Annotated in this window: 48 protein-coding genes, 1 tRNA gene and 1 pseudogene (1 of these 50 running past the window's edge); 30 read left to right on the top strand and 20 right to left on the bottom strand. The window is 51.2% G+C overall.

Annotation, left to right across the window (positions count from 1 at the left end; all coding sequences use genetic code 11):
- Nucleotides 1-235 precede the first annotated feature (235 nt).
- From ACFMKP_RS22045 to argF, 5 genes are all read left to right on the top strand, one after another.
- The gene (locus ACFMKP_RS22045; RefSeq protein WP_110520318.1) at nucleotides 236-739 is read left to right on the top strand and encodes a GNAT family N-acetyltransferase; all 504 of its coding nucleotides are present in this window, start codon (nucleotides 236-238) and stop codon (nucleotides 737-739) included.
- 147 nt (nucleotides 740-886) lie between these two features.
- Nucleotides 887-2,098: an argininosuccinate synthase gene (locus ACFMKP_RS22050; protein ID WP_382295175.1), complete on the top strand. Its 1,212-nt coding sequence runs from the start codon at nucleotides 887-889 to the stop codon at nucleotides 2,096-2,098.
- A 2-nt stretch (nucleotides 2,099-2,100) separates the two neighbouring features.
- Nucleotides 2,101-3,288: a bifunctional glutamate N-acetyltransferase/amino-acid acetyltransferase ArgJ gene (gene argJ, locus ACFMKP_RS22055; protein ID WP_382295178.1), complete on the top strand. Its 1,188-nt coding sequence runs from the start codon at nucleotides 2,101-2,103 to the stop codon at nucleotides 3,286-3,288.
- A gap of 300 nt (nucleotides 3,289-3,588) precedes the next feature.
- A complete protein-coding gene (gene argH / locus ACFMKP_RS22060; protein WP_382295181.1) occupies nucleotides 3,589-4,953 on the top strand; it encodes an argininosuccinate lyase in 1,365 nt (454 codons plus the stop codon).
- 51 nt (nucleotides 4,954-5,004) lie between these two features.
- Nucleotides 5,005-5,973, top strand: coding sequence for an ornithine carbamoyltransferase (argF, locus tag ACFMKP_RS22065; RefSeq protein ID WP_382295184.1), 969 nt, complete (start codon nucleotides 5,005-5,007; stop codon nucleotides 5,971-5,973).
- Nucleotides 5,974-6,042: 69 nt separating this feature from the next.
- Here argF and ACFMKP_RS22070 read toward each other — a convergent pair whose 3' ends face one another.
- The 4 genes from ACFMKP_RS22070 to ACFMKP_RS22085 form a co-directional block, all read right to left on the bottom strand.
- Complete coding sequence (locus ACFMKP_RS22070) at nucleotides 6,043-6,741, bottom strand: response regulator transcription factor (protein WP_054534762.1); 699 nt, start codon at nucleotides 6,739-6,741, stop codon at nucleotides 6,043-6,045.
- Complete coding sequence (cutA, locus tag ACFMKP_RS22075) at nucleotides 6,741-7,076, bottom strand: divalent-cation tolerance protein CutA (RefSeq protein WP_204755783.1); 336 nt, start codon at nucleotides 7,074-7,076, stop codon at nucleotides 6,741-6,743. Before cutA ends, ACFMKP_RS22070 begins: the two co-directional genes overlap by 1 nt.
- 99 nt (nucleotides 7,077-7,175) lie before the next feature.
- Nucleotides 7,176-7,826: an HAD family hydrolase gene (locus ACFMKP_RS22080; RefSeq protein ID WP_382295187.1), complete on the bottom strand. Its 651-nt coding sequence runs from the start codon at nucleotides 7,824-7,826 to the stop codon at nucleotides 7,176-7,178.
- Nucleotides 7,813-8,712 (bottom strand): DMT family transporter, encoded by a 900-nt coding sequence (locus ACFMKP_RS22085; RefSeq protein ID WP_382295190.1) that lies wholly within the window; start codon nucleotides 8,710-8,712, stop codon nucleotides 7,813-7,815. The genes ACFMKP_RS22080 and ACFMKP_RS22085 overlap by 14 nt, the downstream gene beginning before the upstream one ends.
- A 105-nt stretch (nucleotides 8,713-8,817) precedes the next feature.
- Between ACFMKP_RS22085 and ACFMKP_RS22090 the strand changes: the two genes are divergently transcribed.
- Nucleotides 8,818-9,609: a GNAT family N-acetyltransferase gene (locus ACFMKP_RS22090; RefSeq protein ID WP_382295193.1), complete on the top strand. Its 792-nt coding sequence runs from the start codon at nucleotides 8,818-8,820 to the stop codon at nucleotides 9,607-9,609.
- A gap of 205 nt (nucleotides 9,610-9,814) precedes the next feature.
- Here the strand turns inward: ACFMKP_RS22090 and ACFMKP_RS22095 are convergent, their stop codons facing one another.
- From ACFMKP_RS22095 to ACFMKP_RS22115, 5 genes and pseudogenes are all read right to left on the bottom strand, one after another.
- Nucleotides 9,815-11,317: a SpoVR family protein gene (locus ACFMKP_RS22095; RefSeq protein WP_382295196.1), complete on the bottom strand. Its 1,503-nt coding sequence runs from the start codon at nucleotides 11,315-11,317 to the stop codon at nucleotides 9,815-9,817.
- A 113-nt stretch (nucleotides 11,318-11,430) separates the two neighbouring features.
- Nucleotides 11,431-11,841, bottom strand: a pseudogene (locus ACFMKP_RS22100) (four helix bundle protein).
- 105 nt (nucleotides 11,842-11,946) lie between these two features.
- The gene (locus tag ACFMKP_RS22105) at nucleotides 11,947-13,050 is read right to left on the bottom strand and encodes a DUF444 family protein (protein ID WP_382295198.1); all 1,104 of its coding nucleotides are present in this window, start codon (nucleotides 13,048-13,050) and stop codon (nucleotides 11,947-11,949) included.
- A gap of 80 nt (nucleotides 13,051-13,130) precedes the next feature.
- On the bottom strand, nucleotides 13,131-16,400 hold the full coding sequence (locus tag ACFMKP_RS22110; RefSeq protein WP_382295201.1) for a serine/threonine protein kinase: 3,270 nt from the start codon (nucleotides 16,398-16,400) through the stop codon (nucleotides 13,131-13,133).
- A gap of 307 nt (nucleotides 16,401-16,707) precedes the next feature.
- Nucleotides 16,708-17,271: a hypothetical protein gene (locus ACFMKP_RS22115; protein WP_382295204.1), complete on the bottom strand. Its 564-nt coding sequence runs from the start codon at nucleotides 17,269-17,271 to the stop codon at nucleotides 16,708-16,710.
- 423 nt (nucleotides 17,272-17,694) lie between these two features.
- On the opposite strand from ACFMKP_RS22115, the gene ACFMKP_RS22120 reads away from it, so the two are divergent.
- From ACFMKP_RS22120 to ACFMKP_RS22165, 10 genes are all read left to right on the top strand, one after another.
- Entirely contained in the window at nucleotides 17,695-19,074 is a 1,380-nt protein-coding gene (locus ACFMKP_RS22120) for a cytochrome P450 (protein ID WP_382295207.1), read from the top strand.
- 27 nt (nucleotides 19,075-19,101) lie between these two features.
- Nucleotides 19,102-19,178: transfer RNA gene (locus ACFMKP_RS22125), tRNA-Val, on the top strand.
- 97 nt (nucleotides 19,179-19,275) lie between these two features.
- Nucleotides 19,276-20,961 carry a M3 family oligoendopeptidase gene (locus ACFMKP_RS22130; protein ID WP_382295210.1) on the top strand — a complete coding sequence of 562 codons (1,686 nt, stop codon included), beginning with the start codon at nucleotides 19,276-19,278 and terminating at the stop codon, nucleotides 20,959-20,961.
- 404 nt (nucleotides 20,962-21,365) lie between these two features.
- Nucleotides 21,366-21,815: a hypothetical protein gene (locus ACFMKP_RS22135; RefSeq protein WP_382295213.1), complete on the top strand. Its 450-nt coding sequence runs from the start codon at nucleotides 21,366-21,368 to the stop codon at nucleotides 21,813-21,815.
- A gap of 231 nt (nucleotides 21,816-22,046) precedes the next feature.
- Nucleotides 22,047-22,766 (top strand): ubiquinol-cytochrome c reductase iron-sulfur subunit, encoded by a 720-nt coding sequence (locus ACFMKP_RS22140; RefSeq protein ID WP_382295216.1) that lies wholly within the window; start codon nucleotides 22,047-22,049, stop codon nucleotides 22,764-22,766.
- A 27-nt stretch (nucleotides 22,767-22,793) separates the two neighbouring features.
- Nucleotides 22,794-24,482: a cytochrome bc complex cytochrome b subunit gene (locus ACFMKP_RS22145; protein ID WP_382295219.1), complete on the top strand. Its 1,689-nt coding sequence runs from the start codon at nucleotides 22,794-22,796 to the stop codon at nucleotides 24,480-24,482.
- 59 nt (nucleotides 24,483-24,541) lie between these two features.
- Nucleotides 24,542-25,402, top strand: coding sequence for a cytochrome c (locus tag ACFMKP_RS22150; protein ID WP_382295222.1), 861 nt, complete (start codon nucleotides 24,542-24,544; stop codon nucleotides 25,400-25,402).
- A 60-nt stretch (nucleotides 25,403-25,462) separates the two neighbouring features.
- On the top strand, nucleotides 25,463-26,143 hold the full coding sequence (locus tag ACFMKP_RS22155) for a hypothetical protein (protein ID WP_382295225.1): 681 nt from the start codon (nucleotides 25,463-25,465) through the stop codon (nucleotides 26,141-26,143).
- Between the two features lie 137 nt (nucleotides 26,144-26,280).
- Entirely contained in the window at nucleotides 26,281-27,954 is a 1,674-nt protein-coding gene (locus ACFMKP_RS22160) for a M14 family metallopeptidase (protein WP_382295228.1), read from the top strand.
- Nucleotides 27,955-28,106: 152 nt separating this feature from the next.
- Complete coding sequence (locus ACFMKP_RS22165) at nucleotides 28,107-29,354, top strand: MFS transporter (protein WP_382295231.1); 1,248 nt, start codon at nucleotides 28,107-28,109, stop codon at nucleotides 29,352-29,354.
- A gap of 360 nt (nucleotides 29,355-29,714) precedes the next feature.
- Here ACFMKP_RS22165 and typA read toward each other — a convergent pair whose 3' ends face one another.
- From typA to lpdA, 5 genes are all read right to left on the bottom strand, one after another.
- Nucleotides 29,715-31,538, bottom strand: a complete 1,824-nt coding sequence (gene typA / locus ACFMKP_RS22170) for a translational GTPase TypA (protein WP_382295234.1) — start codon at nucleotides 31,536-31,538, stop codon at nucleotides 29,715-29,717.
- 294 nt (nucleotides 31,539-31,832) lie between these two features.
- Complete coding sequence (locus ACFMKP_RS22175; protein WP_382295237.1) at nucleotides 31,833-32,339, bottom strand: restriction endonuclease; 507 nt, start codon at nucleotides 32,337-32,339, stop codon at nucleotides 31,833-31,835.
- A 410-nt stretch (nucleotides 32,340-32,749) separates the two neighbouring features.
- Nucleotides 32,750-33,256 (bottom strand): GNAT family N-acetyltransferase, encoded by a 507-nt coding sequence (locus tag ACFMKP_RS22180; RefSeq protein WP_382295240.1) that lies wholly within the window; start codon nucleotides 33,254-33,256, stop codon nucleotides 32,750-32,752.
- Between the two features lie 23 nt (nucleotides 33,257-33,279).
- On the bottom strand, nucleotides 33,280-34,407 hold the full coding sequence (locus ACFMKP_RS22185) for a glycosyltransferase (RefSeq protein ID WP_382295243.1): 1,128 nt from the start codon (nucleotides 34,405-34,407) through the stop codon (nucleotides 33,280-33,282).
- Between the two features lie 66 nt (nucleotides 34,408-34,473).
- Nucleotides 34,474-35,871 (bottom strand): dihydrolipoyl dehydrogenase, encoded by a 1,398-nt coding sequence (gene lpdA, locus ACFMKP_RS22190; RefSeq protein WP_382295246.1) that lies wholly within the window; start codon nucleotides 35,869-35,871, stop codon nucleotides 34,474-34,476.
- A 382-nt stretch (nucleotides 35,872-36,253) separates the two neighbouring features.
- Between lpdA and ACFMKP_RS22195 the strand changes: the two genes are divergently transcribed.
- The 7 genes from ACFMKP_RS22195 to ACFMKP_RS22225 all read left to right on the top strand — a co-directional run bounded on the left by ACFMKP_RS22195 (nucleotide 36,254) and on the right by ACFMKP_RS22225 (nucleotide 44,895).
- Entirely contained in the window at nucleotides 36,254-37,957 is a 1,704-nt protein-coding gene (locus tag ACFMKP_RS22195; RefSeq protein ID WP_382295249.1) for an NAD(P)H-hydrate epimerase, read from the top strand.
- Nucleotides 37,957-39,261, top strand: coding sequence for a pyrimidine-nucleoside phosphorylase (locus ACFMKP_RS22200; RefSeq protein ID WP_382295253.1), 1,305 nt, complete (start codon nucleotides 37,957-37,959; stop codon nucleotides 39,259-39,261). Before ACFMKP_RS22195 ends, ACFMKP_RS22200 begins: the two co-directional genes overlap by 1 nt.
- A gap of 170 nt (nucleotides 39,262-39,431) precedes the next feature.
- On the top strand, nucleotides 39,432-40,112 hold the full coding sequence (locus ACFMKP_RS22205) for an MBL fold metallo-hydrolase (protein ID WP_382295256.1): 681 nt from the start codon (nucleotides 39,432-39,434) through the stop codon (nucleotides 40,110-40,112).
- A gap of 178 nt (nucleotides 40,113-40,290) precedes the next feature.
- The gene (locus ACFMKP_RS22210) at nucleotides 40,291-40,797 is read left to right on the top strand and encodes a hypothetical protein (RefSeq protein WP_382295259.1); all 507 of its coding nucleotides are present in this window, start codon (nucleotides 40,291-40,293) and stop codon (nucleotides 40,795-40,797) included.
- Nucleotides 40,798-40,855: 58 nt separating this feature from the next.
- Entirely contained in the window at nucleotides 40,856-41,557 is a 702-nt protein-coding gene (locus ACFMKP_RS22215; RefSeq protein WP_382295261.1) for a hypothetical protein, read from the top strand.
- A gap of 7 nt (nucleotides 41,558-41,564) precedes the next feature.
- Entirely contained in the window at nucleotides 41,565-42,071 is a 507-nt protein-coding gene (locus tag ACFMKP_RS22220) for a hypothetical protein (protein WP_382295264.1), read from the top strand.
- Between the two features lie 229 nt (nucleotides 42,072-42,300).
- Nucleotides 42,301-44,895 (top strand): RecQ family ATP-dependent DNA helicase, encoded by a 2,595-nt coding sequence (locus tag ACFMKP_RS22225; RefSeq protein ID WP_382295267.1) that lies wholly within the window; start codon nucleotides 42,301-42,303, stop codon nucleotides 44,893-44,895.
- On the opposite strand, the gene ACFMKP_RS22230 is transcribed toward ACFMKP_RS22225, so the two are convergent.
- From ACFMKP_RS22230 to ACFMKP_RS22240, 3 genes are read right to left on the bottom strand one after another with little or no spacing between them, the layout of a single operon-like run.
- Nucleotides 44,892-45,065: a hypothetical protein gene (locus ACFMKP_RS22230; protein ID WP_204755748.1), complete on the bottom strand. Its 174-nt coding sequence runs from the start codon at nucleotides 45,063-45,065 to the stop codon at nucleotides 44,892-44,894. The two genes, ACFMKP_RS22225 and ACFMKP_RS22230, sit on opposite strands and share 4 nt — an antisense overlap.
- Nucleotides 45,052-46,617 carry a methylmalonyl-CoA mutase gene (locus ACFMKP_RS22235; RefSeq protein WP_382295270.1) on the bottom strand — a complete coding sequence of 522 codons (1,566 nt, stop codon included), beginning with the start codon at nucleotides 46,615-46,617 and terminating at the stop codon, nucleotides 45,052-45,054. Before ACFMKP_RS22235 ends, ACFMKP_RS22230 begins: the two co-directional genes overlap by 14 nt.
- 43 nt (nucleotides 46,618-46,660) lie before the next feature.
- Nucleotides 46,661-47,218 (bottom strand): hypothetical protein, encoded by a 558-nt coding sequence (locus ACFMKP_RS22240; RefSeq protein WP_204755745.1) that lies wholly within the window; start codon nucleotides 47,216-47,218, stop codon nucleotides 46,661-46,663.
- Between the two features lie 385 nt (nucleotides 47,219-47,603).
- Between ACFMKP_RS22240 and ACFMKP_RS22245 the strand changes: the two genes are divergently transcribed.
- From ACFMKP_RS22245 to meaB, 5 genes are all read left to right on the top strand, one after another.
- Nucleotides 47,604-48,134, top strand: coding sequence for a GNAT family N-acetyltransferase (locus ACFMKP_RS22245; protein WP_382295273.1), 531 nt, complete (start codon nucleotides 47,604-47,606; stop codon nucleotides 48,132-48,134).
- 164 nt (nucleotides 48,135-48,298) lie between these two features.
- Nucleotides 48,299-49,753, top strand: coding sequence for an Asp-tRNA(Asn)/Glu-tRNA(Gln) amidotransferase subunit GatA (gatA, locus tag ACFMKP_RS22250; protein WP_382295411.1), 1,455 nt, complete (start codon nucleotides 48,299-48,301; stop codon nucleotides 49,751-49,753).
- A gap of 189 nt (nucleotides 49,754-49,942) precedes the next feature.
- Nucleotides 49,943-51,262 (top strand): hypothetical protein, encoded by a 1,320-nt coding sequence (locus tag ACFMKP_RS22255; protein ID WP_382295276.1) that lies wholly within the window; start codon nucleotides 49,943-49,945, stop codon nucleotides 51,260-51,262.
- 91 nt (nucleotides 51,263-51,353) lie between these two features.
- The gene (locus tag ACFMKP_RS22260) at nucleotides 51,354-51,767 is read left to right on the top strand and encodes a cobalamin B12-binding domain-containing protein (protein WP_382295279.1); all 414 of its coding nucleotides are present in this window, start codon (nucleotides 51,354-51,356) and stop codon (nucleotides 51,765-51,767) included.
- 7 nt (nucleotides 51,768-51,774) lie between these two features.
- The gene (gene meaB, locus ACFMKP_RS22265) at nucleotides 51,775-52,722 is read left to right on the top strand and encodes a methylmalonyl Co-A mutase-associated GTPase MeaB (RefSeq protein WP_382295281.1); all 948 of its coding nucleotides are present in this window, start codon (nucleotides 51,775-51,777) and stop codon (nucleotides 52,720-52,722) included.
- 337 nt (nucleotides 52,723-53,059) lie between these two features.
- Here the strand turns inward: meaB and ACFMKP_RS22270 are convergent, their stop codons facing one another.
- The 3 genes from ACFMKP_RS22270 to ACFMKP_RS22280 all read right to left on the bottom strand — a co-directional run bounded on the left by ACFMKP_RS22270 (nucleotide 53,060) and on the right by ACFMKP_RS22280 (nucleotide 55,152).
- A complete protein-coding gene (locus ACFMKP_RS22270; protein ID WP_382295285.1) occupies nucleotides 53,060-53,878 on the bottom strand; it encodes a phosphodiester glycosidase family protein in 819 nt (272 codons plus the stop codon).
- 309 nt (nucleotides 53,879-54,187) lie between these two features.
- Entirely contained in the window at nucleotides 54,188-54,565 is a 378-nt protein-coding gene (locus tag ACFMKP_RS22275; protein WP_204755738.1) for an Asp23/Gls24 family envelope stress response protein, read from the bottom strand.
- A 14-nt stretch (nucleotides 54,566-54,579) separates the two neighbouring features.
- Nucleotides 54,580-55,152, bottom strand: a complete 573-nt coding sequence (locus tag ACFMKP_RS22280) for a hypothetical protein (RefSeq protein ID WP_382295288.1) — start codon at nucleotides 55,150-55,152, stop codon at nucleotides 54,580-54,582.
- A 174-nt stretch (nucleotides 55,153-55,326) separates the two neighbouring features.
- Between ACFMKP_RS22280 and ACFMKP_RS22285 the strand changes: the two genes are divergently transcribed.
- Both ACFMKP_RS22285 and ACFMKP_RS22290 read left to right on the top strand, forming a co-directional pair.
- Entirely contained in the window at nucleotides 55,327-56,247 is a 921-nt protein-coding gene (locus ACFMKP_RS22285; protein WP_382295291.1) for a hypothetical protein, read from the top strand.
- Nucleotides 56,248-56,343: 96 nt separating this feature from the next.
- On the top strand, nucleotides 56,344-57,671 hold the 5' portion of the coding sequence (locus ACFMKP_RS22290; RefSeq protein ID WP_382295294.1) for an ATP-binding protein. It continues 139 nt past the right edge of the window; the window shows 1,328 of its 1,467 coding nt (coding positions 1-1,328); its start codon is at nucleotides 56,344-56,346; the stop codon falls past the right edge of the window.

Raw genomic sequence — 57,671 nt, forward strand, 5'->3', positions numbered from 1 at the left:
TCTTCAAAACCTACCCCCGTACAGCGATGAAAACCTCCGGCGGAGGGACGGAAGGGTGGCGAAACGAGGCGTGGGGAATGGTTGCTGGGGGCTGGAGATCGGAAACCACCCATGATACGGAAGGGTGGCGAGCCATGAGCATTGATCAACGAAATCAAGCCCAAAACTGGGCCTAAACATAGATAGCGACATTTAAACATTATCCGGCGCAAGCCGTTTTGGGAGTAACCAATCAATGGTTGCCATTCAACAAAGTACAGTTTTGGCTCCAATCGATCCAGCGGACATTGTGGTTCGGCCCGCCCATGAAGACGATGTGGCTGGCATGAGTGAGTTGGTAGCCGAAAATGTGCGGGCTGGGCATTTATTACCCCGTTCCGCTGACGAAATTCGTGCTTCTTTAGCAAATTGGGTAGTTGCCTGCCATGGCCAACGGGTGATTGGCATTGGCTCATTGTTGCTGATGAATCCTGATCTGGTTGAGGTTCGCTCATTAGCCGTGGCAACCGAGTATCGCGCTGCTGGCGTTGGTGCCAAAATTGTGCTCGAACTGGTTGCTCAAGCCAAATTGCGCCAAATTCATACAGTTTTTGCCTTGACCCGCGCTGTTTCGTTTTTTGTTCGCTTGGGTTTTACAATCACCGACAAAGAACGCTTCCCCGAAAAGGTTTGGCGCGATTGTGTCAAGTGTCCACTCGTCACCTGCTGTGACGAAACCGCCGTCGTTTGGGAACATTAACGAGAAGGATGAATTATGAGGGATGAAGGATGAAGCTTCAACCCTTAGGTTTATCCTCAATTATGTAGTTTGCGAAATGAAGGATGGTTCAGGGATTTCCTCCCTCATAATTCATCCTTCATCCTTTCAATAAGGAGTTCATTGGTCATGTCGAATGCGACTGCAAAGAAAGTTGTGCTGGCTTACTCTGGTGGCTTGGATACCAGCGTGATCGTGCCGTGGTTGAAGGAACATTATGGCTGTGAAGTCGTCTGTTATTGCGCTAATCTTGGCCAAGATGATGATTTGAGCGGCGTAGAAGCCAAAGCGATTGCTTCAGGCGCAAGTGCCTGCTATGTCGAAGATTTGCGCGAAGAATTTGTGCGCGATTTCTTGTTTCCAATGTTGCAATCGGGCGCAACTTACGAACGCACCTATTTGCTTGGCACCAGCATCGCTCGCCCATTGATCGCGCGCGGCCAAGTGCAGACCGCCTTGAAAGTTGGCGCTGATGCACTTTCCCACGGCTGTACGGGCAAAGGCAACGATCAAGTGCGCTTTGAATTGACCTACATGGCCTTGGCTCCACACATGAAAATCATTGCCCCATGGCGTGAATGGCACATTCGCTCACGCGAAGATGCATTAGATTACGCTGCATTGCACAATGTGCCCGTTACCAGCACCCGCGCCTCAATCTACAGCCGCGACGGCAATATTTGGCACTTGAGCCACGAAGGCGGCTCGTTGGAAGATCCATGGTTGGAGCCAGAATTAAATATGTTCCAACGCACCGTTACCCCAGAACAAGCCCCTGATGCGCCAGAATATCTGGAAATTGGCTTCGAGCGTGGCATTCCAATCAGCGTGAATGGCGAGCAACTTGGCCCCGTGGCTTTGCTGCAAACCCTCAACGAAATTGGCGCTCGCCATGGCGTTGGCCGCGTTGATTTGGTCGAAAATCGCTTGGTTGGCATGAAGAGCCACGGCGTGTACGAAACTCCAGGCGGGACGTTGCTCTATCGCGCTCATCAAGGCCTCGAAGAATTGGCGCTTGATCGCGAAACCCTGCACTACAAAGATACCTTGGCAATTCGTTTCTCAGAGTTGATTTACAACGGCCAATGGTGGTCGCCGTTGCGCTACGCTTTGTCGGCATTCTTCACCGAAACTCAAAAGAACGTGACTGGCGTGACCCGTTTGAAAGTCTTCAAAGGTGGCGTGCATTTGGTTGGGCGCAAGGCCGAACGCAGCTTATACGTGCCCGATTTGGCAACCTTCAGCGAAGATGCAGTCTACAACCAAGCAGATGCTGAAGGCTTTATCAAGCTCTTTGGCTTGCCCCAAAAAGTCGAAGCCTTAACCTCAGGAGCTGAATAAGCATGAGTATCTTTCGTTTTGCTGCTGGTTTCCGCAGTGCTGCGGGGCGATGTGGCTTGAAGGCCAGTGGTAATCCTGATTTAAGTTTACTTGTTGCTGATGATGTTTGTACGGCGGCTGGTGTGTTTACCACCAGCCTCGTCAAAGCTGCGCCAGTGCTTTACGATCAAGCGGTGTTGGCCGAGCATGCCAGCGAAATTCGCGCCGTGATTGCCAACGCTGGTTGTGCCAACGCCTGTACTGGCGCACAAGGCGATGCTGCTGCCCACGAAATGGCGCGGTTAGCAGCTGAGGCAGTTGGTTGCGAGCCTCATCAGGTTTTAGTGCTTTCAACTGGCGTAATCGGCCATCAACTGAATGTTGAAAAAGTGGCCAAGGGCGTTGCTGCAATCGCCCCAGAACTGGGCGTTGAGCATGCTCCAGCGCTTGCCGAAGCAATTATGACCACCGACACCCGCCCCAAAACCGCCAGCGCCAATGCGGTGATCGATGGGAGTTTGGTGACCGTGGCAGGCGTTGCCAAAGGCGCAGGCATGATCCATCCAATGATGGCAACCATGCTCTCGATTGTCACAACCGATGTGGCAATTGATGCTGATTTGGCCCAAAGCTTGTTGCGCGAAGTCAGCGATGCATCGTTTAATTGCGTGACGGTCGATGGCGACCCCAGCACCAACGATACCTTATTGCTGCTGGCCTCGGGCACAAGTGGCGTGACGATCAATGCCAGCAATATCGCTAGTTTCCGTCAAGCGCTTGAAGCGGTCTGCATCGATTTGGCCAAGCAAATTGCCGCCGATGGCGAAGGCGCAACCAAACTGGTCACGGTTACGGTTGATCATGCGCCGAGTGTTGCCGCAGCGCGTACTGTTGCCCGCAAAATTGCCTGCTCTCCGTTGGTCAAAACCGCGATTCACGGCGGCGATCCCAATTGGGGCCGAATTTTGGCAGCAGCAGGCGTAGCTGGCGTACCATTCGATCCTAGCCAAGTTGAGCTTTGGTTGGGCGAGGTGCAATTAGTTGCTGGTGGCACGCCCACCGACTACAGCGAACGTGAAGCAGCGAGCCAAATGAGCGGCCAGCATGTGGCCATTCGGCTTAATCTTGGGGCGGGCACGGCCACTGGCTACGCTTGGACCTGCGATTTTAGCGCCGAATATGTACGAATCAACGCCGATTATCGGACGTAAATGTTGGGGATCGGGGATTGGTTGTTGGGGATCGGGCATTTTAACGCAGCGGCGCAGAGCTAATCTGGCTATGGGCGATGTGTCATGGTAGGTACGGCCTAATTCCCTCACCCCCTAGCCCCCTCTCCCGCCTAGCGAGGCGAGGGGGAACCACTTAATCATCCCCTCGCCCGCGTTCAGTGGGAGAGGGGCTGGGGGTGAGGGGATACAGCTGCTTGCCAATTCCAATAAATCATGACAAAAGCCTTACCGCCCCCCGATCCCCAACGATCAACATCTAAATAACGAGGTAACCAAACCATGTGGGGTGGACGTTTTAGTGGCTCGTTGGCTGAGCATATGCGCTTATTCAACGATTCGTTTCCAATCGATAGGCGCTTATGGGCCGAGGATATTCGTGGCTCGATTGCCTGGGCCAATGGCTTAGAGCGGGCTGGCATTTTGCAAGCTGATGAATGCCAAGCGCTGATCGCTGGCTTGCGTCAAGTTTCTCAAGAGTTTGAAGAAGGTTTGTTTTTGCCGTTAACCAGCGACGAAGATATTCACACGGCGGTCGAACGTCGCTTGGGTGATTTTATCGGAGCCTTGGCGGGCAAATTGCATACTGGCCGCTCACGCAACGATCAAGTTGCAACCGATACCCGTTTGTGGACGTTGGGCGCACTCAAACTGGCCGATGATCTGATTCGCGATGTGCAAGCAGCTTTGCTGGAGCAAGCCAAAGCAGTTGGTGATGCAATTTTGCCTGGCTATACCCACTTGCAACGGGCGCAGCCAGTCCTATTATCACACGCCCTGTTGGCTCATTTTTGGCGTTTAGATCGCGATCGCCAGCGTTTGCACGACGCAACCAAGCGGGTCAGCGTTTTGCCGCTTGGCTCTGGCGCGCTCGCAGGCACGGCGTTTGCGGTTGATCGGGCAGCGCTGGCAGCTGAATTGGGCTTTGCCAGCATCAGCCAAAATAGCCTCGATGCCACCAGCGATCGCGATTATATTGTCGAAATTTTGGCGGCAACGGCATTATTGGGCGTGCACATCAGCCAGCTTGCTGAAGATTGGATCATCTGGAGCAGCGCAGAATGGGGCTTTGTGGCGCTTGATGATGCCTATTCAACTGGCTCAAGTTTAATGCCGCAAAAGAAAAATCCCGATTCGCTCGAATTGGCACGCGGCAAATCTGGCCGTTTAATCGGCAATCTGGTTACAGTTTTGACCTTGCTCAAGGGCTTACCATCGGCCTACGACAAAGATTTACAGGAAGATAAAGCACCCTTATTTGATGCGATCGATACATTAAGCCTGACCTTGCCGGTGGTGGCTGGGGCAATTCGCACCGCCCGTTTCAACACCGAACGCATGGCGGCAGCGCTTGATGATGCAATGTTGGCGACCGATGTGGCCGATGAATTGGTACGCCGGGGAGTGCCATTCCGCGAAGCCCATCACATTGCCGGGCGCTTGGTGCGCGAAGCAGAACAACGTGGCGTTGGCATGCGCCAATTGCCCGCCGAAAGCTTTGTTGCAGCCCACCCAAGCCTGACCGATGTTGCTGGTTTATTCGATTTTGCTCGTTCCGTCGCCATGCGCGACGTACCTGGTGGAACAGCGCCCAATGCCGTGCGCGACCAACTGATTGCTGCTCAACACGTTTTAGCAGAAGGCTGAGGTTGCCCATAGCGCCCTCGCCCTGCCGTTACCCTTAACGGAGGCTTCCAAATGACACACTCACTTCTTGGTCGCGATTTACTGGCCTTGGCCGACTGGAACGACACTGAATTACTCGACGTGCTGGAAACTGCCGCCGAACTCAAATTGCGCCAACAACGTCGCAAAGCGCATCCCCTGTTGGCAAACCGCACCTTGGCGATGATTTTCGAAAAGCCCTCAACCCGCACCCGGGTTGGCTTCGAATCGGCAATGGTGCAACTCGGCGGTCATGGCATTTATCTCAGCCCACGCGATACGCAAATTGGCCGTGGCGAAACCATCGGCGATACCGCGCGCGTGCTCAGCCGCATGTGCGATGCAATTATGGCACGGGTCAACGACCACGCTACCTTGGTCGAGTTGGCTGAAGCCGCCGATGTGCCAGTGATCAATGGTCTTTCCGATTGGCTGCATCCGGTGCAAGCCTTGGCCGATGCCTTGACGATTCGCGAGCATTTTGGCAGTTGCAAAGGTGTGAAATTGGTCTACCTTGGCGATCCCAATAATGTTTCCAATTCGTTGTTGGAGATTGCGCCCCGCTTGGGCATGGATTTTGCGCTGGGCACGCCATTTGTGGAGCATGTTGATCAGCAGTTGTTGGCTCAAGCTCGTTTGCAAGCTGCCGCCAATGGTACCAAAATCATCGTTACCAACGATCCTTTGGAAGCTGTCAAGAATGCTGATGTGTTGTATACCGATGTTTGGGTCAGTATGGGCCAAGTCGTGGCCGAAGGTCATTTGGAAGCGCTACAACCATTTCAAATTAATGCTGAACTGTTGGCCGCAGCTAATGCAGGAGCCAAAGTAATGCACTGTTTGCCAATGCATCGCGGCGAAGAAATTAGCGCCGATGTGGCTGATGGCGAGCGTTCGATTATGTTTGATCAAGCTGAAAATCGCTTGCATACCCACAAAGCTGTGTTGGTTGCCACCGTTGCTGGCTTGGCTTTACGCCGCACCAAACGCCTCGCCGCCTAAAATTATTTAACTAAGCAACTGGCTTGAATTCAGCCCCGTGTATGCAACGCGGGGCTGAATGACCATCCTTTAGCCTTCGATAAACCGATAGCCAATGCCCCATTCAGTCTGAATCAAATTCGATTCGGGGTCAATTTCGCTGAGTTTTGAGCGCAAACGCCGAATATGCACATCAACCGTGCGCGCATCGACATATTCATCGTAGCCCCAAACTTGGCCGAGCAGCACTTCGCGGGTAAAAACTTGGCCAGGATGCGAAGCCAAATAGGCCAAGAGATCAAATTCTTTGGGCCGCAAGGTTAATTGCACATCGCGGAAGGTCGCGCGGCGGCGCGCATTATCCAGTTGCAAGCCATTTGAGGTTGGCACTGCATCGCCAATTTGTTGGCGCAAACGGCTGGCTTCGGCAGTGCGCCGCAACAAGGCCCGCACCCGCGCCACTAGCTCGCGCGGCGAAAATGGCTTGACTACATAATCATCAGCGCCAAGCTCTAAGCCAACCACCCGATCAACCTCATCGGCCCGCGCTGTGAGCATAATCACTGGTTGCTCGAAGCCCTCGGCCCGCATTTGGCGCAGCACCCCAAAGCCATCAATCCCGGGCAAGCCAATATCCAAAATCAACAGATCATAGGTTTCGTTGCGCAAGCGCAGTAAGGCATCTTCGCCAGAGCCAGTTTCGCCAACCGCAAAGCCCTCGCGTTCAAAGCGCGAACGCACCACATCGACCACGCTTGGTTCATCATCAACAATTAAAATACGTTGCATTAGGCATCCTCATTGGTCATGACTTCGCCCAAAATCCAATTGATAAAGCGTTGCGAGCCATCGACAATAGGCAAAGCAATAATTTCGGGTAGCGCATATGAGTGCAATTGTTCAACCCGCTCGATCAGGCTGCCCAGCGCATCAGCACGCGTGCGCACAATCAACAAAATCTCGGCCTCTTCTTTGAGTATGCCTTCCCAATGGTAAATCGAGCTAATTTGCGGCAAAATATTAACGCTGGCTGCCAGCCGTTCGGTCACTAAGGCTAGGGCCAGCGTGCGAGCCTCATCAGCATTACTTGTGCTAATCAAAACAACCTGCGCTGCATCAGACATAACGCCTCCAGATCGATTAACCGCTTGCTGTGTTTACTCTACCTTAAAGCCGTCGATCTGCAAGGGGTTTGGCTGTTACCACTTATGAATGGCGCAGGCTTAGCGGTTGGCTTGCAGCTCGGTTAGCACCTCGGCCAAGCTCGCATATTTGGCCACTGGCGGAAATTCTAGATATTTGGTGACGCTGTTGGGCACTGCATAAACCGTTGCTTCAGCCGCCAAACCTGCTTGCACGCCTTGCGGCGAATCTTCGAGCACAAGGCTGGCCTTGGCCATCACGCCCAACAATTCGGCGGCGCGCAGAAAAATATCCGGCGCGGGCTTGCCATTGGCTACTTCTTCGCCAGTGACGGTTGCGCCAAAACAATCGTTCCAGCCAAATTTTTGCAACACCATGGTCAAATATGGTCGCGGCGACGAGGTAGCAACCGCAATCGAAATCTGTTGCTGATTGAGCCAACGAATAATTTGGTCTGCGTAAGGCATGGCTTCAGCTTCGCGCTCGACCAGTTCGAAAATTAATTGGCGATGCTCTGCAATTGTTTGCTCGATGCTCAAGGGCAAATCGAAGCTCTCAATCATCGTTTTGGCATTATCATGCGCGCGGCGGCCAACCATGCGATGGCCCCAATCGGGGGCGCATGCTTTGCCGTAGCGGGCCAAAAACACATCCAAGGCCCGCATGCTTACCGGTTCGCTATCGACCAACACGCCATCACAATCAAACAAAATTGCATCAAATTGTTTCATTTGGTTCCTGCTTCTTGAAAAATGCTAAGGGTGGAAATTCGGCAATCACAATGCCGATCATCATTAATAAACCACCCCAAACGAAGGTCGATGAAATGCTTTCGTTGCCAAAGGTTGCTGCAAATAGCGCCGCAAAAACTGGCTCTAGCACGAAGATCAAGGCGGTGCGGGTTGGCGAAGCATAGCGCTGCACGATAATCTGAATCGCCAGCAAGACCGCTGTGCAGATGATGCCCAAATAGGCTCCCGCCCAAAAAACGTCTGCTGGCAAGGCGGGCACTGTTTCAAACAGCAGGCTGCCGATGCTGGCAACGACCGCCACAACCGCCACTTGAATCATGTTCATGGCAATTGGCGATGCCTTTTTGGTCCAATGGCCAATCGCCAAAATATGCCCTGCAAAAGTTACTGCGCAGATAAACACCAAAAAATCGCCCCAAAGCGAAACTGGCTGCGAGCCTGCTTGTGGAGTGCTATCAATCGAGAGCACATATAAGCCAGCGACGGCTAAAATCACGCCAGCCCAAACTTTGGCGCTAATTTTTGTGCGCCACAACACAGCGCCCATCAACGGCACAAAAATCACATTCAAGCCAGTAACGAAGCCTGCTCGCGATGCCGTGGTCATGCTGATGCCGATTGTTTGGGTAATGTAGCCAACGCATAGCAAGCTGCCAGTAATCAAGCCTGCCTGCCAATCGGTGCGTGTCCATTGGCGCAGTGATTTGAGCGACCATGGCAAGAGCGCCAGCGTTGCCAAAACAAAACGCAAGGCCACAAAGGCCAATGGCGGCCAATGATCGGTCGCATCACGCACGACAAAAAATGTGCTGCCCCAAAGCATCACAATCAACAACAGAACCCCATCGCTTTGCCAGCGCTTCATTGCCGCACCCTTTCTAGAAATCAGACCATAGACATATAGTATACGGAGATTTGGTCAACCTATAATTGGTCGGTTGAATTCTTGATTGCCTAAGAGGTTGCTACAATGCGTTTAATTGCCCTGCACGAACGGGAAAAAATTGCAGCATGGCTGAGCCAAAATGCTGACTTGAACATCTATCAAATTGGCGATTTGGATGCGTTCTTCTGGCCTTCGACGGTGTGGTATGGGCTTGAGCAAGCTGGCAAGATTCTACAAATTGGCTTGGTTTATCTTGGCCATAGTATGCCAATTTGGCTAATGTTTGATGATCAGCGCCAGCAATATTCGGCTCAATTGGCGGCAGCTATGCGGCCTTTATTGCCAGCCAAAGTTTATTGCCACTTCTCGCCTGGCATCGCCGAGGGTTTGGCCGACCGCTATCAGCTGCACGATCATGGCCTACACCATAAAATGATCTTGCGCGATTTTGCCAAACTTGATCAGGTGCGGTTTGAGCGCGAGGTTGTGCAACTGAGCAGCGCCGATTTGCCAGCGATCAATCAGTTGTATGCCGAGGCCTATCCCGATAACGCCTTCGATCCCCGCATGCTCGAAACTGGCTGTTGTTATGGCATTTGGCAGGATGATCAATTAATCAGCATCGCTGGGATTCATGTCTATTCGCCGAGCTATCGCGTGGCAGCGTTGGGCAATATCACGACCCATCCAGCCTACCGCGGCCAAGGCTTGGCCAAGCAAGTAACCGCCAAACTTTGCCAAAGCCTGCGCCACGACATCAACCATATTGGACTCAACGTCCACAGCGCTAATCACATCGCCATCAAAACCTACGAAAACTTGGGTTTTAGTTGGGTTGCCGATTATAGCGAGGTACTCTTGGAGCAAAAAGCCTAATCAGAAGCCATTAATTTAACACAGAGGAATAATGGCTAATAGCTGTTGGCTATGGGCTAGCGGAACATGATTTGGGATTGCAAATGCTCCAAAATTAGCCTCGTGTCATGCAATTTAACATGTGTTAAACCACACAATCAAAAGCCCCTCGCCCGTTGGACGGGAGAGGGGTTGGGGTGAGGGGATCATTATCGATTGATTATGGCTAATCAAGTCGGCGTTCGCTATATTCCTTGCCATCAAAGGTCAATAAGCGTTTTTTATCCTCAAGCACCGTTTCAAGGTTCACCGGACGCGTCCAGATTGTATGAATATGTTTGAGCGTGTCGCGGGCATAATCTAGGCGCAAATCGTTACCTTCATGGCGATGACGCAGATACAATTCGCCGCGATTGTTGTAATTGGCATCCTCAACATAGATATAGGGCTGGCCAAAATTGGTCAAGCCGCTGAGCAATTGCGATTTGATCGCGCCAAAATCGCGATTAACAATCTCATACAAATCAGTATCGTTGTTGTGCTTGAAGGTAAACAGTTTGTTCTCGACGCAAAATTCAGGCGTAAGAAATTCGTCGAGAAAGGTAATATCGTTGTGGAACCGCCGCACCTCAAAGACTTTTTCCAAGCCTTTGCCTAGCTTCAGATCCCATTCACGCTTTTCGCGCATATCGTCGCATTGCTCCCAATCTTTGCCAAAGCGTCCGCGATTCCAGCGATCTTCGATGTCGCGTAGCAACAGCAAACCTAAGCGATACGGATTCAATCGCCCAGGATGGGCCGCCACGATCCCCGCATGATGATCAGCAAAATCGACGATTTCCGAGGTTTCGGCGGCATGCGTGGTCATAATTCGGCTATGCCAAAAGCTGGCCCAACCTTCGTTGATAATTTTGGTCATGCCTTGCGGAGCAAAATAATAGGCTTCGTCGCGCACAATTTCCAGAATATTATGCTGCCAACGCTCAAGCGGCGCGTAATTCATCAAGAACAACAGCACGTCTTTTTGCGAATTCTCGGGGAATTTACGCATTTTTTGCTGTTCTTCTACTAATTTTTCACGTTGCTGGCGCAGAAACTCTGGTGGATTGATAAAATCCTTCATATATGCGCGTTCGAACGGCAAACCTTCGGCTACTTCAATATCGTCATCTTCGACGATTGGTTGGCTGGTTTGGGCTTCAGGTCGATTAATATACGGCGAATGATAATCGATCAGGTTTTCGATTGATAAACACGTATCAATAAATGATTCGACAGCTTCATAGCCATAACGATCGATATAGCGTTGTACTCGCCCAGCATGATTTGCCATCACATCAAGCATTTTACGATTGGTTGGAGCAAACCACATGTTGTTTTTGAAGAAATCGGCATGGCCTGCAACGTGCGCCATGACCGTTTTCTGATCAACAATCATATTGCCTTCGAGCAAATAGGCATACACTGGGTTGGTATTAATCACCATTTCATAAATGATGCTTAATCCATACACATGGCCCTTGATTAGTTGATCATATTCCATTCCGAAGCGCCAATGTGGGTAGCGTCGCGGAAAACCACCCATGGCAGCAACTTCATACAATGTATTATAATCAAGGATTTGGTAGACAATCGGGTAGTAATCAAGGCCATAATGCTTGGCATGGCCATCAATTTGCTCCCACGCTTTTTGCAGATTAAGCGGTAAATCGTTGTTGCTGAGTGGCATAAAAACCTCTCTTTGGAAGTATGAAATATGAGGGATGAAGGATGAAAATATTCAACAAAGGATTAAATATCAAAGATGAATAGATTCACTCGATAATCATCATAATATCTTTCCTATGAGTCTTGTTGATCATCGAAATCATACATTGTAGCTGGTTCTTTAAGTTGTAAGCGTTTCTTCTTAACAATCGTTGTAAAAATAGCAAGTAATTGTGATGTTTCATCACGTAAAGGATTAATAACGATCGCTGTTTGAAAATCAGCCAAAAGTAATAATTCTAGCCAATAGTCAGTTTCCTCTAATTCTTGTAAGCAGATGCCAAGTTTGGCGATAAACTCATTATCTTATCGTGAACGATGGGCTTCACGATAATTGGCTCCAACTGATGTTCCTGAACGCAGGAGTTGTTTGCCCAAAATTGTTGCTTCGACTCTGGTTGGCAAAGAACCGTACAGCTGAATAATTTGGATCGCAAAACGAGTGGTACGTTGGCGTAAATCATCACGACCAACATCTTTTTGCATGTTAAATCCTCCGAAATTAAGCAGAATGCTAGCTAAATCAGAAATTTTAGATTGATTTCAAATTTAGCTAGCATTTTCATCCTTCATCCCTCATCCTTCATCCTTCTATTTGCCTTTGCCTAAAAAGGCCTTGATTGCATTGTAAATATCGTCGCGGTCGGCAATTTCTGAAACGACCATGGTTTCGTTGGCCCGAAAATTTTCGTTCAGATCATGGGCAAAACGCCCTGATCCATACAACGAACGCACTTGACCGTAACAAAAAAGGTTAACTTTGGGCAAAATCTGGTTGCGCAGTATTTCAACACATTCGCGGGTGTCGCCGCCGCCCCAGTTATCGCCATCGGAAAAATGGAAGGGATAAATATTCCATTCAGCGGGTGAATAATGCTCATCAATTAACTTAAGCACCAAGCGATAGGCCGAGGAAATTTTGGTTCCACCACCTTCGCGAATCCGATAGAAAACGTCTTGGGTCACTTCTTTAGCTGCTGCGTCATGCACGATGTAGCGCATTTCAAGATGCTTGTATTGGGAACGCAGCCAGGTTTCAATCCAAAATGCAGTTACCCGCACCAGCTCTTTTTGCTCCTGACCCATCGAGCCAGAAACATCCATGCTGTAGATAATCACGGCGTTGCTTTCGGGCATTTCGGTGGTTTTCCAGGTCCGAAAGCGCATGTCATCGCGAATCGGCACCACCACCGGATCATCGGGATCGTACTGACCAGAGGCAACTTGGCGTTTGAGGGCTTCGCGGAAGGAGCGTTTGAAGTGGCGCAGCGAATTTGGCCCAACCTTGGTAATGCCCGAATATTTATCCTTTTGCGAGATAATATTCTTGCTGCCTTTGGGCTGAATATTGGGCAATTGCAGTTCTTCGCCCAACAATTGCGCCAGTTCCTCGATCGTCATTTCGACATCAAGCGAATGTTGGCCCGAATCTTCGCCGGCCTCGCCTGCGCCTGGCTGCGAGCCATCACCACGCCCGATTGGATCGCCGTTTTCGCCCTCGCCTTGGCCAACGCCGCCTTGATTTTTGCCAAAGCGAAAGCGGGGTAAATCGATTGATGGCACAGGAATGGAGACCAAGCGTTTACCTTGGCGACCAATCATCTCGCCATGAGAAATATATTTGCGCAGATCTTTTTTAATTTTGCCCCGCACAATTTGGCGGAAGCGATTAAGATCACGTTCAACTCGTTGCATAGGCTCACCGTTGATTGTTAGTGGAAGGAACGCACGCAAGCGAGCGGATGCGCCATTGAATCCGCTCGCTTTGTCCGAGCCTACTTGCGCTGAGTCGCATCGCCACGAGCAAAAATACTCGCAACATAATTCAGCACATCGGTAGCACTTTGATCGTTGTAGCCAAAATCGCGAATTAAGCGCGTTTTGACGACATCGATTTTTTCTTGGGTATCTTTATCGACAACACTCGAAACCAAACTGGTCAGTTTGATGCTATCTTTTTGATCTTCAAAGAGTTTCAGTTCTAAAGCTCGATGAAGTCGTTCGTTCGTGCGATAATCAAACGTCTTGCCTTCGATGGCTAATGCTCCGATGTAATTCATAATTTCACGCCGGAAATCATCCTTACGATTATCGGGAATATCGATCTTTTCTTCGATCGAGCGCATCAGTCGTTCGTCTGGCTCTTCATAGGCTCCAGTGAATTTATTACGCACTTTTTCGCGTTGCGTGTAGGCTTTGATATTGTCGATATAGTTGGCACACAAGCGCTTAATTGCTTCCTCATCGGCAGAAATTGCGCGCTGGACTTCATTTTTGACAATATCAGCGTATTCTTCTTTAACAATTGCCAAGAGTTCGCGATAGCGTTTGCGATCTTCTTCATTGGTGATTAATGAGTGGGTTTTGAGTCCACTCTCTAGCTCATTCATCACCATAAATGGATTGATGCCGCCATCGCTTTGGTAATTAACTAAGGCATTGCTAATTTTGTCTTGGATATAGCGGGGTGAGATGCCTTCCATGCCTTCGCGGCGGGATTCCTTGCGCAATTCTTTGATATTATCTTCAGTGAAGCCAGGCAACGATTTACCATTGTAAAGCTTCATCTTTTGCAATAAGGTCAAGTTTGCGCGTTTTGGCTCTTCGAGCCGAGTCAAAATTGCCCACATGGCAGCAACTTCGATGGTATGTGGTGCAATATGGACGCGAACATTCTCCGAATTGAAATCCTTTTCGTAAATTCGAATTTCATCACGCAAGCGCGTAATGTAGGGAATATCAATTCGTACTGTGCGGTCTTTTAATGCTTCCATAAACTCATTATTTTCAAGCTTACGGAATTCTGGTTCATTTGTATTGTGACAAACCACGTTGCCCAAACCGCAGACGAAGTTATGAATCCCTTCGCATTCAATGTCGTAAACCCATTCATCGACAACTGGTCGGGCGGTTAAGCGGTTTTCAAAGCGGTTGTGACGGCCACCCCGTTTGCCTGAGCCAGAAACAAAGCGCACGCGATAAGCTGGCGTGCGATCCTCGCGTTCAAGCCGATAAACGCTGTAATCGTGGCCAAGCAAGGTTGATAAAGTTCCAACTTGGGTTGCTAGCAACGACGAAAGGGTTTTGTATTCAAAAAAGGTGTCGCGATATTCATCGCTGCATACCTCACCAACAGCGCGGGCTATTTTGCGTGAGCCATCGGTGCGCATTAATTCTTCAAAGGCATGTTGTTGATACAGCTTGGGCAAATTGAATAAAAAGTCGGGCAAGCGCTTGAATTCGGAATGTTCGCCACAATGATATTTAACCAACGCAGCAATTGCTTGCGAACTCAGGTACAAACGCCAGCAGTTATCGGTTTTTGCGCCAGCATCGATTGAGCCATGGGCGGTTGTGATATTGGCATAGGCTTGGCGCACGCGCTCTAATTCATCACGATCGTTTTGGCTGATTATGATTCCACCATTACGCCCGTTGATATGGCCTTCAGTTGCATACCAAACCATTACTGTAATCAGGTCTTTGAGCGCTTGTTGATCGTGTTGTGGGTCATAAATTGCTTTAATTTGGGTTGCATGACGCGGTAAATTAAGCCGTGCCCAGCCTGGTTGGCATGGCTTGGTTAACTTGCCACCATTCGCAAACCGCACCACGTCATCGCGAATAAAGCCATCGATATGTTGAATTACATCGATTGGCTGCCATTGAGCCTCTGGTTTAATCCAAACATCATCAAGCCAACGGACCGCCGCCAATTCTAGGCCCTCTTCAGGGAAGAAGGTTTGACCTGAGCGAGAGTAGATTGAATGGTTCGGTGTGGTTTCGACAACTCCCCATTTTTGCGAGGTGGTTAGCATGTTGCCGCTGAACCGATGGCGGAAAATGGTTTTAACTGGAGTCCAAGTTGTGGCTGCACGGTTGAAATCAAACGCAAGCACTTCTAAGCCGCTACTATCGGCGTTAAATCGAGCACAAAGCTGTTCTAGCGTTGTCCAGCCTGGTACGCCATTGTAACGATAGGGAATTGGCGTATTACCTGCAACGCTGTGCCCAACGATAACTTCATCGATATGTGTTTGCGCGAACTTCTTGGATTTAATCCGATGTTCTTGCGAAGCACCAAGTAAATCGTACAAAAATGCTGTGTCGAGCTTAAGCATTTCAACAAATTCAATAATGCCACGATTAGCAATATTAAATTCACCATCGAAGCTAAAAGCGCGTGGATCACTATCAGAACCATAGATTGCAATCTTACGATAATTAATATCGCCAGTTAATTCAGTGCTATCTTGATTCTTTTCATCCTTTGGCTGAAATGTGCCAATGCCAACCCGATCTTGTTCGGAGAAAACGAAACGGCGGACGCGGACATGGCGCAAAACTTTGGCAAAATCGCCATTGTAACGCCGCATCAAATCGCGGAAATTATAGCGGCATGAAGGGTCAAGGTCGCCAGTAATCGTAATCTGTTCGTCTGGTTCGAGGTTGGCGTTGAATTCCTTTAAAAATGCTTCGCGCATTTCGAGCGGAATCAAGTGCAAAGGATCTTCGTGCATTGGGCAGGGGTCCCAATCAGCATCCTTCACCTCGCCAGCGTCGAGATCTTCAATATCGCCCAAAAACCAATCGAACGTATACAGCGCGCCATTCTCACTGCGCGAATAGCGTTCGAGGCCACGTTTTAGGCGGCGAGCGATGGTTGATTTGGCTGAGCCGACTGGACCATGCAGCAGCAGCACCCGTTTTTCCGTGCCATAGCCATGGGCAGCAGCCTTGAAGAAATTAACCAAGCGCATTAATGGAATTTCCAAGCCAAAAATGGCATCTTGCTCGTCGAATTCGTTGGTGGTAAAGAAGTTATAACGAATTAACTTCTTTTTGGCATCGATGAACTCTTCCAGCCCATACGACATAATCATGTCGTAAATTCGTTGGAAGGCATTGCGGGTGACTTTTGGATTATTGGTCACAATATCCAAATAATCCTGAAAAGAGCCAACCCAATGGAGATTCTGATAGTTTTGCTGGTCTTGTAAGGTACTCAGCAAGGACATCAGTTGCGAGCCGGAGGGAGTCGTCATAGTTGGCCTCCTACATCACCGCCACGCGGCGGGAACAGAGCGACGACGGAGGGGTGGGGTCCGCCGATAGATACCGAGGAACGCAGACAAAGCCGACTGAAAATGAGCCAACACCAAAGGACGGCGATTGTTCTGGCAGGTTGATGAAATTTGAGAATGGTCGCTGCCAGAGGATGGTGAAAGAGGAAGCGCCGTTGCAACTTCGGCTTTTCAATTATAGCAATCGCAAGATTCAGCGTCAAGAAACAAATGTGCCGCAAAAGTCCCATCTGCGTTGATCAGCAGAGGTGATTTAGCCACCAGTTTGCTAGCTTTGTAAGCGTGCTTGCAGGGCTAAAATCTGCTGATAGAGCGCTTCGGCATTGGGGATGCCTTCAAAAAAAAGTGTAAAGCCACTGTTTAACCCAAAGAATAAATATTGGCTGAAGGCTGGTGTATTATCGAAGATAATACTTTGCTGGCCATTGGGCATGCGATCAAGCGTAACTGACTTGAGCCGAGCCAAATCGTAGCTATGTTGATAATCACGCTTGCGCCAATGCATATGAATTAACGACCTGCGGTTGGTTAGCATATAGGTTGTATGGCGACGCAAAGCGCGACTAAACAAGAATCGACCAATCAAAAGGTAGCCTCCATAGCAGAGAAAGAGACCAACCATTATCAGGTGTAGCACGGTTGGGATTTGTTGCCCATTCTCAACAAAGAGAACCTTGGTCAGCAGGAAATACAGCCATAGGATGCCAAAAACCAAAGGCGCAAGATCAATTGGATAAAACTTAAAGCCTTGGACAGGTTGGCCTTGCCAGAGAATTTCTTCGCCAGGCTGGAGTGTTAAATGCTGATTACTGGTCGGCACGCGATAACTCATTGGATTCTCCGTTTGGTTGAAATTGGCCTAGTTGATACGTGTAATGGAACATCAGGTTAACCACCGCCTGATCCCCTCACCCCAACCCCTCGCCCGTGGCGCGGGCGAGGGGCTTTAACACCGTGGTTCTTGCAAAAATCCTTGGTAAAAACGGATGCTCCCCTCGCCCGCGTTCAGTGGGAGAGGGGCTGGGGGTGAGGGCATTCCCATGATTGCCAATCCAATGAACCATTATAGATACGAACTAGCAGACTGCTTGTTGCATAGCTCCAAGCCAAATTTCTCTTAACAATTGTTCATCCAATCCTGCTTGCTTTTGGCTATGCCGATGACGTATTATTTATGAACGGAATTCATAAATTAGTTTTGCGGCATAGAAATCGAATTAACAACGATAAAGCATATTCAGCTTGGAGGTAGTCGATGACGGTTAAGATGTTACCCGGCCCCAAAGGAACGCGCCTTGGGGGCAGTCGGCGCGATTTGCAAAAATACGGCCCGTTGGGCTTTTTCGAATATCTGGCCAGCTACGGTGATTTTACAACCTGTCGTGTGGGGCCGTTTCGCGTTTATCTGGTGAACGATCCCAATGGGATTCAAGAGCTGTTGGTGGCCAATCGCGATAAAGTGCGCAAAAATGCTGGCGATCGCGAGTTGCTTTCGCGCTTTTTGGGCAATGGCTTGCTTAGCAACGATGGCGCTGATCATCAAAAGCAGCGCAAACTGGTACAGCCCGCATTTCACATGAAGCGGATTCAGGCCTACGCTGAAACCATGGTTGAGCACACCGAAGCTATGCTCAAACGTTGGCACGATGGGGCGATTCTGGATATGGATCAGGCCATGATGGAATTGACCCTAACGATTGTGACCAAGACGCTATTCAATGCAGACATCAGCGAGCAAGAAGTTCGCCAAGTTAGCCAAGCCTTGGAAGATATTCAGGTCAATTTCACGATTATTTCCGAGCAAGCTGTGCCCTTGCCGCGCTGGGTGCCAACTCGCGCCAATCGGGCCTTGGAGCATGCCAGCAAGCAAATTGACCAAGTGGTGCAGCGCGTCATTCGCGAACGCCGAGCAAGCGGCGAAGACACAGGCGATCTGTTGTCGATGTTGTTGCTTTCGATCGACGATGGCAACGGCCAAGGCATGACCGACCAACAAGTGCGCGATGAAGTGGTGACCCTGTTTTTGGCTGGCCACGAAACGACCGCCAATACCTTGACTTGGTGTAGTTATTTGCTTGGCAAACATCCTGAGGTACGCCAACGCTTGCAAGCAGAGGTTGACGAGGTGCTGCAAGGTCGCTCGGTAACCTTGCAAGATTTGCAAAAATTGCCCTATACCGAAATGGTGATCAAAGAAGTCTTGCGCATGTATCCGCCAGCTTATGCCTTGAGTGCCCGCGTGCCAACCGAAAATATTACGGTGCTTGGGCAAACGATTACACCACGTCAAGCAGCCATGGTTTCGCCTTATGCAATGCACCATAATCCGCGCTATTGGCCCGAGCCAGAACGCTTCGACCCTGAACGCTTTAGCGCGGAGCAAGAACGGGCACGGCATAAATATGCCTATATTCCGTTTGGCGCAGGCTCGCGGGTTTGTATTGGCAACGTATTTGCCATGATGGAAGCCCAATTGTTGTTGGCAACAATAATGCAGCATTATGATTTCACCCTTGACCCAACCCAGCGCGTCGAGTATGATCCGCAAATTACGCTTGGGGTGAAGCATGGGCTGCGGGTGCGCTTGGCCCAACGTCAATTAGCCGAGCAAAGCCTTGAATTTGCAAAAAGTTGAGAGCTATGGTAGTATACGCGGGCGCGTGGGCAGTTAGCTCAGTTGGTTAGAGCGCCACGTTGACATCGTGGAGGTCACTGGTTCGAGTCCAGTACCGCCCACCACTCGCAATCGCCCTCAACGAGGGCGATTTTTTTTGTGTATGGTTTTGCGGTGGTTTTGCCCTTTGAGAGTAGCAATAATCTAGCAAGGAGTTCTGGCATGAGTTTGAAAATTGACCCACGCGATTGGGCCACAGTTCAGCCCTACTACGATGCACTTGCCGCTGAGGAGCTTTCGGCTGAAAATGCAACCGCGTGGTTAAGCCGTTGGAGCGAGTTAGAAGCCCATCTGCAAGAATTTGGCTTTAGTGCCTATCGCGCGATGACCGAAAATACCCAAGATAAAGCTGCTGAAGAGCTGTATCTTTACACCATCGAGGAGCTTACTCCTAAATCCAAGGTGGCTGGTCAAGTGCTGAAAGAAAAATTATTGGCGCTTGATGCAGCAATCTTCCCCGCCGAAATGCAGGAAATGCTGCGCCGGGTTCGGGCCGAAGCCGATTTATTCCGCGAAGAAAACGTGCCCTTGCTAACCGAAGTTGATCGCTTGAGCGCTGAATTTAGCAAGCTGATGGGTGCAATGAGCGTCGAATGGCAAGGTGAAACCTTGACCATGCAAGCAGTATTTAAGCTGTTGAACGACCCTGATCGCAGCGTGCGTGAAGCTGCATGGCGGGTCTATCACAGCCGCTTCTTGCAAGATCGGGCTGCATTCAACGAAATTTATCTTAAGCAACTTAAGCTGCGCCGCCAAATTGCTGCCAACGCCAACAAAGCCAGCTATTTGGATTATGTCTGGGATTTGTATGGCCGCTTCGACTATACGCCCGCCGATTGCCGCACCTTCCACGATGCGATTGAGCATGAAGTTGTGCCTTTGGTTGAAAAATGGTTGACCGTGCGCCAACAAGAGTTAGGTGTTGAGAGCTTGCGGCCTTGGGATATTGCGGTCGATTCGCAATCGCGCCCAGCCTTGACCCCGTTCCAAAATGCTGATGAGCTGGAAAGCGTCTGCCAAACCATCTTCGATCAAGTTGATCCAGAGTTGGGTGCGCAATACACCCGTATGCGCGATGGCTGGCTCGATTTGGCATCGCGGCCTGGCAAAGCACCTGGCGGCTATTGTGGCGGCATGTTTGTCTCCAAAGTTCCCTATATTTTCATGAATGCGGTTGGTACTCACGACGATGTGCAAACGATGTTGCACGAAGGTGGCCATGCCTTCCACTTTATGGAATCATCGGCAACCAACGACATCATTTGGAATTACGATGGGCCGACTGAGTTTTGCGAAGTGGCCTCGATGGCGATGGAATTGTTGGCAGCACCCTATTTGGCCAAGGATAAAGGTGGTTTCTACAGCGAAGCCGATGCTCGGCGCGCCCGGGCTGAGCACCTGTGGAGCACCCTCAAATTCTTGCCCTACATGGCGACCGTCGATGCCTTCCAACACTGGGTGTATATTGAAGCGCCAGAAGATGTGACCGCCGAGCAGCTTGACGCTGTTTGGAAAGATCTCTACGAACGCTTTATGAGCGGCGTTGATTGGAGCGGCTTGGAGGATGTGCATACCACTGGCTGGCATCGCAAACAGCACATTTTCGAAGCGCCATTGTATTACGTTGAATATGGCTTGGCCCAATTGGGCGCGTTGCAAGTTTGGCGTAATGCCATGAAGGATCAAGCGCAAGCAGTGGCGCAATATCGTTCGGCTTTGGCCTTGGGCAATACCAAGCCGTTGAGCCAATTGTTTGCCGCAGCTGGGGCAAAATTTGCCTTCGATCGCGAAACGGTTGGCGAATTGGCGCGCTTAACTGATACCCATCTCACCGCACTCCACGATTAATTGAATAGAGTCTCCCCTCACCCCAACCCCTCGCCCATTGCACGCGGGCGAGGGGCTTTTTGTTTAAGCTATTCCAAAGCCAATGAACATTTTTAGCCACGAATGGCTGTTGGCTATAGAAACCGCGAAGGACGCGAAGGACACGAAGAATTGTTTTTTAGCCACAGATTTATTTGATTATTATTCCCCAAAGCCAATAGCCATCCGTTCTCTGCGCCTCTGCGTTAAAACCTGCCCCCTGATCGCTGGCCCCTCTTTTGGCTATCGATTTGTGTCTTCTGCCTTTTAACTTTTACTTCATCCCTCATCCTTCATAATTCATAATTCAATAACTAGTCGCTCGCCATATCATGGGTATAATTACTCATTAATAGAACGAATTAATTAAATGACGAGGCCAATATATGGAAGATAAACCTCAAGGCTGTTTATGGTGCGATTATCGCGGGCCAGTCATTGCTGGCGAAATTATTAGCGTGGTCAATCCGCAAGTGACCTTGCAGCATGAGCTACGGCGTTGCCCAGAATGCAAGGCGACCATGGTGGATATTCGCTGGCCCGACCGGATTGTGCGGCGCAAAGTGCGCGAATCGCCACGGCGTTTTCGGCGCTCGCTATGGGTGATTGTTTATCCGGTGGAATGTGCTTGGTGTGGCAGCCACAACACTGATGCCTATGAAGTCAATGCGACGGTCTCGAATCCGGTAAGCACGCGTTTTAAGTATGATATTTATCGTTGCCTTGATTGCGAGCGCCCGAACGCAATTTCCTATTTGGGCGAAGTCTATGTGCATCGGGCCGATCAAGACAAAGAATTCTTTTCGTTGTGGCATTTAGACCCAGATGTTGAGTAAAGCAGCGCAGGCGAGGAGCTGAAAAAACTGCTAAAGTAGCTAAAAACTGGCATGGTCGGATTGCGAAATAGGCCTTTATAAAGGCAAAAAATCGCTGTGGTATGCGTTTGACGCTCCTTTGTGCAATGTGTTACAATACCGAGTGACCCCGCCTCAGCGTCTGTGCGCGGTATTTTTTTGACATTGCCACGATATCCAAACGACAACCAAGGCGGCTAGGAGAACCGAATAATGGCTGAAAACCCGAAACAATCTGGAGGGCGGCGGATCGTCTCTCAGGCCGAAGCAGAGGCGGTGGCTGCCAAAGCAGGCGTTAGCCCTGTTACTCGTACCAAAGTTGGCAAGCCGGTTGGCGAGCGGCAAGGACTCAATCGGCGCGAATTTATGGCCTATGCGACGGCTGGCTCAATGGCTGTGTTAACGGCACTTGGGCTTGGTAGCATTGTTGCGCCCAGCAAAGACGACGAGTTAATCAATGAATTGACTGGTGGTGCCGACTGGGTTACTGGCGGTTTTGCCTACCCACGGATCAAAGCAGGCCAGTTTGGCGGTAAATTTACGCTTGCTCGCGCTGGCGATAGCTACACCGCTGAAGAAGCACCAGAATTAAATGCTGCTGGTAAATTTTACATTGTTAAGGTTGATAAAACCAAAGGTGCAGCTGAAAACGGGATCGTTTCAACCAACGATAACGAGGTTGGGGTCGAAACCAGCGATGGCGGATATTTGATTGCAATCTATCAAGTATGTACCCACTTGGGCTGTTTGATTCCGTTCCAAGCTTCACAAAATCGCTTTATCTGCCCATGTCATGGCTCGACGTTTGAACGTAACAGCCATTACGTGCTTGGCCCAGCGCCCCGGAACCTTGATCAGTTTCCGGTTACTTTAGAAGATGGCGCATTGGTAGTAGACACTGGGAAAAAGAAGACGGGTCTAACTCACGGCTAGTTTACCCAGTCACGAAGGAGTTTCCGTATGGCTGTATCGCCTGAAAGCAAGCGCAAGGGCTTGGGTGGCTGGCTAACCGAGGTAGGCCGCTCGTTCTTCCCTTCGATGGGCGCACGTGAGTGGCGCGAAACCCTGCGTGGGGGGCCAGCACCACGTCCCAACCCACGGATGCGGGTGCACTCGAATAGTTTTTGGTATCACATTCGTCCCCGTTCGTTATCTGAAGAAGCAACCGCATGGTATTACACCATGGGGCTTGGCTGGATGTCGTTTTTCTTCTTTGTACTTGAGGCGATTACTGGTCTCGTTTTGATGATCTATTATTCGCCATCGCCCAATGAAGCCTATGCGACCATGACCCAGATTATGAACGACGTGCCGTTGGGCGGCCTGATGCGGAATATTCACCGCTTGGGCGCGCACTTTATGGTTGCAGTGGTGATTTTGCACATGCTGCGAACCTATTTTACGGCTTCGTATAAAGCTCCGCGCCAGTTTATCTGGTTTACGGGCATGCTGCTGCTCTTTATGACGCTGTTGTTGTCGTTCTCTGGCTATCTCTTGCCATGGGACCAATTGGCGTTCTGGGCGGTGACGATTGGTTCGTCGATGGCTGACGCAGCACCTGGGGTTGGGCCGGCAATTGGCCGCTTGCTCCGTGGCGGCGCAGAAATTGGCGCTGGCGCACTCTTGCGCTTCTACTTGTTGCACATCTTTATGTTGCCAATGCTGACGATTATTTTCATCAGTATTCACTATTATGCAGTGCGCAAGCAAGAAATTTCGCCAATTCACGAATTGTTTGAAAACAAAAAACCAACCAAGCGCAAAATTCCTTTCTTGCCCGACCAAGTGTTCTTTGAGTTGGCAGTGATTGTGGTTTTGACCTTTACCTTTATCTTTATCAACAACTTCTTCTGGGATGCCAAGCTGGAAAATCACGCCAACGCCTTGGAAACTCCCCAACACACCCAAGCTCCATGGTACTTCTTCTGGTTGCAAGGGATGTTGAAGCTTGGCGATAAGATCGTTTGGGGCTTGGGCATCGCTGGGATTATCTTCGGCGCACTGTTCCTCTTGCCATACATCGATCGCAACCCTTCACGCCGCTTCAAAGATCGCAAATTTGCGGTTGCTGGCGGCATTGTTTCGTTGATCGTCTTTGTTGTCGTTTCGTATGGTGGCTTGCCCGCCTTCGGGATTCAAAAAGTCGGTTCGAACGAATTGGCCGTTTCGTATGTGCCAGTTGAAGGCGAAGGTCGCGTGATGGAAGTGCCATTCGACCAAGTGCCGCAAGAAAAATTCGTTTATAAAGTCTATTACGATGCAACCAAAGATGCCTTTGTTGAAGGCGAATTTGGGGTAGCTGAAGGCCCAGCGCCAGAAGCCCTCTCGCCAGTCTTCAAAGAAATGCTGCTTGAACTCAAACACGACGTGCAAAAATGGGCCGAATATGACGTGCTGTTTGTTCGCCCAACGGTTACTTTAACGATCGAGCCATGGCTCTATCAACAAGATACCGATGCTGCCGAATTCTCAACAGCAGTTGATGGGCTTCTGCAAAAACGTGTAACCTTGGATATGGAATGGACGACGGCGGGTTACGACGCAGACGGTAATTTGGTCGAAACTCCCGAAAAGAGCCGCTATACCCAATATAAATTCCTCAACCGGAATGGGGTTGTTCACGTTGGCGATACGGAACCACGAAACTAAGTTTTTTATCCACGGCCTACGTTGCTGCGTGGGCCGTGTCGAATAAGGAAACACGTCCTATGACGAAAAACATTGCAGTTTCGCTGCTGTTTACCCTCGCAACAGTTGCCTTGCTTGGCTTTATCTGGATTGGCCAAACGAATGATCGTTTGGCTGCCACGAATTTGCGCCAAGATGCTTTGCAATTGGAGTTCGGGCAGCGCAACTACGAACAATATTGTGCCACCTGCCACGGTTTGGCTGGCGAAGGCCAAGGCCCAGGCAACAAAGGTGCTCCTAAGCTTTCCGATTTGCAAGGTCGCTTAGGCCCAGGCACCGAAGCGTTTACCCGCGAAAACGGGATTCAGAAAAAATATGGCTCATTGCGCAACTATGTCGAAGGTATTATTGCCTATGGCAAAACTGGCACGGCTATGCCTGCCTGGAAATTGCAAGGCATGCGCGATGACCAAATTAAAGCCATCGCTGCCTATGTGATGTCGATGCAAGGTGGCGCAATCTCGCCAGTCGCGCTTGATTCAGCCAAATCGTGGGCTGCAACCACTGAAGCAGGCTTGCCACCAACCCCAACGCCAAACGAGCCACCATTGGATAATGCAGTGGCTGAAGCTGGCAAGCAAACCTTCAACACCTACTGTATCAGCTGCCACAACAAAACCGATGCTAGCGGCGCAGGCCCTGGTTTGGCAGGCTTGTTCGGCGAAACTGGTACCAAAGCCTTTGGCACAACCCTGCCTAACGGCAATCCAGTCAACGACGAAAATGTCTTAGATTGGATTACGAATGGTGGCGGCGGCCCAGGTGTTGGCCCAGATCCTCAAGATGGCGCTTCGTATGGGGCAATGCCACCCCAAGGCCAGATCCTTAGCGAAGATAAAATTCTCGAAGTTATCGCCTACTTGAAGACCTTGACTCGGTAAAGCACGCGCTGGCGATGGCATGCTGTCGCCAGCCTAAAAGCCTTCTAAGGAGGCCATTCAATGAAAAAATGGTTGAATAACATAGGCGTGAGCATGCTTGACCTGGTCATCTTTGTGCCATTTGCCTTGGTTTACACCATCTTTGGCGCAATCTGGACGACCAGCAGCGGCCCATATATGGCTGGTGATCTCGCTACCGGATTGCAAGTTAAAAAAGATATTATGTACTACTTACTGTGGGCTTGTGCAATCGGCTATGCCGTATTGGCCAATACCATCGCTTTGTGGGGCAAAGCTGCGCGTGGTGGCTTGATTGCGTTCGTCGTTACCTTGGTGGTGATGGTTGCAGCCTTCTTTGGCTTGACCTTCGGGACCCAAGCCTTGTCGAATACGCTGCCAGCTTCGACCAAAGTGTTGAGCATCGCGATTGGCGATATTTTGGTCTTGTTGCCAGTTGTCACGGCCACAATCTTCTTCTTCATCGCTTGGATTGTGACCGGCTTTAGCAATCACTTGCGCGGCCAACCAGTTGCGCAAGGCTTTGTGCGCTTGGGCGTAGCCTTGATGGTTATTCCAGTTGTCCAGTTCTTGGTGATTGTGTTCTTGCCACGGTGGGACGACGAAGTGCGCGGGGTTGTGTTTGTGCACGCTATGAGCTTGGGCTTGCTCTGGGGCTTGTTCCTCGGCGGCGGGCTTGGCTCGAACTTGCGCAAGCGCAGCGAAACTCCTGCAACCGTCTAAATTACTTGCCTATTGGTATAAACCCCCTTGGATGTTTGTTCATCCAAGGGGGTTTTGGGTTAATTTGGGCTTGCATCTAGCCCATAGAATAATGCATAATATGCAATATTCTGCATAGAGTTCGTAATGGAGGAGCCATGCCCCAGATCGATTACACGCGCTATTATCGTTTTGACGAGTTGGTAGCAGCCTTAGAAGGGTTTGCTGCCGAATATCCCCAACTGATTAGCTTGCAATCAATTGGCAAAAGTTACGAAGGCCGCGATTTATGGCTGGCAACCCTCACCAACGATGCCACTGGAACGCCCCGCGAGAAGCCAGCGTTTTGGGTCGATGCTAATATTCACGCCAGCGAAGTGACTGGCGCAATGGCTGGTTTGCACTTGATCGATACCTTGCTCAAGGGCTATGGCAATGATCCTGAATGCACGCGTTTGCTGGATCGCACGACCTTCTACATTTTGCCGCGCTTCAATCCCGATGGTGCTGAACGGGCCTTGACTACGCCGTATGTTGTGCGTTCGAGCGTGCGACCGTATCCGTATGCTGAGCGCATCGATGGCCTGTACCAAGAGGATATCAACGACGACGGGATTATTCTGCAAATGCGCTTGGTTGATCCCAATGGCGATTGGCGGGTTTCCGAGCACGATCCACGGGTGATGGTCAAACGCAAGCCCTATGAAATTGGCGGCACCTATTATCGAATTTTGCCCGAAGGCTTGATTCAAAATTACGATGGAGTCAATATCAAACTCAGCCGCTCGATTGAAGGCTTGGATATTAATCGTAATTTTCCGATTGATTGGCGACCAGAAGCCGAGCAATATGGCGCTGGGCCGTATCCAACTTCCGAGCCAGAAATTCGCGCGGTGGTACAATTTATCGTCGATCACCCAGAAATTCATAGCGGCCTGACCTACCACACCTATTCTGGCGTGCTGTTGCGGCCCTACGGCGACCGCGCCGACGATCAGATGAACATCCACGATCTTGATGTGTTCAAGGCCTTGGGTAAGCGTGGCACCGAAATTACGGGCTGGCCGAGCGTTTCGGTCTACCACGATTTTCGCTATCACCCCAAAGATGTGATTACCGGGGTTTTTGATGATTGGGTCTACGATCATTTGGGCATGTTTGCTTGGACAGTTGAATTTTGGGATCTGGTTGGTTCGGCGGGAATCAAGGATCGCAAATTTATCGAATGGTTCAAAGAACATCCAGAAGAAGACGATCTCAAAATTATGCAATGGGTTGATGAGCATGGCGAAGGTTTGTGCTTCTACGATTGGACTCCGTTTGAGCATCCACAGCTTGGCGCGGTTGAAATTGGCGGCTGGCATCCGATGTTTGCCTTCCGCAATCCACCACCAGCCAAATTGCTCGAAACGATTGCGCCAGTAACCCACTTTGCCTTGGAGCACGCCGCGATTGCGCCATTCACCACGATTAGCAGTTTTGAGCTTGAAAGCTTGGGCGATAACATCTATCGCTTGCAGGCTGTGGTGCAAAATGAGGGCTATTTGCCAAGCTATGGCTCGCAAAAGGGCCGCGAACGCAAAGCTACCCTGCCACTTGAGGCGCTGTTGAAATTGCCAGAAGGTGCGAGTCTTAAGCTGGGCCAGGCCAAAACCACGATTGGTGATTTGGAAGGCCGTTCGGGGCGGGTTTCGTTCTTTGGATTCAGCAATGGCTCAACCACAGATCGTGCCAAAGTTGAGTGGGTGGTGCATGTGCCCAATTCTGGCGTGATTGAATTGACCGTTCAGGGCGGACGTGGCGGGATTGCCCGCGCCAAGCTCGAATTCTAAAGTTTTGCTGGTTTGGCCGCTAACAGTGCTAGCTGTTAGCGGTTTTTTTATGCTCAAACGATAGCGTTCAGTTATTGTTGCGATTGAGATTCATTGGCATCAAACTAGCTTATAATCATATCTCACTTTAATCATCAATAAAGGGCTTGCTCATGGCTTCAGATTCAACGACTTCGCGCCAACCATCGGCGTTGGTTGCTTTACGTCATCGCGATTATCGGCTGCTCTGGAGTGGCCAGCTAATTTCGATTGCTGGCTCGCAGATGCACACGGTTGCTTTGCATGTTCAGGTTTATCGTTTGGCCGAAGCAATTCCTGGGGCTAATTCAGCGATTTTTCTGGGCTTGATTGGCTTTTTTCAATTTATTCCCTTGATTTTGCTGGCCTTGCGGGCAGGCTTATTGGCTGATCGAGTTGATCGACGGCGCTTGATGATCGTCACCCAAAGCATTCTGATGGGTTTATCGTTGGTGTTGGCGGTTTTATCGTGGTTTGAGCTGATTAATTTATGGCTGCTGTATGGGATTATGATTATCTTTTTCAGCGCCAAAACCTTTGATTTACCTGCACGCCAAGCGCTGATTCCGCGTTTGGTACCGCGTGAGGTGCTGCCAACAGCATTAAGCCTGAACATGATTGCTTGGCAAATTGGCAATATTGCAGGCCCAGCCTTAGGCGGCTGGTTTGTGACCCATTCGATTGCCTTAGTTTATTTGCTCGATGCGCTAAGCTATGGTGCGGTGGTTTTTGGCTTGTGGCAAATGCGCGGCAATTATGCGCCAACTGAGGTTAAGCCTGTCGTCAAAGGCTCGGTTTGGGAAGGCTTACGCTTTGTTAGCCGAACGCCGATTATTTGGTCGACGATGGTGCTTGATTTTGTGGCGACCTTCTGTGGTGCGGCAACCACGCTCTTGCCATTATTTGCCGATCAAGTCTTGAAAGTCGATGAAAAAGCCTTGGGCTTGATGTATGCAGCGCCAGCAACGGGTGCGTTAATCGCAGCGCTAGCGATGTCGTGGTTTGGCAACCCACGCCGTCAAGGTATGGTGGTCGTGGTTTCAGTGGTGTTGTATGGGCTGGCGACCATGGTTTTTGGGCTAGCGCCAAGCTTGCCGATTGCACTTTTGGGCTTGGCCGGCACTGGGGCTGCTGATACGGTCAGCGCTGTATTGCGGGGCACGATTCGCCAATTGAACACTCCCGATGAATTGCGCGGGCGGGCGACTTCGGCCAATATGTTGTTTTTTCAAGGCGGGCCATTGCTTGGCGAAGTTGAGGCTGGGATTGCAGCGACCTTATTTGGCGCGCCAGCAGCGATTGCATTTGGCGGCGCGATTTGTGTTACGGCAGCAATTATTATTGCCTTGCGCATTCCAAGTTTGCGCTTGTACGACCGGTAAATCGAGCGATGAAGGATGAAGTCAAAAAGAACATAGAACATAGAGCAAAGAACATAGAGCAAAGAACATAGAGCAAAGAACATAGAGCAAAGAACATAGAGCAAAGAACATAGGGGTTGGGATTCTTACAAAAGTAGGGTTTGAGCGATTGGTCGGCGGCGGAGCGTTCCCTCACCCCCCAACCCCCTCTCCCACGAAAACGCGGGCGAGGGGGAGCACCAATGTTTACTATAAATCATGCAAAACCACGCCATTAAAGCCCCTCGCCCGCCGCGTGGGAGAGGGGTTGGGGGTGAGGGAATATATTCAATTTAAACAAAAACTCCCCTGTCCAGCTTGCTGGACAAGGGAGTTTGCAAGTTAGCGGTTTTTGGCCCATTTGCGGTCGCGGCGGCGTTCGTCGGTGTTGAGGATACGCTTGCGAAGCCGGAAATGCAACGGGGTTACTTCGAGCAATTCATCGTCGGCGAGGTATTCAATACAATCGTCGAGCGACATGTTGCGTGGCACGTCGAGGCGCAAGGCATCGTCGGCACCTGATGAACGCATATTGGTCAATTGCTTTTTCTTACAGGCATTGACTTCGAGGTCTTCATCACGAATGTGTTGACCAATGATCATACCTTCGTAGACATCCACCCCTGAGCCAACGAACAACTGGCCGCGTTCTTGGGCGCTCGACAAGCCGTAGCTGCTGGTCACACCTTGTTCCCACGCAATCAATGAGCCAAATTGGCGGGTTTGCACATCGCCAGCGTAGGGTTGATAGCCAGCAAACAAGCTGTTCATAATGCCTGTGCCACGGGTAGCGGTGAGCAATTGTTGGCGGAAACCCAACAAACCACGGGTTGGCACGTGATAGACAAATTGCACCGAGCCTGAATCGCTGACACTCATGTCGCGCATGGTGCCACGGCGCAAGCCCATCAATTCGACCACCGAGCCTTGATAATCGGAATCAACTTCGATTTCGACCAATTCATATGGCTCGTGGCGTGCGCCATCAATCTCTTTATAAATCACTTCTGCTTTGGAAACTTGGAACTCGTAGCCTTCGCGGCGCATATTTTCGATCAAAATTGCCAAGTGCAATTCGCCGCGACCGCTGACGCGGAAGGTATCGGCGTTGTCGGTATCTTCGACCTTCAAAGCCACGTCGCGCTCGGTTTCGCCATATAAGCGTTCGCGAATCTTCCGTGAGGTGACCAATTTGCCTTCGCGACCGCTGAAGGGGCTGGTATTCACACCGAAGGTCATCTGAACAGTTGGTTCTTCGACCTTGATTGGTGGCAAAGCAACTGGATTGTCTTTATCGGCAATCGTATCGCCAATGCCTGCATCGTTAATCCCCGTCATGGCGACAATATCGCCAGCGGTAATTTCTTCGACTTCGACCCGATCCATGCCATAGTGGGTGAAAACTTGGACCACTTTGGCCGATTTGGGGTCTTTGCCGGCGGGGATGTGGGCAACCGCTTGGCCTTTGCGAATTGTGCCGCTGTTCAAGCGGCCAATGATGATTTTGCCTTTGTAATCATCGTACATTGTTGCGGTGACCAGCAATTGGGGTGGGCCATTGACATCAACATCAGGCGCTGGCACATATTGCAAAATCGTTTCAAATAACGGAATCAACGAATCTTGCATGGCGTGGGGGTCGTGGCCAGCGGTGCCGGCCATCCCGCTTGCATAGACAATTGGGAATTCGGCTTGTTCTTCGGTTGCGCCCAAATCGATAAACAAATCGAAGGTTTCATTGACGGCATAATTTGGGCGAGCGCTTGGGCGATCGACCTTATTGACGACGACAATTGCGCGATGGCCTTGTTCGAGAGCTTTGCGCAGCACGAACTTGGTTTGGGGCATAGGGCCTTCAACCGCATCGACCAACAGCAACACGCCATCGACCATGTTCAAAACCCGCTCGACTTCGCCGCCGAAATCGGCGTGGCCGGGGGTATCGACGATATTAATCCGCACGCCATTGTATTCAACAGCGGTATTTTTGGCCATAATCGTGATCCCACGTTCGCGTTCGATGGCGTTGGAGTCCATCACCCGTTCAGCGACTTGTTGGTTTTCACGGAAAATCCGACTTTGCTTCAACATGGCATCAACCAAGGTCGTCTTGCCGTGGTCAACGTGGGCAATAATTGCGATATTGCGTAAATCAGTTCGTTGCATAACACACCAAAAACCTCGACCACACAGGCCGAGGTAGCTCATTCAAACGTCAGCATGGCTATTGTACCACACGTTGTTTCGTTAATTCGTTCGCAAGGTCTGGTTGCGATACTGCAATTACAACAACACAACCCGTGCCAATCGGTTAAACACCTCGGCGGGCTAACCCAGCCCGCCGCCCGAGCGGCTCTCCGCGACCACCCAAACCTACCTTCATGTCTCCAACACCAAAGTAGGCAGCACCTGTTTTTCCTGCAATAAGCATACCGCTAACTGCTTACGTTGTTATCAGTTCTAAGTCTGATTTGTATGCTGTTTGATTTGGAGCATAACTTTCAGTAAGCGTTCGCGATCCCACAACACAACCTCGTTGGCTTTGGCTAAAATCTGGGCTTGTTTGGTGTAGTGGCTATTAGTGATCACGATTGCGCCTTGGCAGTTATACATTTTTTTGGCGGCGACAGCTTCTTGAATCGCCTTAACGCCCACATTTTTGGTGTAGCGTTTGGCTTGGATGATCGTCCGAGTTTGGTCTTTTTTGATCACTAGATCTGCGCCATAATCACCTGCTTTGCCTGTATGCTCAATTTGGTAGCCATATTGCCGAAAGACCAGGCCAAGAAAATGTTCAAATTGTGTACCAGTCATGCGATCGACATCGAGAATTCCAGAACGTAATAAACGTCTGCGACGAATAAATTTTTCGAATACACTGACAATAATTGATAGGATAATGATTCCTGCTGAAATAATGAGCAGCCAGCGGCCAAAGGTATTCCATGATTCTGGAAATAGATTCATCGTGATCATAGCTCCTTAGCTGAGATAGAATTTATTCTTGCTGGCCGCTACTGACAGGGGAATCAAGGTATTTTCAGCTCCCTGCATTCAAAGGGCTATTGCGGACATTAATGAGTTGATCAATGTGACAATTGGTGGTATAGTACGGAAGCTTCTTGATTGATAGGTTGGTTTCGTCACCTCCTATCAACTAAGGAGCTTTCGTTTGTCTTCTGCATTTAATCCTCGCTTGTATGTTTTATGCTCTTTGTTCTTTAAGTGTTGTAGCCACAGATGGGCATAGATTGGATTATTGTTCCAAGCTCCTCATTCCATCAACTCATAGCCATTATTGCTCTGCGTCTCTGCGTTAAAATCCTGACCCCTAGCCTCTTTTGCCTTTTGTTTTGGTCTTCATCCTTTTCTATGCTCTATGTTCTTGGTTGGTTGTATCCAAACACGCGTAATTGCTGCTCGCCTTCGTCAATAATCCGCTCGAAATGCATGCCAATTCGTTCGAGGACTTTAATTGATTTTTGGTTCTCAAGATGGGTGGTGGCGATGATGCGCGGCAATTTGAGGGTTGTGATTGCATAATTCAAGAGCGCTTGGGCAACTTCGCTGGCATAACCTTGGCCCCAATATTCGGGCAAAAAGGCGTAGCCAAGGTCAATTTCGGCCTCTGGGGTGCGTTTGATCAAGCCTGCCATGCCAATCAACCTGCCAGCTAATTCCACGCCACACAAGCCAACTCCATAGCGTTGATACATGGCCATGGGGCCGCTGCTGATGTAGGTTTCTGCATCATTCAAGGTGTGCACGTTGCGGTTGCCAATCCATTGCAGCCACGAGGGTTGATTGACCAGCTGCATCACAAACGGGCCATCGGCCAAGGTAAACTGGCGAATGACTAAACGGGCTGTGCGAATTGTTTGCATAAAACTCTCTCTTTTCTTAGTGGTTATGAGTGCATCGAGCGATAAACCGCCAAGTGTTGTTGGGCAATGCTGGCTTGGGTATAGTGGCTCAAGGCGCGTTGGCGGCCAGCTTTAGCAATAGTTTGGCGATAGGTTTCATCGCTATAGAGTTTGTGAATTGCCTCAGCCAAGGCAGCTACATCGCCTTCGGGAAATACGATGCCTGCTGTATCGATTACATGTGGAATTTCGCCCGAATTCGAGCCAATCACTGGCACGCCACAAGCCATTGCTTCGATCAAAACCCGCCCAAATTGTTCTTTCCAATTGGGAGTGGTGCGCGAGGGCAGCACATAGGCATGGACGCTGCGCATTGCTGCGGGCATGGCGCTCGATGGAATCAACGGCTCAAGCGTGACTCGACCAGCCAGCGGCCCTTTGGTAATCCGTTGCTCAACCTCGGCGCTCAAATCGCCCTTGCCAATCAGGCGACAATGAATATCGGCGGGCAACTGTTCGAGCGCATCGAGCAAATCGAGCACGCCTTTGGAGCGCATCAAACGCCCAAAAAAGCCGATTACAAAGGGCTGTTTGGCTAATGGCTCAGCAGCTGGGGTGAAAATTGTCTCGTCGACTCCAAATTGCGGAATCACGCTGATTGGGCCAGTGTAGCCATGATCGCGAATGAGTTGCTTGGCCAAGTGATTGCCTGCAATTGCATGGGCTGCATGGCGATAGCTGTAGCGTTCGAAGAAACTAAATGGCGGTGGATAACGCCGCGCCACATCTGCCCAATTGTAAAAACAGAGCTTGGCCTTGGTTTTGCGCGCATGCCAAAAAGCTTGGAAGGTGGCGAGATTGAAGGCTTCTTCATCGGCGTGTAGAATATCTGGTTGCTCAGCGGCAATTAATTTGCCCAAGCCCTGCCACCAAAAGGTATGATGATGGCCGTTGTGGCCAAGCGGCACGATGTGCATGCGATAATTGCTCGCTTTTTGCAACTCCAGCGGATATTCGCCAACTCCAGGCTCAATCCAGACGGGTGGCACAATCGCGGTTAATTCAACATCTGGCTCAGCCGCAATCAATTCGAGCTTGCGGTGATAGGTGGCGGCGGTCAAAGCTTTGGAAATAATCAAAATTTTCATGGCAACCAAGGCTTCAATAATCACGAAGGACGCAAAGCAGCAAAATTTGGTGCTTTGTGTCCTTCGTACGCTGATTCAGCGAAATTTAATTTAGAGGTGGAGCGTGCCATCGAGCAGCGCATGGCCAGCTTCGTGCATCGCTTCGTACAAGGTTGGGTGGGCGTGAATCGTCGCTAGCAACGATTCGACAGTGGCTTCGTGGCTCAAGGCCAAGCCACCTTCGGCAACCAATTCGGTTACGCGTGGCCCAATCAAGTGGAAGCCAAGAATCTCGCCGTATTCAGCATCGGCGACGATTTTGACGAAGCCATCGCGATTGCCGATGGCCGTGGCTTTGCCAACCGCAGCAAATGGGAACTTGCCAACTTTGACATTGTAGCCGCGTTCTTTGGCTTGGGCTTCGGTTAAGCCAACGTGGGCAACTTCTGGCGAGCAATAGACACAGCTTGGAATAATATCGTAGTTGATTGGGTTGGTGTGATGGCCAGCGATATGCTCAACCGCAATCACGCCTTCGGCAGAGGCAACGTGCGCCAGCCATGGGGTTGGCACCACATCGCCAATTGCATAGATATTGGCAATATTGGTTTGCATGGTAGCGTTGACCGGAATATAGCCACGTTCGTCGGTGGTTACGCCGACTTCTTCGAGGCCAAGATTTTTGGTCAACGGGGCGCGCCCAGTGCCAATCAACACATAATCTGCTTCCAAGGTTTGCTCTTTGCCGTCTGGGCCTTCAAAGACCACGCTTGCGCCATCGGCGCGCTTGTTGACGGCCTTGGTTTTCGAGCCAGTGTAGAGCTTGATGCCGCGTTTGGTGAAGGCTTTGGCCAACTCTGCCGAAATTTCTTCATCTTCGGTGGCAACAATTCGCGGCAACATTTCGATAATGCTGACTTGCGCACCAAAGGTACGATACATCGAGGCAAATTCGCAGCCGATGATCCCGCCGCCGATAACCACCAAATGTTTTGGCACTTCGGGCAAGCTCAAGGCCCCAGTGCTCGAAACGATCCGTTGCTCATCGAAGGGCGCAAATGGCAAGGCGCGTGGAGTTGAGCCAACCGCCAAAATCACATTCTTGGTTTCGATGACCGTTTCATTGCCATCGTCGCCCTTAACTGCGACTTTGTTGGTGCCAGCTAAGCGGCCAAAACCACGATAGAGATCGATTTTTTTCTTTTTGAACAAGCCTTCGAGGCCGGTGCGCATGGTTTTGACCACTTTTTCTTTGTGGCCCATGGCCCCTTTGAGGTCGAACGAAACCTCGCCAGTGATTACGCCAAATTTCTTGCCTTCTTTGGTTTCTTCCAGCACATCGGCGCAGTGCAACAGCGATTTGGTAGGAATACAGCCAATATTTAAACAGACACCGCCGACTTGTTCTTTTTCGACGACAGCGACTTTTAAGCCCAATTGGACAGCACGCAAGGCAGCAACTTCGCCGCCTGGCCCTGAACCAATAATCACAACATCATATTGAGCCATTGAAATATCAATCCTCCGTATGGTAGACGTTTTGTCCATTGTCTATGATAGCACAGCCACAGAGCGTGTGAGGCTATAGGCTCTTGGCTATCGGAAGGTACGATCAACGCAGAGACGCAGAGAACTATATGGCTGAAGGCTCTTGGCTATCGGAATATTTTAGAATTTTTATGATCGTGAATCCCAAAGCCTATAGCCCATAGCCAATGTATCTTCGTGATCTTCGCGTTCTTCGCGGTTTTCGTCCTTCGTGCCCTTCGTGTCCTTCGTGGATCAAAGCCTTATGCTAGTGTTTCGTTAATCCTTGCAAAATCGCCCATAGATTGACCAAGCCTGTGGTGTATAATTTTCGATAGCATTAAGTACGTGTGGTGAGGCAACGATGCCAAAAATTGTGCCTGGGTATCACATTACAACCGCTGCCCAAATGCGGGCAATCGAGCAACGCGCTGTTGATCAAGGCGCGACATGGCCTGGTTTGATGGCTGAAGTTGCGCAGGCTATGGCTGATGTTGCCTTAACTATCATCGCCAAGCAACCGCAGCCCGCTGTTTTGGTGTTGGTTGGCGCTGGCAATAATGGCGGCGATGCTTTGGTGATTGCACGGCATATCAAAGAGGCTGGCCATCAAGTTAGCTGCTACTTGTACAAGCGCAAATCTCAAGCAGATGATTGGCCGTTTGCCGCCGCTCAGGCCGAAGCAATTCCGCTGATCTTCGCTGCTGACGACCCTGAAAACCAAGAGCTTCAGCGGCTGCTTCAAACTAGCACATTTGTGATTGATGGCCTGTTTGGAATTGGCCTGAGTCGCCCATTGGCGGCTGATGTGGCCCAGATTATTAGCTTGGTGAATGCCAGCAAAGTGCCTGTTTTGGCCGTCGATCTGCCTTCGGGCCTCGATGCCGACACTGGCAAGATCTGGGGCACAATCATCGACGCAAGCTATACGCTGGCGGCTGGGCTAAGCAAACGCGGCCATCATCTTTACCCAGGCGCTGCCTATGTTGGCAAACTTGGCATCGCCGCATTTACCCTACCAGATTCTATGGAGGAGCCGATGACTACAACTGAACTGAATCTTGCGACAATCCGTTCGCTGGTGCCGGCCCGTCCGGTTGATGGCCATAAAGATACTTTCGGGCGCGTAATGGTTGTGGCTGGCTCGTATCTTTATCCTGGCGCAGCTTGGCTTTCGGCCACCGCCGCCGCTCGCTCAGGCGCTGGGGTAGTGACGTTGGCTTGCCCACGCTCGATTTATGGCAGCACCGCCGCCCATCTCCACGAAGTAACCTATTTGCCCTTGCCTGAAGTTGAGCCAGGCGAATTGACCGAGGCCGCTGCAAAGTTGGTGCACGAAAAATTAGCCAAATATAAAGCCTTGTTGGTTGGCCCCGGCCTTGGCACCGAAGCTGGCACTGGCGATTTTCTGCGCACCTTGATTGGCTTGGCTTCAAGCAAGCGCCGCTTGGGCGTAGGCTTTCTTGGCTCGAGCGAGCTTGAAATTCCAGCCAAACGTAAAGGCGGCGTTGGCTTTGGCTTGGCTGCACGGCCCAAAGAAGAAGCCAAAGCGGAAGAACAAGGCCCTGTCTTGTTGCCGCCGCTGGTGATCGATGCCGATGGCTTGAATATTTTGGCCACAATTGAAAACTGGCAAGAAAAATTGCGCGATCAGCCGGTTGTGCTCACGCCACACATTGGCGAGATGGCGCGCTTGCTTGGCGAAGAAACCTTGGGCGAAGATCATCCGCAAATTGCGCTTGAAGCAGCAGCCCGCTGGGGCGTAACTGTGGTGCTGAAATCAGCGCACACAATTATTGCTAGCCCCGATGGCAGCTTGGCCTTGCATGGTTTAGCCAACCCCGCGTTGGCAACCGCCGGATCTGGTGATATTCTTGCAGGACTAACCGCTGGTTTGTTGGCTCAAGGCTTAGCGCCATTTGAAGCCGCCCAGCTTGCGGTTGGGGTGCATGGCGTTGCGGGCGCATTAGTTCGCGAAGAATTAGGCGAACGCGGCACCATTGCAAGCGATATTCTTAATCGCCTGCCCTTGGCATGGCGCAAACTTACAGAAGGCGGAAAACAATAATGCGTGCGGTTGATCTGATTATTAAAAAACGCAATGGAGCACAGCTCTCAACCGAAGAAATTCAATGGCTGATCAAGGGCTATACTGATGGCAGCGTGCCTGATTATCAGATGGCTGCTTGGGCCATGGCGGTTGTGCTCAAAGGCATGGACGATCGCGAAACGACCGATTTGACCCTTGCCATGGCTGCTTCTGGCGATCAGCTTGATTTGAGTGATTTTGCGCCTGCTGCGGTCGATAAGCACTCGACGGGCGGGGTTGGCGATAAAACCAGCCTTGTTTTGGGGCCGATGTTGGCAGCAGTTGGCTTGCAAGTTGCCAAAATGTCTGGGCGTGGCTTGGGCTTTTCGGGCGGTACGCTCGATAAACTTGAGGCTATCCCCAACATGCGCATCGACTTGAGCGAAGCTGAGTTTCGCCATGCGATGGGTGACATTGGCATGGTGATTATGGGCCAAACTGCCGACCTTGCGCCTGCCGATAAAAAGCTTTATGCCTTGCGCGATGTAACGGGCACAGTTGAATGTATTCCGTTGATCGCCGCCAGCATCATGAGCAAAAAATTGGCTGCTGGAGCCAAAAGTATCGTGCTCGATGTTAAGGTTGGGGCCGGGGCGTTTATGAAAACCCTCGATCAAGCCCGCGATTTGGCGCAAACGATGGTGCGAATCGGCCAATTATCCGGACGCAATGTCGCCGCGATTCTGTCGTCGATGGAGCAACCCTTGGGCTTGACGATTGGCAATGCGTTGGAAGTGCGCGAAGCGATAGAAACCTTGCAAGGCCGCGGCCCCAGCGATTTGGTTGAAGTTTGTTTGACCCTTGGCTCACATTTGTTGGTTTTGGCTGGCAAGGCTCAAAATCTCGACGAAGCGCGCCAACAGTTGCAAGCCAGCTTGGATAATGGCCAAGCCTGGGCTAAATTCCGCGAGTTTGTTGCGCAGCAAGGCGGCGATCTGGCGGCGGTTGATCAACCAGCAAGCTTGCCAATTGCGCCAATTCAAATCGATTTGCTGGCCGAGAGCAGCGGCTTTGTGCAACGCATCGATGCCGAAACCTGTGGAGTGGTAGCAACCGAACTGGGAGCTGGCCGCGCACGCAAAGAAGATGCAATCGATCCAGCGGTGGGCTTGGTGCTCAAGCACAAAGTTGGCGAGCCAGTTCAAGCAGGCGAAGCCCTGTTGACGGTGCATGCTGCCAGCAACGAGCGCGCCGAAATTGCTTTGGCGGCGCTCAAATCGGCAATTAGCATTAGCCCAACCTCGGTAGAGGCCCTGCCGTTGGTCTTTGAAAGCGTTGCCTAACTTTAAGCGATGCTGATTCTGCGTTGTTAGCGTTTTAGGTGCTAGCAACGCATTTTTGTGTTCTGCGCCAAGCAGCATGGTATAATTATTAACGAAAATATGTGCTAGCGCTCAGCGCAATTGGCACTTGTGAAGCGTCAGTAACGAACGGGCTATCTAGGAAGGAAATCATGGCAGAAATACTATATTTAGGGCATTCCAGCGTGCGGATTCGCGGTCGTGAAGGCATTGTAGTGCTTGATCCCTGCGATCAATCGGTGGGTTTTGATATTGGCAAGCCAACTGCCCAAATTGTGACGATCAGCCATCACAAATCTGATCATAATCATGTTGAGGCCGTTAAGCCCTTGCGCGATACGCTGTTTGTGGCCGATGGGCCTGGCGAATACGAAGTGAGCGATATTTTGATTCGTGGCGTTCGCACGGCGCATACCGATAGCGAGGGCAAAAAGCATGGCCATAACACTATTTTTGTGATGTATATTGATGATGTTGCATTTTGCCATTTGGGCGATTTGGGCCATGGCCTGACCGCCAGCCAGCTCGATGAAATTGGCGCTGTTGATGTGTTGTTCGTGCCAGTTGGTAACGGCAACCACGTGATCAAGCCCGATGGCATGGTCGAGATTATTGGCGAAATTGCGCCCAAAGTCGTTGTGCCATTGTACAATGACAATCAACAACAACGCCTCGAAGCGCTCGATTTGGAGCCATTGAGCGTGTTTGTGCATCAGATGGGCTTGAAGGAATACGAAACTCTTGATAAAGTCACCTTCACGCCATCAACCCTGCCCCGCGAAGATGAAGAAACCAAAGTGGTGATTCTCAACCCAACTGGTGTTGCCGTCTAATTTCATTGAATTTGATATATGTCATAGCCTGCTCTAAACCTTTGGAGCAGGCTTTTCTATTGATAAAAGTACTATATTAACCTAGCATTAAATTACCCTTGACATTGTTTGTGCGCGCTTGCTATAGTAGCTCTTGAGATATTGGCATGCTTTAATCTTCGACAGTAGAGAGACTTCTATGTTCCCAATAAGGTATCGATTAATTATACTTTTACTGCTCGGCGTGGCCTTGCTTGGCTGTCAGTCTCGTGCGCAACCAAACCATGATGCGACGGTTGAATCAGCCTTACGTGATTTGCGTAGCCCGTTGAATCGCGCCGAGATTGAGCAGTTTATGGGCTTTGCGATTCCTGCTGAGGCAACGAATGTGCACACCCAAGGCGAAGCGGCCTTAGATACGATGGTGATTGCGCGCTTCGATTTGCCCGCTGTGGCATTGGATGCATGGCTCACGACTGTGCCGATTACCGAAACGCTGCACACCAAGGAAACCCTCTTTGCAACCCAACATGCACCGTATCCTGAAGCTGAATCATGGTGGCAGCTTGATAGCTTAAATCTGCAACGTGACCAATATCGCTATGGCTATCAATTTGTTAATGGCAAAAGTTACAAAATCTTGGTGGTGCAATTGCAGCCGAGCGATCAGCTATTCACGATTTATCTGCAAGTGTTCAATACTTAATTATTTGAAGGATTAGCAGGCAATTTGGCGTAGCGATGCTGGGTAAGGGGGGCGATGCATGAAATACTTACAGAGTTGGGGTTTGAGCCTGCTGGTGTTGAGTAGTTGCAATGCTCAAACCGCAATCAGCCCAATCCCAACCAGTATCCAGCCAATCGCAACGCTTAGGCCAACGCCAACGTTTGGTCTAAACCAAGAAAAAATCATTACGATTCCATTTGGAATTGATGATGGGATTGATCAACTATCGATCGGGGCTATTTCACCTCTTGCTGAGGATCTAGCGCAGACACCTCATTTAATCAGGCTTGATCTCGGGTTCGATCAAGCTGCCTATCGCTATCGAATTACGACCCAACTGGGAAGCATAATCCCTGTTGCTAATTATCAAGTGCGTGCGATTGCCGTTGATTCGCAAAAGGTGACAGTTGGCGTAACCAAACTTGCCGATCAGCCGCCAGCGTTGCCTAGCGATCAAAAATCGCAAGAAACAATTAAGTTCTTGCCACTCAATGCCTATGCTGGCACAACTGATCTGGATCTACACCCAACCAATTGGCAACTTGATCCAAGCACCAACCAACCACATGTTGATTTACGGGCAACAACACCTGAGACGCTCGGCAACGCTGCCGAACATTTCAACATGCTTGTGATGGTTGGCGATGAAGTGCGCTATCAAGGCTTCATGATTCGCGTGATTGCGTTTCCAGAAACGAGCACTGGCTTGTTTGTCTTTGGCATTCGTCCAGCAGAATAGAGTTTGTATGCAGCCGATAAAGCGCCGATTAATGATACTTTTACTGCTCAGCGTGGCCTTAGTTGGCTGTCAAACTCGTGCGCAACCAAACCATGATGCGACGGTTGAAGCCGCTTTGCGTGATTTGCGTAGCCCGTTAAGTCGCGCCGAGATTGAGCAGTTTATGGGCTTTGCGATTCCTGCTGAGGCAACGAATGTGCACACCCAAGGCGAAGCGGCCTTAGATACGATGGTGATTGCGCGCTTCGATTTGCCCGCTGTGGCATTGGATGCATGGCTCACGACTGTGCCGATTACCGAAACGCTGCACACCAAGGAAACCCTCTTTGCAACCCAACATGCACCGTATCCTGAAGCTGAATCATGGTGGCAGCTTGATAGCTTAAATCTGCAACCTGAACAATATCGCTATGGCTATCAATTTATCAATGGCAAAAGCTATCAAATCTTGGTAGTGCAACTACAGCCAAGCGATCAGTTGCTTACAATTTATCTGCAAGTGTTCAATACTTAAGCGGTAGTAGTAATTGCTTGATGAATTTGAGAATCGCTAGTTTAGAACGGCTTTGCGATCTTTGCGTTCTTCGTGGTTTCATCAACCTTGAATTCTACTTCCTACGTGCTGCGTGGTTTCATCAACCCTAAACCCTGAAAACTGAACCCTGATCGCTCGTTACTGCCTGCCATCCACGATTCAATCATGTGATATGCTTACAAACAGATTTGCTACTTTTGAGGCTCTTATGACTTTGGTTGATCCTGAAACCCCGCTTTTTACCTTCGATGAAGCTGAAGCCCAGCCGACGGCCTTAGCCAATGAGTTGACCGAAGCCCTCCGCGAGCATTTTGGCTTGCCTGGCTTTCGTAGCGGTCAGCAACAAGTCATCGAACGGGTGATGGCAGGCCGATCAACTCTCGCCTTGATGCCGACAGGCGCTGGTAAATCGCTCTGCTACCAATTACCAGCGTTGCTACTGCCCCACGCCACGATCGTCATCTCGCCCTTGATTGCTTTGATGAAAGATCAGCTTGATGGTTTGCCTGAGGCGGTGCGCGAACAAGCGACCTTTATCAACAGCGCAATTCCGTTTGAGGAGGTGCGCACGCGCTTGCGTGGATTGAGCGAAGGTCGCTATAAATTGGTTTATGTTGCGCCCGAGCGTTTGCGCCAACGCCAATTTCTCTATGCCTTGCAGCAAGTTGGCATCTCGCTATTTGTGGTCGATGAAGCGCATTGTGTGTCGTTGTGGGGCTTTTCGTTTCGCCCCGATTATTTATTTATTCGCGAAGCATTGCGAGTGCTTGGCAATCCACTGGTTTTGGGCTTGACGGCAACTGCTAGCCCAGCCACCGAAAAAGCCATCTGCGAGCAGCTTGGCGATTTAGAAACGGTGCGGACTAATGTTTTTCGGCCAAACTTGCACTTCGAGTTGCTCAAAGCCTCGAACAAAGAGAAAAAACAAGCAGCAATTTTGAGCTTGTGTCAGCAAATTACTGGCGCAATTATCGTTTATGCGCGTTCGCGCAATAGCTGCGAAGAAATAGCCGATCGTCTGCGCCAAGCTGGAGTTGTGGCCGAAGCCTATCATGCTGGCTGCCCCGACCGCGATGCCATCCAAGATCGCTTTATGCGCGGCGAAACTCGGGTGATTGTGGCGACAATCGCTTTTGGCATGGGTGTGGATAAGCGTGATGTGCGGGCGGTGATTCACGCCAATTTGCCTAAATCGCTCGAAGATTATGCTCAAGAGGCGGGGCGGGCTGGCCGCGATGGTCAAATTTCGCGCTGCATTATGCTCTATAACTTCTTCGATAAACGCCAGCTCAAGGAATGGCTCGAAAGCAGCCATTTTGGCGTTGAAGAATTACGCGAACTCTATAAAGCAGTTTTGGGCCAAATTGGCAAAGGCCAAGGTACGATCAATCAGGCCTATTTGATGGAGCTTTCTGGCTTCGATGAAACGCGCTTGCGGGTTGGCCTCGGCATTTTGGAGCATGTTGGGCTATTGCGTCGCCATTTCGATTTGCCAAGGGTTTGTAAATTGCGCCGTGGTGAAGCGCCCGCAACGCCCGAAATCAACCAGCTCTGTGAGTGGTTTAGCCTTGGCCGCTGGTGGCAAGATGTCGATAGCCACGATTTGGCCGCCGCCCTGCGCATCGCCCCTAGTGAGCTTGAGCCAAAACTGCTCGAATGGCAAGAACAAGGCTTGCTTGGCTATGAAGGCGTGGCCCGCGAAGTCTTGCTCGAAGTCTTGCCATCGCCCAAAGATACTCGCGAACGAATGTATCAGGTGTTGAAGCAATGGCGCAGCACCCAAGAGCGCCAACTTGATTCGCTGACCCAATACGTTGAAGCGAGTCATTGTCGGCATCGAATTTTGGCGGCCCAGTTTGGCCAACGCTTGCCTGCTTGTGGCAATGCCTGCGATATTTGCCAATCGGGCAGAATTAGCATTAGCCGCCCACCAAGCAGCTTGCAGCCGCAAACGATGCCTTTGGTTAGCGCCAATTGGGGCAATGGCGGCGCAATCAGCGACCATCAACGAATTATCGTCGAGGCGGTGCGCGAACATCCCCAACAACTCAGCAGCCGTGATTTGGCCCATATTTTGGCTGGCTCACGCGGCTATAGCTCGCATCCGTTGTTTGGGGCACTCTCCGAGCGCTCGTTTGATTCAATTCGCGCCGAAATTGATGTGTTGGTTGATGCTGGCAGTTTGGCCTATCAAGGAGCAACTTTGGTGGTCGTGACGGCGGCTCCCAAACGGACTGGCAATCAACAGCGTGATATTGCCTTGCAAGTGTTAGCAACGCTGACTCGCTTGCCATATCCCTTGGGGCGTACTGGTTTGGCTCGTTTGCTCAAGGGTTCGAGTGATGCCAAACGCTCGCCCGACCACGGGGTGTTGGCGCACGTAACGATGGAGCAAATTGAGGCGGTGATTGAGGCCTTGGTCGAGGCCCATTTGCTGGAGCGCCAGCAGCAGGGTTTGTATCCGTTGTTGGCATTAAATAGTGCTGGCCGCGCGGCCTTGAACAACCCGCAAAGCCTGCCGCCATTGAATATTCAGGGCAAGCGCGATTCGGCCCAAACTGAGCAATTGCAGGTCGATGGCGAATTGTTGCTGGCGCTCAAAAGCTGGCGCTCCGAGCAAGCCCGCAAGCTCAATCTGCCGCACTATATGATTATTCCCGATAGTGTGTTGTTTGATTTGGCCGCCTATCAGCCAACCAGCAACCACGAATTAAGCACGATCAAGGGCATTGGTAGCCAAAAATTAGCTCAGTGGGGCGCAGATTTGCTGAGTTTGATTACGACTGGCAAAGCTGAAAACTAGGCTTGTTTGCGTCGCCACCACCAAGCAGCAACCGCCGCCAGTGCCACGCCAACCATAATATAGCTGCCAATGCGGCCATCGATTTGCTCAAATAGATTTGGCGCCAGCGTCGTGATGATCAGCACGATCAGCACGACGCTGGCTAAAACAAGACCCTTAGATCGCGACATCAGGTCGATATTCTCCCCACATTTTGCGCAAAACTCCACACACTTCGCCAACGGTTGCCCGCCGACTCAAGGCTTCGCGCATTGGTTCGAGCACGTTGGCGGTGCCTTCGGCGGCGCGTTGCAGATCGGCCAAGGCTGCATCAACCGCCGCTTGATCGCGCTCGGCGCGCAGTTTGGCCAATTTGGCGCATTGTTCGGCGGCTACCGCTTCGTTGGGCTTGAAGATTGGCACTGGCGCATCATCGGTAACAAATTTATTGACCCCGATCACCAATTGCTCGCCACTTTCGACCCGATTTTGATATTCGTAGGCAGTATCCATAATTTGGGCTTGGATAAAGCCATCCTCGACAGCGCGCACCGCGCCGCCCAAATCGTCGATATGGCGAATTAATGCCAAGGCGCGTTGCTCAATCTCGTCGGTCATGCTTTCGACCAAATACGAGCCACCCAACGGATCGGCGCTGGCGGTCACGCCGCTTTCATAGGCGATGACTTGTTGGGTGCGCAAAGCAAGGGTTGCTGCTTCGGTGGTGGGCAACGAAAGTGCCTCATCAAAGCCGTTGGTGTGCAGCGATTGGGTGCCGCCCATCACCGCCGCCAAGGCTTGCAAGGTTACCCGCACCACGTTATTGAGCGGCTGTTGCGAGGTCAAGGTCGAGCCGCCAGTTTGAGTGTGGAAGCGCAAGGTCAAGGCGCGTTCATCGCTTGCGCCAAAGCGCTCGCGCATAATCGTGGCCCACATGCGGCGGGCGGCGCGAAACTTGGCAATCTCTTCAAAGAAATTGTTGTGGGCATTGAAGAAGAACGACAAACGCGGGCCAAATTCATCGACGTGTAAACCTGCATCGATTGCTGCTTGCACATAGGCAATGCCGTTGGCCAAAGTAAAGGCCAATTCTTGCACCCCAGTCGCCCCAGCCTCGCGAATATGATAGCCACTGATGCTAATCGTATTCCAGCGCGGAATCCGTTCGGCGCAATAGGCAAAGGTATCGGTAATTAGCCGCATCGAAGGCCGTGGCGGGAAAATATAGGTTCCACGGGCGGCGTATTCCTTGAGAATATCATTTTGAATCGTGCCCGTGAGCGTTTTGGAGGCTGCGCCCTGTTGCGCGCCAACCAACTCATACAACAGCAAGAGCACGCTGGCAGGTGCGTTAATCGTCATCGAGGTGCTGACCTTATCCAGCGGGATACCAGCGAACAAGGTTGCCATATCGTCGATTGAATCGATGGCTACGCCGACCTTGCCAACCTCGCCCTCTGCCCGTGGATCGTCGGAATCGAGGCCAAGCTGGGTTGGTAGATCGAAGGCGACCGAAAGCCCCATTTGGCCTTGACCAAGCAAATAGCGAAAGCGTTCGTTGGTTTCGTGGGCCGAAGCAAAGCCAGCGTATTGGCGCATCGTCCATAAGCGGCCACGATACATGGTGGGATAAATGCCCCGCGTGTAGGGAAACTGGCCAGCATCAGGCTCCGGCTGGCGATCGTTATCACGGTAAATTGGCTCAACCGGAATGCCAGCATCAGTTGTAACTTGATTGCCCATCAATCACCTCATTGTGTCTGCGAGCGCTAACTGAGCTACCATTTTAGCTGCCTGCAAGAGATAATAAACCATCGCGAATCGTTTGCAGTAAACGTTCGTCGGCTCCTGGCTCAAGCGCTGTTTGGGCCACAACCCGCGCTTGGGTGACCAACGGCCCAAATGGCGAATTGGTCTGCGGATCGAGCAATTGCAAGCCTTGAGCAGGAATAATTGCCATCCCAACCGTGACTGGCGGGTGGTTATGGCGATAAATCGCAACGCACGCCTTAGTAAAGCGGCTGACAAAGCGTGAAAGCCGATTCAGATCAAGGGTTGAGTTATTCGAGTAGCCCCAATCGGGCCGCAGTTGGCAATTTTGCATTAAGCTATTGGTCGTCCACAACACCTCATCGCGGTTGTAGGAATCGATATAGCGTTTATTGCCATTGGGCGTTGCCAAATTGCAGCCAAAACTATTGCCATAAAGCGCAACTTCGATCGGATCGATCCAGCCATCGGGCGGCTCGAAATAATCATCATTCGGGGTGACAAAAGCCGTCAGCAGAATCCGTCGACCGGTGATGATCTGCGGTTTTAGGCGTGTGTACGCAGCATTGGTCATAGCAGCACACCAGCTAGAGAAGAATAGAATAGCGTTGTGGCCTAGTATACTACACAAAATCCGTGTAATTGTATATCACGTTAACTATGGTCTGCATGCCCTCACCCCCAGTCCCCTCTCCCACTGAACGCGGGCGAGGGGGAGCCGCCCGTTTTTATCGACGAATTGCGATAAAACCACGATGTTAAAGCCCCTCGCCCGCGCCACGGGAGAGGGGTTGGGGTGAGGGCATGCAGGTGATTGTTCATCCAAATAAACTATTCCATACTAAACTCAGTTTTAGGCGCTGCTGCGTGCTCGCCAGCAAAATTCGGGCTTGCGATGCAAGAATAGCGCGTCTACCTATGCTAGACTCAGCTCAAATTTTTTGTTGAAAGGAACGCCAATGGCTGCTGAATTGAGCTTGCAAATTTGTAAAAGTGCCGATATAACCCCCGATGTGGCCCAAGCCATTTTAACAATGTGTAGCTTGGCCTATGATGAAGATTTTGCGCCCTATCTCACGTATGCCAATCCGGTGCATGTGTTGGGTTGGCTTGATGCAGAATTGGTGAGCCATGCGATGTGGGTGGAGCGCTGGCTGCAAATTGGCGACGAAGCACCGCGCCGCACGGCCTATATCGAAGCCGTAGCAACCCATCCCGATTATCAAAAACGCGGCTATGCCAGCCATGTGTTACGCCATTTGGCCACAGCAATCGACGATTTTGAGCTAGCAGCGCTCAGCCCCTCAGATGCGGCGTTTTACGAGCGGCTTGGCTGGGAACTGTGGCGTGGCCCGTTGGCAATGCGCACTGAGCAAGGCGTGGAAGCAACGCCAGAAGAAGAAGTGATGATTTTGCGCTTGCCCAAAACCGATCCGCTCGATTTGGCTGCGCCAATCTCCGTCGAATGGCGTGAGGGCGAGGTCTGGTAATTAATTTCATCGTTTCGATCAACAGATGATCGATGCTTTGGTCAGCTAAGAACCAATGAGCATCAAACGCTACGGCTGGTTAATGCAGCGCTTTTGATCGTGAAGCGATGCGCTATGCTACAATGCGCGTTGGTAAACTAAACAAGCCCATGCGTGAGGATGTGATTATGGCCCTCCATGAATTGACGATTGCCGAGGCCCGCGCTCAATTAGATCGCGGCGAGATTACCTCGGTGCAACTGACCGAGGCTCTGCTGGAACGCATCAGCGCGTTAGAGCCAACCCTGCATTCCTATTTAACTCAAACGCCCGAACTGGCTTTGCAGCAAGCTCAAGCCGCCGACGAGCGCATCAAAGCTGGCAATGCAAGCAGCCTAACGGGCATTCCGTTGGGCATCAAAGATGTGATTGTCACCAAAGATGTACGCACCACCTGCGGCTCGAAAGTGCTGGAAAACTGGGTTCCGCCCTACGATGCCACGGTTGTGAGCAAGCTCAACGAGGCTGGCACGGTAACTCTCGGCAAGCTCAACATGGATGAGTTTGCAATGGGTTCGTCGAACGAAAATAGTGCTTTTGGTGGCACGCGCAACCCATGGGATACCGAACGCGTGCCTGGTGGTTCGTCGGGCGGTTCGGCGGCGGCGGTTGCTGCTGGCCAAGCTTTTGGCACGCTCGGCACCGATACTGGTGGCTCGATTCGCCAGCCTGCTGCATTGTGTGGCATCGTTGGTTTGAAGCCAACCTACGGGCGGGTTTCGCGCTATGGCTTGGTAGCCTTTGCCTCATCGCTCGATCAATGTGGGCCGTTTGCGCGCACGGTTGAAGATGTGGCGCTGCTGCTCGAAATGATCGCTGGCCATGATCCCAAAGATTCGACCAGCGCCAACTTGCCAGTGCCCGACTATCGCGCCAGCCTGACCGGCGATATTCGCGGCCTCAAAGTTGGCGTGCCCAGCGAATATTTTGTCGAAGGCATGGAGCCTGGGGTCGAGAAAGCGGTGCGCACGGCGATTGAGCAAATTAAGGATTTGGGCGCTGAGATTGTTGAAGTTTCATTGCCCCACACCAAATATGCCTTGCCTGTGTACTACATTATCGCGCCAGCAGAATGTAGCACCAACTTGGCCCGCTTCGATGGCGTGCGCTATGGCGTGCGCTTGGAAGGCAAAGGCCTGTTTGATGAAATTGAATCAACGCGGGGCCAATTGTTTGGCGCTGAAGTGCGCCGCCGGATTATGCTTGGCACCTATGCGCTCTCATCGGGCTATTACGATGCCTACTATCGCCGCGCCCAACAAGTGCGCACCTTAATTCGCCGCGACTTCCAAGAAGTCTGGAGCAAGGTCGATTTGTTGGCAGCGCCAACCTCGCCCACAGTCGCCTTCAAAATTGGCGAAAAAACCGATGATCCAGTGGCGATGTATCTCTCGGATGTCTGTACCTTGCCGATTAACTTGGCAGGTGTGCCTGGCTTGGTCGTGCCCTGCGGCTTCAGCGATAATTTGCCAACCGGCCTGCAATTAATTGGCAAGCCGTTTGATGAAGCCACCTTGCTGCGCGTCGGCCATGCCTACGAGCAAAATAACAGCTGGTACAAACAACACCCAAGTTTGTAACGAAGCGTTTCGTAACCACGAAGAGCGCGAAGACCACTAAGTAATCAACCTTCGTGCTCTTCGTGGCCTTCGTGGTTAAAAAGCCCAATCCCCAACAACCGATCCCCGATCCCCAACTTCAACTATTGCAATCTAACAGCGCCGCCGCTACCATTGAGCTACGAAAGCATCTAGTAGGGAGCCAAAGCCATGACCAGTTATAGCATCACTGGGCGGGTGATTCGGGCAATTGATCTTGCGCCGCTGGCCAATGTGAGCGTGCGCTTTATCTCGCAGGCGGGCTATTTGAGCAATATTGCCAATCGCAGCCTCTTGCCAGCTGGCCAAGTCGATTGGACGCGCTCGTTGACTGGGTTTAGTGGCACGCGCTGGGAATGCTGGGAACAGCAGATCAACGGCAAAGTGCCGATTGCATGGGGCGATTTTCGCGATGGCGCGTTGATCTACAACCCCCATTTGAATGATGATGGGCGTGTGTTTCATCGCGAAAAAACCTATTTGATGCCCGAAGTTTCGCCTGCCCAAGAGGTCAGTTGGACGCGCAAAATCACGGGCTTTACTGGCTCGCGCTGGGATTGCTGGGTGCAATATATCGATAAGCGCGTGCCAATGAGTTGGGAATCGTTTCGCGATAATGCCTTACTGCATAACCCGCAATTGGTTGCTGATGGCCGCTTGTTTCAAACCAGCAAAACCTATTTGATGCCCGAAGTTTCACCAGTGGCCCGCGCTGCCTGCGAAGTCAAAACCGATGCTCAAGGTAATTATCGCTTCGACAAGATTGGCGCTGGCGCGGTTGGCTTGCTCGAAGTTAATGTAGCCGGCTATACACCAGTGCGCGTACCAGTAATTGTCAACAATAACATCAATCAGCCGATTAATGTTCGTGGCGGTGGTAGTGGTATGCGTTCTGCTCACCCCAGCTATAATGCTTTACACCCCAAAGTGCGGGCGATTATTGATCAAGCATTGTTTATGCTTGGTGATGAAAAAACCGTTTACGATGCCTTACCCACCAATTTGCAGCAAATGTGCTATGGAGCGCAATTCGCCAGCAATCCCAACCATCAATACTACAAAGATATTGTTTGCGCCGATTTGGTCAGCATTTGTTTTGCAGCAGCGGGCATTAACGTTAATTGGCAAAGCAAGGCCAACCCGCATATGGCCCAATATTATGCGCCCGGCCCTGCAACGCTGCAAGAAATTAGCGATCCCAACGATTGGCAACCAGGCGATGTTTTGGTTTTTGGCAACCATGGAGCGGCCCAAGCAGGGCACGCAAGTTTGTATGTTGGCCCGTTTCAAGGCACCGATCGCTCGGGAACCAATTATCCTTTGAGTGCCAATTTCGATGTGATTGAGGCCAGCATGAATTTTGACCTTGCCAATGGCCAGCGTTGGGGCTTGGGCAATATCGCCACCACTCGCCAGCAATGCTTGCAAGGCAAACGCGGCTATCAATGGGTCAAGCGAGTGCGGCTCAAAGAAGTTGCAGGATTAATCTAAATTGCGATGGGTAGATCTGACGATCCGCAAGCGCCCTAAACTGCGCTACAATGGGGTGTATCGTCATTTCTCAATGTGGAGGAAAGACCTCATGGAACGACCAATTCGGGTGTTGGTGGCCAAGCCTGGGCTTGATGGCCACGACCGTGGCGCAAAAGTAATCGCGCGGGCCTTGCGTGATGCAGGCATGGAAGTTATTTACACTGGGTTGCAACAAACCCCGCAAATGATTGTCGAAGCCGCGTTGCAAGAAGACGTTGATTGCATCGGCTTGTCGATTCTTTCGGGGGCACACATGACCTTGCTGCCCAAAATAACCACAATGTTGCGCGAAAACGATGGCGCGGATATTTTGGTAGTTGCTGGTGGCATTATCTCCGATGAGGATGCGCTGACCTTGCGCAACGACCATGGGATTGCTGGGATCTTCGGGCCTGGCTCATCGACCCATGCAATTATTGATTTTATTCGTGAGCATGTTCAGCGTAGCTCAGTAGAAGGGTAGGTTGGGCGTGGAACTTGTTGCAAAGGCTCGTGCTGGCAATCGTCGGGCACTGGCCCGCTTGATAACCCTCGTTGAAGCTGGCGATGCTCAAGCCCAAACCGCCTTGGCTGCGCTGTATCCCTACACTGGCCACGCCCATATCGTTGGGGTAACTGGCGCGCCAGGCACTGGCAAATCGACCTTGGTGACGCAGTTGGCTTTGCATTGGCGCAGCCTTGGGCGCACGGTCGCGGTGCTGGCGGTCGATCCAACCTCGCCATTTAGCGGCGGCGCAATCCTCGGCGACCGGATTCGTATGCAATCGTTGGGCGGCGATAGCGGCTGTTATATTCGTTCGATGGCCAGCCGTGGCAGCCTTGGCGGCTTGTCGCGAGCCACTGGCGATGCGGTGAAAGTGCTTGATGCAGCTGGTTTCGATATTGTGATTGTCGAAACGGTTGGCGCTGGGCAGGCTGAGGTCGAGATTGCCCGCGAAGCACATAGCGTGGTGGTCGTCGAGGTGCCAGGCATGGGCGATGATATTCAAGCGATCAAAGCAGGTATTTTGGAAATTGCCGATGTGTTTGTGGTCAATAAGGCTGATCGCGAGGGCGTTGAGCGGACTGTGCGCCAATTGCAGATGATGCTGCATCTTGGCAGCGGCGAGCATCGCGATGGTTGGGAGCCACCGATTGTGCAGACGGTTTCTAACACTGGCAAGAATATCGCCGAAGCAGCGGCGGCAGTTGAACGCCATTTTGATCATCTGAAAAGCAATAATCTGCTTGAATTGCGCGAACGCGAACGGATTGAGCGCGAATGGAAAATGATTATGCGCGAACGCCTCTTGCGCCAGTTGCTCCAGCGGCTTGAGCCAGAGCAGTATGAACAATTACTCAATCAAATGGCCGAGCGCCAGCTTGACCCCTATGCTGCCGCCAAGCAGGCAATTGAAACGGTTTTGGAATTGAGCTGAGTTCCCTCACCCCCCAGCCCCCTCTCCCACTGGACGCGGGCGAGGGGGAGCGTCTATGAATTACTAACCATGTTCCCTCACCCCCCAGCCCCCGCTCCCACTGAACGCGGGTGAGGGGGAGTATACGTGGTTCAACGATGCATTGCGACAGAACCACAACATTAAAGCCCCTCGCCCGCGCCATGGGAGCGGGGTTGGGGTGAGGGGATCTTACACCCTACCCTTGGAAGCCAGCCCACTGGACGCGGGCGAGGGGGAGCGCCTATGGATTACCAACCATGTTCCCTCACCCCCGCACCCACGAAACGCGGGCGCGGGGGTGGGGTGAGGGAACGCATTACTTGCGCTCAACTAACAGCACTTGGGGCACGCGCACTAGCGAATCGAGTTTAAACGAACGGCTTTCGCTACTGACCACCAAGCCCGTCGACGAGCCACCATCGAGATTCAAGGCCGCGTCGATTGCAAGATTTTGCTGCACCAACCACTGGCTTAGCTCGGTCAGGGTAAAGCTCGGCCAACTACAGACAATAATCAACAAATGCCCTGACTGATCGAGCGCAATCACGCTGCGCCGAGCTTTATCGCCATCGTCGTTGGGCTGCTCGATCGCCGCGCCATGCACCACCAACATCGGTGCCGATTGTAGCGCTTGATTGAGCACTTCGCTGCTATCGTAGGGTTGTTCGCGCAACGAACGCAACGACCATGCATCAGCACTATCAACTGCCAGCATGCCACCAAAGCCATCGTAGGATGTACCATTAACCACGCCATCGAAAATTGTGAGCGCTGTGGCTCGCCCTTGAGGGTCAAAATAGCCACCATTGATCACAGCAACCGGATTGAGCGCCGCGGCCCATTCGCTCACTCGACCTGGGCTGGCCACATCGTAGCCAATCCGCAACCGAAAATAGGCAGGATCGATGCGCAAGACTTGAACATTGGTCACATCGTAGCCAATTTCGCGAAAATCAAGGCCTGGTTCTAAGCGCTGCCATTGGTTATCAACTGTGGTTGGTTCGGCGCTGTCGGGCGAAATAATCGGGGTGCTGGTGCCACTTGGTTTGAGCACCTCTTGCATATCCGAGCGCGAACAAGCGCTTAAACCCCAAGCAAGCAGGATGATGAGGCTCAATCTCAATAAAAAGTGCATACTAATTCCTCACACAAGAGCATTTATCCTACCATAATCGTGGATCTGAGGGGTAGGCATCGGTTGAAGAATGGAGTATGAGGGATACCAGGTATCGACGGCGTATGCAAGGGGTCAGCGAATTTTTAACCACAGCATGCTCCCCTCACCCCAAATCCTCTCCCGTGCCACGAGCTTTCATGCCGTGGTTCTGTCGCAAGGTGTGGTGAAAAACGGTAGGTGCTCCCCTCGCCCGCGTTCAGTGGGAGAGGGGCTGGGGGTGAGGGCATTCCCCTGATTGCCAATCGAATCAATCATTACAGTTGCTGGCTAGCGATACCACAAGCCAGCAATATGAATATGCACAGCGTGAACATTCAGCTCGGTATATTGTTGAATACTTTCGATCACCCGTTTGCGCAGCGCATTGACGATTGGTGGCAATTGCTCGTGGATAAATGGAATTAATTTGAGGTGCAGCACAACACTGGCGCGCTCATCAAAGCGGGTTTGCGGCTCCTCATCCTTTTTTTGATCGTTCTCGGCCCGGCCTTCAGCAAGCAATTCGGCGCTTTCGAGTTGGGTTTCGTAAATGCCTTCAATCGTGCCGCTAACCGACTGCACAATTTGGCCAATCACCCCAATATCGATGGTGGTGGTATGGCGATTACTGCGAACTGAACGCACAATTGATTGTTGTTGGGGCATAATTCGCTCCTTGGCTAACGAGTGGGCGTGGCGGTTGGCGATGGGCTCGCGGTTGGTGCAGCTGCCCCTAAAGCGATCCGAAGCCGCTCCAAGGTACTGCCAATGCTGGCTAAATCTTGTTCGACGCTATCAAGGCGGTTGGTCAAAGCTGCATTGGCGGGAATCGATTCAAGCTCATCAAGCCGCGATTGAATGCTCAACAACGAATTAAGATTCGAATCGATTTGTTTTTGGAGGCTATCGAGGTTGGTTTCACGGGTATTGAGGCTGCTTTCAATCGTTTGCACTCGTTCGCGCAAGCCATCGACCGAGCCACGCAGATCAGTCAAGCCGCGCAAAGTTGCAGTTTGATCGGTTTGAACGATGATCGCGGTTTGTTGGGCTTGCTCAAGTGTGGCAATCCGCCCAGTGCTATCGGGAAAGCTTACCCCAAAATTGCGTGGCCCATACCACATCACCAAGAGCGCGAGCGCCGCCCCCAGCCCAGCACTGACAATAATCGTCAAAGCAGAACCCACAAGGGTGGCCAAACATCCACGTTTTTGTTTAATCACAATTGGTTTCGGGGCATCGGTTTGTTCGCTCATTTGATGTGGCTCTCCATGCCATCCGCAGATGGTCGCATTTGGCTTAATAATACTCGAATCTAGCCAATACTCAATATGCTCCAAAGCAAGTTTATATCCGCCCCGCGTGGCGCAACTTTGCCCGTTAACCCAACGTCTAGAAGCAGCAGAGTATTATTCAGCTTTGGGGTAGTTATGATTCTGATGCTTGGGTTGGTCAGTATCGGCGGGTTGGTCTTGCTGCGGGCATTTGTAAGCTATGCAATGCTGCGCCAGCAACATTGGCAGCCAGCGTTGCTCGCAAGCGGATTGCTGCTTATAGCCTTGGTCATGTATAGTATTCCAATTTTTATTCCAGCAGCGCCAAGCCCAAGCCTCCATGCCGATGCAAGCAGCCAGCCAAGCAAGAGTGCTGGGCTACAAGCAACCCTCGCGCGCCTGAACCAAGCTGAATCAACAACCAACCCCGCCTATACAACCCTGTTGAACGATTACACCAACTACCACGTGGTGCTGGTGGTTGAGGGCGGTTTTTTCACGCTGCTGCTCGGCGGCCTCAGCATCGTTCTGTGGCGACGCTTTAAACGCGCCAAAACCTTAAACCAACGATTTTGGTCATTTGAGCGCAAGGTCTATGCCTTTGTCGGGCCGGCAAGCACCACGCTGGCCCTTGGGCTGCTGTTGATTGTGGCAGCAAATCTGAGCAACGTGATTAACGCCCAAGCAGGCTTTGCCAAAACGATTCCCGATCTGCACAGTTCAGCGGGCACAGCCAAAGCCGCGCTCTACCAAGCAGTCGATAGCTGGGCCGAAACCGGCAGCACTGCAACCCCAGCCATCTTGCAACATCAAATCCACAATCGGCTTGCTTGGCAAGGCCCAAAAGCGCTGGTAGCGAGTATCTTGCTGCTCGTGTTTGCAATTGCCACCACCAAGCTCTGGCAAAAACTCATTCGCGCCTCGCGCGCAGGCCAAGCGCGCTGGAATGTGCCTGCCCAAACGCAAATTGCCATGGGCATTGTTGCGGTGCCTGCAACTGGCTTGCTGATGCTGATGGCCTTGGCCAATACTCAAGCCTCATTGGCCCCCATAACCTTGACCTTGCTGTTCGGTTAAGCTGCGCCAATAGGTAAAATATAGCTTAAACATGACCATAATCAAGGCTTAACTTTGGGTTGCTAGCATAGGCCAATTTGAGTAACGAGAATGGCTATGCAGTTGCAGGCATACAGTAGTTTGGCGCTTAATCAGCTGATTCGGTTGGCGTATCTGATGGCGATTGTCGTTGGCGGCTTCGGGCTTGGCCTGATTGGCTATGGGCTTTGGCTGGCAAACTTCGATTGGTGGCATTGGCTGTTGATTAGCCTTGGCGGTTTGTGGCTGCTGCTGCAAATTGGCCTGATTGTGATTTTGCAACGCAAACGGCGAGCAATTGAGCAATTAACCGCCGTGGTTGAGGTCTTGGCAACCGCCGATTTGAGCGTGCGAGCACCAAATTTGGGCACTGACGAGCTGGGCGAATTGGCCCAATCGATCAATCTGGCGGCTGAGCATTTCACCAACTTGCTAGCCAACCAGCGCCGCGAAACCCAACGCGAACGGGCAATTTTGGCGGCGATCGACGATGGCGTGATCGTCTGCGATCAGCTTGGCCAAATTGTATTGCTCAACACTGCTGCCTACAATATTATTGCCATGGCTGAAGCCGAGCGTCTGCAAACTACCCACGAACAGCCGAATTTGAGCGTGCGCTTTTACGCGGCGCTTGATGCCGTGCAACCAGCCTTGGATCAAGCCTTGGGTCGGCCCCACATCAAGCCTGCCGAACGGGTCTGTTTTGCTGGGCGCACCTATCGCCTGAGCGCCAACCCAATTTGGGTCGATGATCAACGCATGGGCGCGGTGGCAATTTTGCAAGATATGAGTGCGCGGGTTGAGAGCGAACGGCTGCGCAGCGATTTTATGGCCTTGGCAGCCCATGAATTGCGTTCGCCGTTGACCAGCATTCGTGGTTTTGCTGATATGCTGCTGTGGAGCAACCCTGAGCATTTTAGCCCCGAAGAAATCAGCTATATCGAGGGCATTGGCCGCAACATTCAACGCCTAACTGAGCTGATGAACGAAGTTGTTGATTTGGCGCGGCTGGAAATTCAACGCAACGAACATACCCCGCAACCAGTTGATTTGCGCAGCGTGTTGAGTGCTGTGTTGAATGAATTTCGGCCTCGTGCTGAGCGCAAAAAATTGCAATTAGAATGTTTATTGCCCGCCGAATTGCCGTTATTGAGCCTTGATCCATTGCATTTGCGCCAAATTAGCCACCATCTAATCAGCAATGCAATCAAATACACGCCTGAGCATGGCCAGATTCAAATCGAAGTTCAACAGCGAATCGATGATGTGCTGGTGGTGGTGCGCGACACAGGCATTGGCATTTCGCTACGTGAGCAACCACGGATTTTCGGACGCTTCTTTCGCAACGATAACCCATTGTCGCGGGCGGCGGGCGGCACCGGCTTAGGCTTATCAATCGCCAAAGC

The sequence above is a fragment of the Herpetosiphon sp. NSE202 genome (assembly GCF_042688385.1).
In the GTDB taxonomy this organism is placed as follows: Bacteria; Chloroflexota; Chloroflexia; order Chloroflexales; family Herpetosiphonaceae; genus Herpetosiphon.

What these genes read in the sequence shown, in the direction of transcription:
- ACFMKP_RS22045 (WP_110520318.1), top strand. Translation starts at nt 236, where the DNA reads ATGGTTGCCATTCAACAAAGTACAGTTTTGGCTCCAATCGATCCAGCG.
- ACFMKP_RS22050 (WP_382295175.1), top strand. Translation starts at nt 887, where the DNA reads ATGTCGAATGCGACTGCAAAGAAAGTTGTGCTGGCTTACTCTGGTGGC.
- argJ (WP_382295178.1), top strand. Translation starts at nt 2,101, where the DNA reads ATGAGTATCTTTCGTTTTGCTGCTGGTTTCCGCAGTGCTGCGGGGCGA.
- argH (WP_382295181.1), top strand. Translation starts at nt 3,589, where the DNA reads ATGTGGGGTGGACGTTTTAGTGGCTCGTTGGCTGAGCATATGCGCTTA.
- argF (WP_382295184.1), top strand. Translation starts at nt 5,005, where the DNA reads ATGACACACTCACTTCTTGGTCGCGATTTACTGGCCTTGGCCGACTGG.
- ACFMKP_RS22070 (WP_054534762.1), bottom strand. Translation starts at nt 6,741, where the DNA reads ATGCAACGTATTTTAATTGTTGATGATGAACCAAGCGTGGTCGATGTG.
- cutA (WP_204755783.1), bottom strand. Translation starts at nt 7,076, where the DNA reads ATGTCTGATGCAGCGCAGGTTGTTTTGATTAGCACAAGTAATGCTGAT.
- ACFMKP_RS22080 (WP_382295187.1), bottom strand. Translation starts at nt 7,826, where the DNA reads ATGAAACAATTTGATGCAATTTTGTTTGATTGTGATGGCGTGTTGGTC.
- ACFMKP_RS22085 (WP_382295190.1), bottom strand. Translation starts at nt 8,712, where the DNA reads ATGAAGCGCTGGCAAAGCGATGGGGTTCTGTTGTTGATTGTGATGCTT.
- ACFMKP_RS22090 (WP_382295193.1), top strand. Translation starts at nt 8,818, where the DNA reads ATGCGTTTAATTGCCCTGCACGAACGGGAAAAAATTGCAGCATGGCTG.
- ACFMKP_RS22095 (WP_382295196.1), bottom strand. Translation starts at nt 11,317, where the DNA reads ATGCCACTCAGCAACAACGATTTACCGCTTAATCTGCAAAAAGCGTGG.
- ACFMKP_RS22105 (WP_382295198.1), bottom strand. Translation starts at nt 13,050, where the DNA reads ATGCAACGAGTTGAACGTGATCTTAATCGCTTCCGCCAAATTGTGCGG.
- ACFMKP_RS22110 (WP_382295201.1), bottom strand. Translation starts at nt 16,400, where the DNA reads ATGACGACTCCCTCCGGCTCGCAACTGATGTCCTTGCTGAGTACCTTA.
- ACFMKP_RS22115 (WP_382295204.1), bottom strand. Translation starts at nt 17,271, where the DNA reads ATGAGTTATCGCGTGCCGACCAGTAATCAGCATTTAACACTCCAGCCT.
- ACFMKP_RS22120 (WP_382295207.1), top strand. Translation starts at nt 17,695, where the DNA reads ATGACGGTTAAGATGTTACCCGGCCCCAAAGGAACGCGCCTTGGGGGC.
- ACFMKP_RS22130 (WP_382295210.1), top strand. Translation starts at nt 19,276, where the DNA reads ATGAGTTTGAAAATTGACCCACGCGATTGGGCCACAGTTCAGCCCTAC.
- ACFMKP_RS22135 (WP_382295213.1), top strand. Translation starts at nt 21,366, where the DNA reads ATGGAAGATAAACCTCAAGGCTGTTTATGGTGCGATTATCGCGGGCCA.
- ACFMKP_RS22140 (WP_382295216.1), top strand. Translation starts at nt 22,047, where the DNA reads ATGGCTGAAAACCCGAAACAATCTGGAGGGCGGCGGATCGTCTCTCAG.
- ACFMKP_RS22145 (WP_382295219.1), top strand. Translation starts at nt 22,794, where the DNA reads ATGGCTGTATCGCCTGAAAGCAAGCGCAAGGGCTTGGGTGGCTGGCTA.
- ACFMKP_RS22150 (WP_382295222.1), top strand. Translation starts at nt 24,542, where the DNA reads ATGACGAAAAACATTGCAGTTTCGCTGCTGTTTACCCTCGCAACAGTT.
- ACFMKP_RS22155 (WP_382295225.1), top strand. Translation starts at nt 25,463, where the DNA reads ATGAAAAAATGGTTGAATAACATAGGCGTGAGCATGCTTGACCTGGTC.
- ACFMKP_RS22160 (WP_382295228.1), top strand. Translation starts at nt 26,281, where the DNA reads ATGCCCCAGATCGATTACACGCGCTATTATCGTTTTGACGAGTTGGTA.
- ACFMKP_RS22165 (WP_382295231.1), top strand. Translation starts at nt 28,107, where the DNA reads ATGGCTTCAGATTCAACGACTTCGCGCCAACCATCGGCGTTGGTTGCT.
- typA (WP_382295234.1), bottom strand. Translation starts at nt 31,538, where the DNA reads ATGCAACGAACTGATTTACGCAATATCGCAATTATTGCCCACGTTGAC.
- ACFMKP_RS22175 (WP_382295237.1), bottom strand. Translation starts at nt 32,339, where the DNA reads ATGAATCTATTTCCAGAATCATGGAATACCTTTGGCCGCTGGCTGCTC.
- ACFMKP_RS22180 (WP_382295240.1), bottom strand. Translation starts at nt 33,256, where the DNA reads ATGCAAACAATTCGCACAGCCCGTTTAGTCATTCGCCAGTTTACCTTG.
- lpdA (WP_382295246.1), bottom strand. Translation starts at nt 35,871, where the DNA reads ATGGCTCAATATGATGTTGTGATTATTGGTTCAGGGCCAGGCGGCGAA.
- ACFMKP_RS22195 (WP_382295249.1), top strand. Translation starts at nt 36,254, where the DNA reads ATGCCAAAAATTGTGCCTGGGTATCACATTACAACCGCTGCCCAAATG.
- ACFMKP_RS22200 (WP_382295253.1), top strand. Translation starts at nt 37,957, where the DNA reads ATGCGTGCGGTTGATCTGATTATTAAAAAACGCAATGGAGCACAGCTC.
- ACFMKP_RS22205 (WP_382295256.1), top strand. Translation starts at nt 39,432, where the DNA reads ATGGCAGAAATACTATATTTAGGGCATTCCAGCGTGCGGATTCGCGGT.
- ACFMKP_RS22210 (WP_382295259.1), top strand. Translation starts at nt 40,291, where the DNA reads ATGTTCCCAATAAGGTATCGATTAATTATACTTTTACTGCTCGGCGTG.
- ACFMKP_RS22215 (WP_382295261.1), top strand. Translation starts at nt 40,856, where the DNA reads ATGAAATACTTACAGAGTTGGGGTTTGAGCCTGCTGGTGTTGAGTAGT.
- ACFMKP_RS22220 (WP_382295264.1), top strand. Translation starts at nt 41,565, where the DNA reads ATGCAGCCGATAAAGCGCCGATTAATGATACTTTTACTGCTCAGCGTG.
- ACFMKP_RS22225 (WP_382295267.1), top strand. Translation starts at nt 42,301, where the DNA reads ATGACTTTGGTTGATCCTGAAACCCCGCTTTTTACCTTCGATGAAGCT.
- ACFMKP_RS22230 (WP_204755748.1), bottom strand. Translation starts at nt 45,065, where the DNA reads ATGTCGCGATCTAAGGGTCTTGTTTTAGCCAGCGTCGTGCTGATCGTG.
- ACFMKP_RS22235 (WP_382295270.1), bottom strand. Translation starts at nt 46,617, where the DNA reads ATGGGCAATCAAGTTACAACTGATGCTGGCATTCCGGTTGAGCCAATT.
- ACFMKP_RS22240 (WP_204755745.1), bottom strand. Translation starts at nt 47,218, where the DNA reads ATGACCAATGCTGCGTACACACGCCTAAAACCGCAGATCATCACCGGT.
- ACFMKP_RS22245 (WP_382295273.1), top strand. Translation starts at nt 47,604, where the DNA reads ATGGCTGCTGAATTGAGCTTGCAAATTTGTAAAAGTGCCGATATAACC.
- ACFMKP_RS22255 (WP_382295276.1), top strand. Translation starts at nt 49,943, where the DNA reads ATGACCAGTTATAGCATCACTGGGCGGGTGATTCGGGCAATTGATCTT.
- ACFMKP_RS22260 (WP_382295279.1), top strand. Translation starts at nt 51,354, where the DNA reads ATGGAACGACCAATTCGGGTGTTGGTGGCCAAGCCTGGGCTTGATGGC.
- ACFMKP_RS22270 (WP_382295285.1), bottom strand. Translation starts at nt 53,878, where the DNA reads ATGCACTTTTTATTGAGATTGAGCCTCATCATCCTGCTTGCTTGGGGT.
- ACFMKP_RS22275 (WP_204755738.1), bottom strand. Translation starts at nt 54,565, where the DNA reads ATGCCCCAACAACAATCAATTGTGCGTTCAGTTCGCAGTAATCGCCAT.
- ACFMKP_RS22280 (WP_382295288.1), bottom strand. Translation starts at nt 55,152, where the DNA reads ATGAGCGAACAAACCGATGCCCCGAAACCAATTGTGATTAAACAAAAA.
- ACFMKP_RS22285 (WP_382295291.1), top strand. Translation starts at nt 55,327, where the DNA reads ATGATTCTGATGCTTGGGTTGGTCAGTATCGGCGGGTTGGTCTTGCTG.